The organism is Cupriavidus sp. FW305-27 (assembly GCF_058787995.1).
In genome coordinates this window covers 1-53,604 of the sequence record NZ_JBYTAG010000037.1, presented here as the reverse complement: position 1 = coordinate 53,604, position 53,604 = coordinate 1, and the positions used below count along the sequence as shown (strand labels likewise).

58 protein-coding genes and 1 tRNA gene (1 of these 59 only partly in view) are annotated in these 53,604 nt (G+C 69.1%); 27 read left to right on the top strand and 32 right to left on the bottom strand.

Features of this window, described 5'->3' with window-relative positions; all coding sequences use genetic code 11:
- The 4 genes from AC3WRI_RS18755 to AC3WRI_RS18740 form a co-directional block, all read right to left on the bottom strand.
- On the bottom strand, positions 1-403 hold the 5' portion of the coding sequence (locus AC3WRI_RS18755) for an EF-hand domain-containing protein (RefSeq protein WP_010813459.1). 203 nt of this gene lie to the left of the window's left edge; only the first 403 of its 606 coding nucleotides appear in the window; its start codon is at positions 401-403; the stop codon falls past the left edge of the window.
- 152 nt (positions 404-555) lie between these two features.
- Positions 556-1,257: a type II secretion system protein N gene (locus AC3WRI_RS18750; RefSeq protein ID WP_010813458.1), complete on the bottom strand. Its 702-nt coding sequence runs from the start codon at positions 1,255-1,257 to the stop codon at positions 556-558.
- Between the two features lie 114 nt (positions 1,258-1,371).
- Entirely contained in the window at positions 1,372-2,592 is a 1,221-nt protein-coding gene (locus AC3WRI_RS18745) for a globin domain-containing protein (RefSeq protein WP_492293775.1), read from the bottom strand.
- 93 nt (positions 2,593-2,685) lie between these two features.
- Positions 2,686-3,138 carry an RrF2 family transcriptional regulator gene (locus tag AC3WRI_RS18740; protein WP_011616177.1) on the bottom strand — a complete coding sequence of 151 codons (453 nt, stop codon included), beginning with the start codon at positions 3,136-3,138 and terminating at the stop codon, positions 2,686-2,688.
- Positions 3,139-3,356: 218 nt separating this feature from the next.
- On the opposite strand from AC3WRI_RS18740, the gene gspG reads away from it, so the two are divergent.
- From gspG to gspF, 11 genes are all read left to right on the top strand, one after another.
- Positions 3,357-3,824 (top strand): type II secretion system major pseudopilin GspG, encoded by a 468-nt coding sequence (gene gspG / locus AC3WRI_RS18735; RefSeq protein WP_010813455.1) that lies wholly within the window; start codon positions 3,357-3,359, stop codon positions 3,822-3,824.
- Positions 3,825-3,853: 29 nt separating this feature from the next.
- Entirely contained in the window at positions 3,854-4,354 is a 501-nt protein-coding gene (locus tag AC3WRI_RS18730; RefSeq protein ID WP_010813454.1) for a GspH/FimT family pseudopilin, read from the top strand.
- Positions 4,351-4,773 (top strand): type II secretion system minor pseudopilin GspI, encoded by a 423-nt coding sequence (gene gspI / locus AC3WRI_RS18725; protein WP_011616178.1) that lies wholly within the window; start codon positions 4,351-4,353, stop codon positions 4,771-4,773. Before AC3WRI_RS18730 ends, gspI begins: the two co-directional genes overlap by 4 nt.
- Complete coding sequence (locus AC3WRI_RS18720; protein ID WP_011616179.1) at positions 4,751-5,455, top strand: PulJ/GspJ family protein; 705 nt, start codon at positions 4,751-4,753, stop codon at positions 5,453-5,455. Before gspI ends, AC3WRI_RS18720 begins: the two co-directional genes overlap by 23 nt.
- A complete protein-coding gene (gene gspK, locus AC3WRI_RS18715) occupies positions 5,452-6,489 on the top strand; it encodes a type II secretion system minor pseudopilin GspK (protein ID WP_492293773.1) in 1,038 nt (345 codons plus the stop codon). Before AC3WRI_RS18720 ends, gspK begins: the two co-directional genes overlap by 4 nt.
- Positions 6,490-6,759: 270 nt before the next feature.
- The gene (gene gspL / locus AC3WRI_RS18710) at positions 6,760-8,187 is read left to right on the top strand and encodes a type II secretion system protein GspL (RefSeq protein ID WP_011616181.1); all 1,428 of its coding nucleotides are present in this window, start codon (positions 6,760-6,762) and stop codon (positions 8,185-8,187) included.
- A gap of 18 nt (positions 8,188-8,205) precedes the next feature.
- Entirely contained in the window at positions 8,206-8,814 is a 609-nt protein-coding gene (locus AC3WRI_RS18705; protein WP_492293771.1) for a type II secretion system protein M, read from the top strand.
- Complete coding sequence (locus tag AC3WRI_RS18700; RefSeq protein ID WP_010813448.1) at positions 8,814-9,623, top strand: type II secretion system protein N; 810 nt, start codon at positions 8,814-8,816, stop codon at positions 9,621-9,623. The genes AC3WRI_RS18705 and AC3WRI_RS18700 overlap by 1 nt, the downstream gene beginning before the upstream one ends.
- Before the next feature lie 34 nt (positions 9,624-9,657).
- A complete protein-coding gene (gspD, locus tag AC3WRI_RS18695; RefSeq protein ID WP_011616183.1) occupies positions 9,658-12,096 on the top strand; it encodes a type II secretion system secretin GspD in 2,439 nt (812 codons plus the stop codon).
- 8 nt (positions 12,097-12,104) lie between these two features.
- A complete protein-coding gene (gspE, locus tag AC3WRI_RS18690; protein ID WP_011616184.1) occupies positions 12,105-13,658 on the top strand; it encodes a type II secretion system ATPase GspE in 1,554 nt (517 codons plus the stop codon).
- Between the two features lie 15 nt (positions 13,659-13,673).
- Positions 13,674-14,891, top strand: coding sequence for a type II secretion system inner membrane protein GspF (gspF, locus tag AC3WRI_RS18685; protein ID WP_010813445.1), 1,218 nt, complete (start codon positions 13,674-13,676; stop codon positions 14,889-14,891).
- 81 nt (positions 14,892-14,972) lie between these two features.
- Here gspF and AC3WRI_RS18680 read toward each other — a convergent pair whose 3' ends face one another.
- Entirely contained in the window at positions 14,973-16,226 is a 1,254-nt protein-coding gene (locus AC3WRI_RS18680) for an NYN domain-containing protein (protein WP_011616185.1), read from the bottom strand.
- Positions 16,227-16,573: 347 nt separating this feature from the next.
- Between AC3WRI_RS18680 and AC3WRI_RS18675 the strand changes: the two genes are divergently transcribed.
- Complete coding sequence (locus tag AC3WRI_RS18675) at positions 16,574-20,167, top strand: indolepyruvate ferredoxin oxidoreductase family protein (protein ID WP_454749983.1); 3,594 nt, start codon at positions 16,574-16,576, stop codon at positions 20,165-20,167.
- A gap of 56 nt (positions 20,168-20,223) precedes the next feature.
- On the opposite strand, the gene AC3WRI_RS18670 is transcribed toward AC3WRI_RS18675, so the two are convergent.
- Positions 20,224-20,835, bottom strand: coding sequence for an HD domain-containing protein (locus AC3WRI_RS18670; RefSeq protein ID WP_010813442.1), 612 nt, complete (start codon positions 20,833-20,835; stop codon positions 20,224-20,226).
- 138 nt (positions 20,836-20,973) lie between these two features.
- On the opposite strand from AC3WRI_RS18670, the gene AC3WRI_RS18665 reads away from it, so the two are divergent.
- The 5 genes from AC3WRI_RS18665 to AC3WRI_RS18645 all read left to right on the top strand — a co-directional run bounded on the left by AC3WRI_RS18665 (position 20,974) and on the right by AC3WRI_RS18645 (position 24,902).
- Positions 20,974-21,393, top strand: coding sequence for a GNAT family acetyltransferase (locus AC3WRI_RS18665; protein WP_010813441.1), 420 nt, complete (start codon positions 20,974-20,976; stop codon positions 21,391-21,393).
- Positions 21,394-21,425: 32 nt separating this feature from the next.
- Positions 21,426-21,776, top strand: coding sequence for a GFA family protein (locus AC3WRI_RS18660; RefSeq protein WP_010813440.1), 351 nt, complete (start codon positions 21,426-21,428; stop codon positions 21,774-21,776).
- Between the two features lie 7 nt (positions 21,777-21,783).
- A complete protein-coding gene (locus tag AC3WRI_RS18655) occupies positions 21,784-22,203 on the top strand; it encodes a VOC family protein (protein WP_010813439.1) in 420 nt (139 codons plus the stop codon).
- Between the two features lie 98 nt (positions 22,204-22,301).
- Positions 22,302-23,591 carry an MFS transporter gene (locus tag AC3WRI_RS18650; protein ID WP_010813438.1) on the top strand — a complete coding sequence of 430 codons (1,290 nt, stop codon included), beginning with the start codon at positions 22,302-22,304 and terminating at the stop codon, positions 23,589-23,591.
- Positions 23,592-23,678: 87 nt separating this feature from the next.
- Entirely contained in the window at positions 23,679-24,902 is a 1,224-nt protein-coding gene (locus AC3WRI_RS18645) for an MFS transporter (protein ID WP_492293770.1), read from the top strand.
- A 6-nt stretch (positions 24,903-24,908) separates the two neighbouring features.
- Here the strand turns inward: AC3WRI_RS18645 and AC3WRI_RS18640 are convergent, their stop codons facing one another.
- Complete coding sequence (locus AC3WRI_RS18640) at positions 24,909-25,793, bottom strand: DODA-type extradiol aromatic ring-opening family dioxygenase (RefSeq protein ID WP_010813436.1); 885 nt, start codon at positions 25,791-25,793, stop codon at positions 24,909-24,911.
- Between the two features lie 232 nt (positions 25,794-26,025).
- Between AC3WRI_RS18640 and AC3WRI_RS18635 the strand changes: the two genes are divergently transcribed.
- Positions 26,026-26,400, top strand: coding sequence for a hypothetical protein (locus AC3WRI_RS18635; RefSeq protein ID WP_058698114.1), 375 nt, complete (start codon positions 26,026-26,028; stop codon positions 26,398-26,400).
- Between the two features lie 142 nt (positions 26,401-26,542).
- On the top strand, positions 26,543-27,559 hold the full coding sequence (locus AC3WRI_RS18630; protein WP_371258348.1) for a hypothetical protein: 1,017 nt from the start codon (positions 26,543-26,545) through the stop codon (positions 27,557-27,559).
- Between the two features lie 59 nt (positions 27,560-27,618).
- Here AC3WRI_RS18630 and AC3WRI_RS18625 read toward each other — a convergent pair whose 3' ends face one another.
- Positions 27,619-27,975 carry a hypothetical protein gene (locus AC3WRI_RS18625; RefSeq protein WP_010813433.1) on the bottom strand — a complete coding sequence of 119 codons (357 nt, stop codon included), beginning with the start codon at positions 27,973-27,975 and terminating at the stop codon, positions 27,619-27,621.
- A gap of 105 nt (positions 27,976-28,080) precedes the next feature.
- On the opposite strand from AC3WRI_RS18625, the gene AC3WRI_RS18620 reads away from it, so the two are divergent.
- Positions 28,081-28,698, top strand: coding sequence for a DNA-3-methyladenine glycosylase I (locus tag AC3WRI_RS18620; RefSeq protein WP_010813432.1), 618 nt, complete (start codon positions 28,081-28,083; stop codon positions 28,696-28,698).
- A gap of 384 nt (positions 28,699-29,082) precedes the next feature.
- Here the strand turns inward: AC3WRI_RS18620 and AC3WRI_RS18615 are convergent, their stop codons facing one another.
- Positions 29,083-30,051, bottom strand: a complete 969-nt coding sequence (locus tag AC3WRI_RS18615; RefSeq protein ID WP_011616193.1) for a cation diffusion facilitator family transporter — start codon at positions 30,049-30,051, stop codon at positions 29,083-29,085.
- Between the two features lie 150 nt (positions 30,052-30,201).
- Between AC3WRI_RS18615 and AC3WRI_RS18610 the strand changes: the two genes are divergently transcribed.
- The gene (locus AC3WRI_RS18610; RefSeq protein ID WP_010813430.1) at positions 30,202-30,453 is read left to right on the top strand and encodes a hypothetical protein; all 252 of its coding nucleotides are present in this window, start codon (positions 30,202-30,204) and stop codon (positions 30,451-30,453) included.
- 57 nt (positions 30,454-30,510) lie between these two features.
- Here AC3WRI_RS18610 and AC3WRI_RS18605 read toward each other — a convergent pair whose 3' ends face one another.
- The 19 genes from AC3WRI_RS18605 to AC3WRI_RS18515 form a co-directional block, all read right to left on the bottom strand.
- Positions 30,511-31,188 (bottom strand): aspartate/glutamate racemase family protein, encoded by a 678-nt coding sequence (locus tag AC3WRI_RS18605; RefSeq protein WP_010813429.1) that lies wholly within the window; start codon positions 31,186-31,188, stop codon positions 30,511-30,513.
- 254 nt (positions 31,189-31,442) lie between these two features.
- Positions 31,443-31,518 (bottom strand) — tRNA-Ala (locus tag AC3WRI_RS18600).
- A 74-nt stretch (positions 31,519-31,592) separates the two neighbouring features.
- Positions 31,593-33,314 (bottom strand): thiosulfohydrolase SoxB, encoded by a 1,722-nt coding sequence (gene soxB / locus AC3WRI_RS18595; RefSeq protein ID WP_492293768.1) that lies wholly within the window; start codon positions 33,312-33,314, stop codon positions 31,593-31,595.
- Positions 33,315-33,374: 60 nt separating this feature from the next.
- Positions 33,375-33,869 (bottom strand): TlpA disulfide reductase family protein, encoded by a 495-nt coding sequence (locus AC3WRI_RS18590; RefSeq protein ID WP_011616195.1) that lies wholly within the window; start codon positions 33,867-33,869, stop codon positions 33,375-33,377.
- Positions 33,870-33,874: 5 nt separating this feature from the next.
- On the bottom strand, positions 33,875-34,537 hold the full coding sequence (soxX, locus tag AC3WRI_RS18585; protein WP_010812114.1) for a sulfur oxidation c-type cytochrome SoxX: 663 nt from the start codon (positions 34,535-34,537) through the stop codon (positions 33,875-33,877).
- A gap of 19 nt (positions 34,538-34,556) precedes the next feature.
- A complete protein-coding gene (soxA, locus tag AC3WRI_RS18580; protein ID WP_010812115.1) occupies positions 34,557-35,384 on the bottom strand; it encodes a sulfur oxidation c-type cytochrome SoxA in 828 nt (275 codons plus the stop codon).
- 73 nt (positions 35,385-35,457) lie between these two features.
- Positions 35,458-35,910, bottom strand: coding sequence for a DsrE family protein (locus tag AC3WRI_RS18575; RefSeq protein ID WP_010812116.1), 453 nt, complete (start codon positions 35,908-35,910; stop codon positions 35,458-35,460).
- Between the two features lie 85 nt (positions 35,911-35,995).
- Positions 35,996-36,307 carry a thiosulfate oxidation carrier complex protein SoxZ gene (soxZ, locus tag AC3WRI_RS18570; protein ID WP_010812117.1) on the bottom strand — a complete coding sequence of 104 codons (312 nt, stop codon included), beginning with the start codon at positions 36,305-36,307 and terminating at the stop codon, positions 35,996-35,998.
- Positions 36,308-36,353: 46 nt separating this feature from the next.
- Entirely contained in the window at positions 36,354-36,809 is a 456-nt protein-coding gene (gene soxY / locus AC3WRI_RS18565; RefSeq protein ID WP_010812118.1) for a thiosulfate oxidation carrier protein SoxY, read from the bottom strand.
- Positions 36,810-36,968: 159 nt separating this feature from the next.
- Positions 36,969-37,295: a c-type cytochrome gene (locus AC3WRI_RS18560; RefSeq protein ID WP_010812119.1), complete on the bottom strand. Its 327-nt coding sequence runs from the start codon at positions 37,293-37,295 to the stop codon at positions 36,969-36,971.
- Positions 37,296-37,412: 117 nt separating this feature from the next.
- Positions 37,413-38,450, bottom strand: coding sequence for a c-type cytochrome (locus AC3WRI_RS18555; protein WP_011616197.1), 1,038 nt, complete (start codon positions 38,448-38,450; stop codon positions 37,413-37,415).
- Positions 38,434-39,783: a sulfite dehydrogenase gene (gene soxC, locus AC3WRI_RS18550; protein WP_011616198.1), complete on the bottom strand. Its 1,350-nt coding sequence runs from the start codon at positions 39,781-39,783 to the stop codon at positions 38,434-38,436. Before soxC ends, AC3WRI_RS18555 begins: the two co-directional genes overlap by 17 nt.
- Before the next feature lie 107 nt (positions 39,784-39,890).
- The gene (locus tag AC3WRI_RS18545; protein WP_011616199.1) at positions 39,891-40,310 is read right to left on the bottom strand and encodes an ArsR/SmtB family transcription factor; all 420 of its coding nucleotides are present in this window, start codon (positions 40,308-40,310) and stop codon (positions 39,891-39,893) included.
- A gap of 47 nt (positions 40,311-40,357) precedes the next feature.
- A complete protein-coding gene (locus AC3WRI_RS18540; protein WP_010812123.1) occupies positions 40,358-41,248 on the bottom strand; it encodes an O-acetylserine/cysteine exporter in 891 nt (296 codons plus the stop codon).
- A 90-nt stretch (positions 41,249-41,338) separates the two neighbouring features.
- Positions 41,339-42,604, bottom strand: a complete 1,266-nt coding sequence (locus AC3WRI_RS18535; protein ID WP_011616200.1) for an NAD(P)/FAD-dependent oxidoreductase — start codon at positions 42,602-42,604, stop codon at positions 41,339-41,341.
- 15 nt (positions 42,605-42,619) lie between these two features.
- Complete coding sequence (locus AC3WRI_RS18530) at positions 42,620-42,970, bottom strand: c-type cytochrome (protein ID WP_010812125.1); 351 nt, start codon at positions 42,968-42,970, stop codon at positions 42,620-42,622.
- Positions 42,971-43,140: 170 nt separating this feature from the next.
- On the bottom strand, positions 43,141-44,001 hold the full coding sequence (locus tag AC3WRI_RS18525; RefSeq protein ID WP_010812126.1) for a BON domain-containing protein: 861 nt from the start codon (positions 43,999-44,001) through the stop codon (positions 43,141-43,143).
- Between the two features lie 46 nt (positions 44,002-44,047).
- A complete protein-coding gene (locus AC3WRI_RS18520; RefSeq protein ID WP_010812127.1) occupies positions 44,048-44,635 on the bottom strand; it encodes a phosphoheptose isomerase in 588 nt (195 codons plus the stop codon).
- A gap of 62 nt (positions 44,636-44,697) precedes the next feature.
- Positions 44,698-45,093: a YraN family protein gene (locus tag AC3WRI_RS18515; protein WP_010812128.1), complete on the bottom strand. Its 396-nt coding sequence runs from the start codon at positions 45,091-45,093 to the stop codon at positions 44,698-44,700.
- A gap of 18 nt (positions 45,094-45,111) precedes the next feature.
- On the opposite strand from AC3WRI_RS18515, the gene rsmI reads away from it, so the two are divergent.
- The gene (gene rsmI, locus AC3WRI_RS18510) at positions 45,112-46,020 is read left to right on the top strand and encodes a 16S rRNA (cytidine(1402)-2'-O)-methyltransferase (RefSeq protein WP_010812129.1); all 909 of its coding nucleotides are present in this window, start codon (positions 45,112-45,114) and stop codon (positions 46,018-46,020) included.
- 87 nt (positions 46,021-46,107) lie between these two features.
- Here rsmI and AC3WRI_RS18505 read toward each other — a convergent pair whose 3' ends face one another.
- Positions 46,108-46,878 carry a septal ring lytic transglycosylase RlpA family protein gene (locus AC3WRI_RS18505; RefSeq protein WP_492293766.1) on the bottom strand — a complete coding sequence of 257 codons (771 nt, stop codon included), beginning with the start codon at positions 46,876-46,878 and terminating at the stop codon, positions 46,108-46,110.
- A gap of 281 nt (positions 46,879-47,159) precedes the next feature.
- Here AC3WRI_RS18505 and AC3WRI_RS18500 point away from each other — a divergent pair, with 281 nt between their 5' ends.
- The 3 genes from AC3WRI_RS18500 (at position 47,160) to AC3WRI_RS18490 (ending at position 48,906) form a co-directional block, all read left to right on the top strand.
- Positions 47,160-47,810, top strand: coding sequence for an MBL fold metallo-hydrolase (locus tag AC3WRI_RS18500; protein ID WP_010812131.1), 651 nt, complete (start codon positions 47,160-47,162; stop codon positions 47,808-47,810).
- A gap of 4 nt (positions 47,811-47,814) precedes the next feature.
- Entirely contained in the window at positions 47,815-48,471 is a 657-nt protein-coding gene (locus AC3WRI_RS18495) for a hypothetical protein (protein ID WP_010812132.1), read from the top strand.
- Between the two features lie 207 nt (positions 48,472-48,678).
- A complete protein-coding gene (locus AC3WRI_RS18490; RefSeq protein ID WP_010812133.1) occupies positions 48,679-48,906 on the top strand; it encodes a hypothetical protein in 228 nt (75 codons plus the stop codon).
- Positions 48,907-48,994: 88 nt separating this feature from the next.
- Here the strand turns inward: AC3WRI_RS18490 and arsC are convergent, their stop codons facing one another.
- Positions 48,995-49,354 (bottom strand): arsenate reductase (glutaredoxin), encoded by a 360-nt coding sequence (gene arsC, locus AC3WRI_RS18485; RefSeq protein ID WP_010812134.1) that lies wholly within the window; start codon positions 49,352-49,354, stop codon positions 48,995-48,997.
- Between the two features lie 174 nt (positions 49,355-49,528).
- On the opposite strand from arsC, the gene AC3WRI_RS18480 reads away from it, so the two are divergent.
- On the top strand, positions 49,529-50,110 hold the full coding sequence (locus AC3WRI_RS18480; RefSeq protein ID WP_010812135.1) for a GNAT family N-acetyltransferase: 582 nt from the start codon (positions 49,529-49,531) through the stop codon (positions 50,108-50,110).
- 98 nt (positions 50,111-50,208) lie between these two features.
- The gene (locus tag AC3WRI_RS18475) at positions 50,209-50,493 is read left to right on the top strand and encodes a hypothetical protein (protein WP_011616204.1); all 285 of its coding nucleotides are present in this window, start codon (positions 50,209-50,211) and stop codon (positions 50,491-50,493) included.
- Between the two features lie 87 nt (positions 50,494-50,580).
- On the opposite strand, the gene AC3WRI_RS18470 is transcribed toward AC3WRI_RS18475, so the two are convergent.
- Both AC3WRI_RS18470 and AC3WRI_RS18465 read right to left on the bottom strand, forming a co-directional pair.
- Positions 50,581-51,849 (bottom strand): M20/M25/M40 family metallo-hydrolase, encoded by a 1,269-nt coding sequence (locus AC3WRI_RS18470; RefSeq protein ID WP_010812137.1) that lies wholly within the window; start codon positions 51,847-51,849, stop codon positions 50,581-50,583.
- Between the two features lie 57 nt (positions 51,850-51,906).
- The gene (locus AC3WRI_RS18465; RefSeq protein ID WP_011616205.1) at positions 51,907-53,163 is read right to left on the bottom strand and encodes an allantoate amidohydrolase; all 1,257 of its coding nucleotides are present in this window, start codon (positions 53,161-53,163) and stop codon (positions 51,907-51,909) included.
- Between the last annotated feature and the right edge of the window lie 441 nt (positions 53,164-53,604).

Here is a 53,604-nt window from a genome sequence, read left to right as displayed (position 1 = left end):
CGGCGTTGGCCTCAGCCTTGGTCAGCGCGCCGTCGCCGTTCTTGTCGGCAGCCTTGAACTTCTCGTCGAACGCTGCCTGCATGCGCGCATGGCGCTCGGCCATGGTGGCCTTGCGGTGCGCGTCCATCTCGGCCTTGTCGATCTTGCCGTCGCGGTTGGTGTCGAGCTTGTTGAACCAGGCGTCGGCTTCCGCCTTGGAGATCGCGCCATCGCCGTCGGTATCGATTGCCTTCATCCACATGCCGCCACCGTGGTGGTGGTGGTGACCCATGCCGGGCTTGCCGGCTGGCGCAGCGGATGGTGCCGGGGCGCTGGCCTGGGCAAATGCGCCACCGGCGACCAGGAGGGCGGCCGATGCGGCCAGGAACTGCTTCAGGATCTGCGGCTTGTGATTGCGTTGCATGTCTTGCTCCTTTTCATCACGTTTGGCATGTACGGATTAGAACGCAGACGATGCGGGGAAGTTGGCGCTTTTAATACGATGTTACCGGGCTCACAGAAAGGCCCGCGCGCCGTAAGGGAACGCAAGCAAGCGCGAATATTTCGCGCCCGGAATCAGTCCTTCGGCGCCAGCTGGCCTTCGCCGGCCGCCTGCGGCGCCATCGCCGGCTGGTACTGGCGCGGATCGACCGGTTGCGGCTGCGGTTGGGCGGGCTGGGCCTGCTGCGCTGGCGCCTGGCCTTGCGGCTGCTGGGCCGGTGCGGCGGGCTGGCTCACCACCGGTGCCGGGGGCGGCATCGGCGTTGCCATCGGTGCCGCGGCGCCGGCGGGCGGCGTGGGCAAGGCACCGGCCGCTGCCGGTGCGCCGCGCGTGGCACCGGCCTGCAGCGGCAGCACGATTTCCTGGCGCACGCCGCTGCGCTCGATCACCACCGCACGCTGGCGGATCTCCGCCAGCCGGATCTGCGGCGACAGCTCGGCGCCGGCGCGCACCGCCTTGGGCGGGCCGCCATCGATCGACACGATTGCCGCGCCCGCGCCGCCATCCACCTCGGCCACCACGCCGATCAGCTGCACGTCGCGCGGGCCGCCCTGCGCCGAGCCGCCGAACAGCGTCGCGACCGCGCCGGTCTCGACCGCCTCGGTCTGGGCCACGCGCGCGCTCTGCGGCACCGGGATGGTACGCATCGCGCTGAAGGTCAGCACCCAGTAGGTGGCGAGCGCACACAGCGCGATAAACAGCACCAGGCTGGCCAGGCGCGGCAGCCAGGGCGCGGAGGCATCGAAGCGGAGCGAAGGCCGGAGGGACAGTTGCATGGGATCGGGACCCTGGATACCCACAAGGCGGGCAATGACGCGTGAGCGCAGACGCGCCAAGCGTACCAGAGCCCCATGACACTGTCTGCCGTGCCGGTGCCGCGCCGCCGACCCTTAGAGCAGGTCGTCGAGCAGGTCCGGCCCGAACACCTCGCGCTCGATATGCGCCACCGGCACGCCTGCGCTGACCAGCGCATGGCGCTGCGCCTGCATGAAGCCGAGCGGTCCGCACAGGTAGAAGCTGCCGTCGACAAAGCGCTGCAGGTCAGGCTGGCGCAGCAGTTCGGCCACCGGCATGGTGCCGGCGTGGTCGTAGTCGCGACCGGCGACGTCGCCCGCTTGCGGGGTTTCATAGCTGATGTGCGTGGCCAGCTGCGGCAGGCGCTCGCGCGCCCATTGCAGGTCGGCGCGATGGGCGTGGTGGCGGCCGTCGCGCGCGGCATGGGCAAACAGCACCTGGCGCTGCGAGCCTTGCGCGGCCAGCGTGCGCAACACTGACAGCATCGGCGTGATGCCGATGCCGGCCGACAGCAGCACCAGCGGACGGCGGCCGTCCAGCGCCGGCGTGAACTCGCCGAACGGCGCGCTCACCTTGAGTTCAGTGCCCTCCTGGGCATTGGCGTGCAGCCAGTTGGACACCGCGCCGGCCGGGGTGGTGCGGTCGCCGGCCTCGCGCTTGACCGAGATGCGCCAGGTCGGCAGCCCGCTTTCGGCAGACAGCGAATACTGGCGCAGCTGGCGCTGGCCGTCGTCCAGGTGCGCCTCGACGCTGATGTACTGGCCTGGGCGGAACGCGCGCAGCGGCTGGCCGTCAGCGGCAGCCAGCGTCAGCGCCACCATCTGGTCGCCCTGCGCCTCGCGCCGCACCACGCGCACCGGCGTCAGCTCGCCGGCGGCCACGCCGGTGCGCTGGTACAGGCGCGCCTCGGCGGCGATCAGCTCGCCGGCCAGCAACCAGTAGGCCTCGTCCCAGGCGGCCAGCAGCGGCGGCGTGGCGGCCTCGCCCAGCACCGCGGAGATGGCGCCCAGCAGGTGGCGGCCGACGATCGGGTAGTGCGAAGGCGTCAGGCCCACGGCCGCATGCTTGTGGACGATGCGCTCGAGCACCGGCCCCAGCGCCGCCGCGTTATCGATATTGGCCGCATAGGCGAACACGGCCGAAGCCAGCGACTGCTGCTGGCTGCCGTTGGCCTGGTTGCCCATGTTGAACATCTGCGTCAGCTCGGGCCGGTCCGCGAACATCTCGCGGTAGAAATGCGTGGTGATGGCCAGGCCGTGCTCGCGCAGCACGGGGACGCTTGCATCGATATAGGGGCGGGAAGCGGCGGACAGCATCAGGAAACACTCCGTTTTAAATCATGCAAATTAAATGCATGTTTTTGCTCAAAATAAAACCGGCTCTCGCCGGCCCGCACGGACAGGATCCGCTCAGGCCGAACGCCGGTTCAGGAAATCGCGATGCAGGCGGATGATCGACTCGGCCGTCTGGCTGCCGGTGACATCGGCCAGCGTGACGTCGTCCAGGGCAAGGTAGAAGGCCTGCTCGGCGACGTCCAGCGCGCGCTTCAGGCGGCAGTTGCCGTTCAGCGCACAGGGCGGGTTGTCGCAGTCGATCACCGCCTTGTGCCCTTCCAGCTCGCGCAGGATGGTGCCGATGGTCAGCCGCTCGGCGCCGGGGCCCAGTTGCAGGCCGCCGTGGCGGCCGCGCGTGGCACTGATCCAGCCCAGCTTCGACAGCCGCGCCGCCACCTTGACGAGGTGGTTGTGCGAGATGCCGAACTGCTGCCCCACCTCGGCAATGGTGATCGGCCGGCTGCCGTCGCCACGGGCGACGTACATCAGCAGGCGCAACGCATAGTCGGAAAAGCGGGTCAGTTGCATCGTGACGCCATCTTAAAAAAGATGCATCCAGGATGCAAGTTATTTGACTGCCGGATGCCAGTTCTTAGTAACTGTGATCCGGATCAGACTTTGCCGAGGTGCCGAAGGGGCCGCCCATAAAACAGTCATGTGGCGCCGGTTATACTGACTGGCGAACCCGGCCCGACGCCCCCTCACCGGTGCGGGCCCAGCCATTCAAGCCAAGAGGTCCACCGACGATGCGCAGATTCACTCCCCAGATTGCCAGCCCCGCCCGTTCCGTGCGCGCCCGCCGTGCGCGCGGCTTCACCCTGATCGAGATCATGGTCGTGATCGTGATCCTTGGCGTGCTGGCGGCGCTGGTGGTGCCCAAGATCATGAGCCGTCCGGACGAGGCCCGCATCGTGGCCGCGCGCCAGGACATCTCGTCGGTCATGCAGGCGCTCAAGCTGTATCGCCTGGACAACAGCCGCTACCCCACCACCGAGCAGGGCCTGGCCGCGCTGGTGGCCAAGCCCACCACCGAGCCCGTGCCCAACAACTGGAAGGGCGGCGGCTACCTGGAAAAGCTGCCCAAGGATCCCTGGGGCCATCCGTACCAGTACCTGAACCCGGGCGTGCGCGGCGAGATCGACGTGTTCAGCTTCGGCGCCGACGGCCAGGCCGGCGGCAACGGCAACGACGCCGACATCGGCAACTGGGAATAAGCCCAGCCCCGCCGCCGCCCCCTGCAACCATGACCACGGCGCCGCGCCGCCGCGCGCCCGGCCCCCGGCGCCGCGGCTTTACGCTGCTCGAGCTGCTGGTGGTCATGGTGATCGCCGGCATCGTGATCTCGCTGGTGGCGGTCAACGCCTCGCCCAATGAACGGAGCCGCGTGCTCGACGACGGCCAGCGCATCGCGCGGCTGTTCGAGCTGGCGCAGGAGGAGGCGCAGCTTGGCGCCCGCCCGCTCGCCTGGGAGGGCGATGCCAGCGGCTGGCGCTTCCTGGAATCGACCCCCAACGGCTGGATCCCCATGCGTACCGACGTGTTTGCCCCGGGCCACTGGCGCCTGGCGCTGGACCAGGTCATCGTCGCCGAAGGGGGCCGCAGCACCGGCACCAGCAGCCCGCCCCGGCTGATCTTCGGGCGCGAGCTGATCGATGCCCCGCAGCGGCTGATCCTGGTGCGCGGCGATATCCGCGTGGACATTGCCGGCGACGGCAGCGGCCGCTATTTCGCCAGCACGCCATGAAACCCTGCCCTCGCGCTTTGCCCCGGCCGGCCCGGCGCGGGCGCCACGCCGGCTTCACGCTGATCGAAGTGCTGGTGGCGCTGACCATCCTGGCGGTCGCGCTGACCGCGGCGATGCGCGCGATGGGCTCGATGGTCGATGCCAGCGCGTCGCTGCAGGCGCGCATGCTGGCCGAGTGGAGCGCCGAGAACCACCTGGCCGCGCTGCGCCTGGCCAAGACCTGGCCCGAGCCCGGCGTCAGCGGCTATGCCTGCCCGCAGGGCGGCACGCCGCTGTATTGCGAGCAAGCCGTCTCGGGCACGCCCAATCCCGTTTTCCGCCGCGTCGAGATCGCGGTCTACCCGTCCGCCACGGACAAGTCCGTACGCCTGGCATGGCTGGTCACCATAGTCCCCAATGAAACCCGCAACGTGCTCTGAGCGCCGCCGCCAGCGCCAGCCCGGCGGCTTCACGCTGCTGGAGATGCTGGTCGCCATCACGCTGCTGGCGGTGATGGCGGTGATCGGCTGGCGCGCGCTGGACAGCCTGACGCGCAGCCGCGAGCGCCTCACCGACCACGATGCGCGCCTGGACGCACTGAAGGTGCTCTACGGCCAGCTCCAGGCCGATTGCGAGCACCTGGCCAACCCCACGCTGCTGCAGGCCAGCCCGGTCGAGATCGGCCAGAACCGGCTGCTGCTGGTGCGCGACCGCCGCGACGAAGGCCAGCCGCCGACCTGGCAGGCGCTGTCGTACCAGCTCGACGGCAATACCCTGGTGCGCGTGGCCGCGCCGCCGGTGAACAGCCGCGCCGGCCTGCAGTCGGCCCTGCTGGCGCTGCGCCAGGGCGGCAGCAACACCGCGCAGGTGCGGCGCGTGCTGGCCGACGTGGACGGCATCAGCACGCGCGCATGGGTGGAGCCCGCCGGCTGGCAGGCCGACAGCGGGCGCATCCGCAACGTGCTGTTCACAGGCAACGCCGCCAGCGCCGTGGCCGCCTCCGCGCCCGGCGCCGCGCTGCCCAACACCGCGGTGCGCGCGGTGGAACTGACCATCTTCGCCCGCATGGGCGACGGCGATGCGCCGCGGCAGTTCCAGAAGATCTGCATGACCGGGCTATGAGGCAAGCCAGCCGCCCGCCTCGCCTGGCGCAGTTGCGCCGCCGCCCGCGCGGCGCGGCCGTGGTCACCGCGCTGCTGATCGTGACGCTGGCCGTGGTGGTGGTGTCCGGCATGCTGTGGCGCCAGCAGGTGCAGATCCGCGCCATCGAGAACCAGCGGCTGCTGGCCCAGGCCACCTGGATCGAGCGCGCCGCCGTGGACTGGGCGCGGCTGATCCTGCGCGACGACCAGCGCCGCACCAACGTCGACGAACTGGGCGAGCCGTGGGCGGTGCCGATCGCCGAGACACGGCTGTCGGACTTCCTCGGCGCGGCACTGCGCACCGACGTCGCGGGCGAGACCTCGTTCCTGTCGGGCCGCATCCTGGATGCGCAGGCGCGCCTGAACCTGGCCAACCTGGTGATATGGACCGCCACTGGCGGCGCAGACGGCCAGCCAGGCCGCGCGGCCTCGGTCGACCCGGCGGCGCTGGCCGCATACCGCCGCCTGCTGCAGACGGTCGGCCTGAACCCGGAGCTGGCCGAGACCACGGCGCGCTACATGCTGCAGGCCGCGCAGGGCGGCAATGCCAGCGGGCAGCCGCCGCGCCCGCTGGACAGCGTGCAGGGGCTGATGGCGCTGCCCGGCTACACGCCGGAGATGGTGGCGGTGCTGGAGCCCTTTGTCACCGTGCTGCCCGAGCGCACGCCGGTCAACGCCAACACCGCCGAGGCCGAGGTGCTGGCCGCGGTCATCAACAAGCTGCCGCTGGAGCGCGCGCGCGAACTGGTGCGCCAGCGCGACCGCGCCCACTTCAACAACCTGGGCAACCTGCAGACCCAGCTGGCCGCGGTGGCACCGCAGGCGGATGCCGCCAACCTCGGCAACCTGCTCGACGTGCGCACGCACTACTTCCTGGTCTATGGACTGGTGCGGCACGAGCGCGCCACCCGGCTGCAGGTGTCGCTGGTCTTCCGCGGCGAGCCGCTGGGTACGGCCAACACCACCCGCGTGGTCTGGATCCAGGATGCGGACCGGCTGCCGGACCTGCGCTAGGCGGCGCCCACCAGGCCAGGCGACAGGCCGAATTTGCACGCGCGGGCAACCGGGGAGAATGGTATTGACGCGGTTTAGTCACACAGGCAAGGTATGCTGCGGCGCTGGCGCGAGCGTGGCACCAGCCTACCCGCCGCCGTCCGGCCTTCCTGGCCGCCCGCCGGCGTCCCCGCACCCCGGCATGTTTCCGACTCCGGGGCGATCCAGGGCGCATCCCAACCGGCCATGCGCCTGCCCGAGCCGTTCCATTGACGCCAAAGCAAGGAAACCTTGAGCACCACCCTGTACGTCCGCCTGCCACACCGGCCGCATGACCAGCCGCAACCGTGGCAGTTCGGCACCCTGCCGTTCGCGCTGGTGCGCACTGCCACGGCCGATACGGCGCGGCGTGGCCAGGCCCGTGCGACGCCGGAAGTGTTGCGCGAAGGCCACGCCCGCATCGCTGACCTGCCCGCGGCCGAGCGCCTGGTGCTGATCCTCGCCGCCAGCGACGTACTGCTGACCACCGCCAGCGTGCCGCCGCTGCCGCCCGCCCGTTTGAAACAGGCGCTGCCCAACCTGGTCGAGGACGCGCTCGCGACCGAGGCGCAGCCGTGCCATATCGGCGTGGGCCCTGCCCTCGACGGCAGCGCCGCGCGCGGACCGCGCCAGCGGCTGCTGATGGTGGCCGACCGCGCCTGGCTGCGCGCCGTGCTCGACGCCTTTGCCGAGCACCGCCACCGGCGCCGCCATGTGCTGGCCGCGCAGCTGTGCGTGCCGCTGGCTTCCGCCGCTGAAGCCGGCACCGAGCCGTCACTGGCGAGCGCCGACGCGCCGCCGCCGGCGGCCGCGCTGGTGGTCGAAGCCGCCGCCAGCGCCCTCGCCCGGAGCGGCGAGTTGGGCGATGAGTTAGGCGGCGAGCTGCCCGGCACCGGCTCCGACGCCGCGCGCCAGTGGCAACTGACCGTACGCACCGGCGCACACGCCGGCTACGGGTTGCTGCTGGGCGACGATGCCCTGGCCGCGTGGCAGGCGCTTGCACCCGCCGGCACCTGGTATGCCGATGCCGACGCTGCCGCCGCGGCGCCGGTGCCCGACCTGCGCCAGGCCGCCCGCGCCAGCTGGCAGCTGTGGATCGAAGGCGCGCAGGAATGCCTGCGCGAGCCGGCGCTGGACCTGGCGCAGTTTGAATTCGCGCAGGGCCGGGCCGACCGCTGGAACCTGGTGGCATGGCGCGTGCCGCTGGCATTGCTGGCGGGCATCGTGCTGGTGCAGGTCATTGGCATGAACACGCACTGGCTGCTGTTGCGGCGCGAGCAGCAGCGGCTGGAAGCCGCGCAGCTGCAGGCGCTGCGCGGCGCCTTCCCGCAGATCCAGACCGTGCTCGACGCGCCGCTGCAGATGCGGCGGCAGGTCGAGCAGCTGCGCACCGCCAGCGGCCGCAGCACGCCGGAAGACTTCCTGCCGCTGGCCGACCGCTTTGCCCAGGCCGCGCGCAGGCTGCCGCCCGACGCGCTGCAGGCGCTGGAGTACCGCGGCCGCATGCTGGTGGTGACGCTCAAGCCGGGCACGGACACGGCCGGACTGCGCAGCGCCGCGCGCCAGGCCGGGCTGCAGATGGAAGAAGACAAGGCCGGAGGTGCCGCTGGCAGTACCAGCAGCAGCGCAGGCACCCCGGTGACGCCCGGCTCGCGCTGGACCGTCAGGCCCGGCCTGTAAGCGGGCCCACCAGCAAGCATGAATCCGATGAAAGACACAGCCCGAAGCCAGACGCCACGCGCCAGCCGGCCAGGCGCGACCTCTGCGCTGCGCACGCGCCTGGCGCGGCTGCGCCCGTCCGTGCCGCAGGCGTGGCAGGAGCGCTTCAACGCCTTCTGGTCGGCGCGCAACCCGCGCGAACAGGCCATCCTGGCCGGCGGCGGCGCCCTGCTGGCGCTGGTGATCGGCTACCTGGTGCTGTGGGAACCGGCCGCCGACGGCCGCGAGCGCCTGGCGCGCAACCTGCCCAAGCTGCGCGCCGACCTGGCCGAAATGGAATCCCTGGCGCAGGAAGCCCGCGGCCTGAAGGCCACGCCGGCGCCGGCGCTGCGCGGCGACACGCTCACGCAGGCGCTGCAGGACAGCCTGGGCCAGCACGGCCTGAAGGCGACCCGGCTGGCCGCCGGCGCCGACAACAGCGTGCAGGTGCAGCTGGACAAGGTGCCGTTCGGCGCGGTCAGCGGCTGGCTGCAGGACGTGCGCCAGCAGCAGCGCATGAAGGTGATCGACGCCCGTATCGTCTATGTTGGCGCCACGGCGCTGGTGAACGTCAGCGCGACCCTGCAGGGTCCGGGCGGCCGCAGCTGATGGTACGGCTGGAAACGCTGCGCCTGCCGCGCCGCAAGCTGCGCCAGCCGGCCGCAGGGCGGCGCCTGCGCTGGCTGGGGCTTGGCCTGGCGAGCGCCGCGGTGACCGTGGTGGCGATGCTGCCGGCGGCATGGATCGCCGCGCGCGTGGCCACGCAGACGCAGGGACGGGTACTGCTGGCCGATGCCAGCGGCTCGCTCTGGCATGGCAGCGCCACGCTGGCGCTGTCGGCCGGCGCCGGCAGCCAGACCGCGACCGTGCTGCCGGGCCGACTGCAATGGACGCTGGCGTTCTGGCCGCTGCTGGGCGGCAGCGCGCGCCTGGTGGTGAGCCACTCCGAGGCCATGGCCGCGCCGGTCGCCATCACCGTGACACCCGGCGGCTGGAGCGCACAGGCAGGCGCCATGCGGCTGCCCGCGGCGCTGCTCGAAGGCATCGGCGCGCCGTTCAATACGCTGCGCCCGGACGGCCTGATGCGCGTGGACTGGTCCACGCTGCAGGGCCGCTTTTCGGGTCAGGGCATGAGCGGCCATATGACGCTGCGCATCGAACAGGTGTCGTCGGCCGTGAGCCGGCTGCGCCCGCTGGGCAGCTACCGCGCCGAGCTCGACTGGACCGGCGAGGGCGGCGGCAAGCTGCAGCTGAGCACCATCGCCGGGCCGCTGCACCTGGAGGGCAGCGGCACGCTGGGGCGGCAGGCGCGCTTCGAGGGCACCGCGCACGCCGAGCCCGAAGCGGCAACCCAACTGACCAGCCTGCTGAGCCTGCTGGGACGACGAGACAACCATGTGACAAGGCTGCGCTTCTGATGCCAGGCCAATCCAGGAGCGCCCGGAAATGACTATGAAAACCCACGCCATCCGACCTGTTTTCCATACCGCCTGCGCCCGCGCCGTGGCCCTGCTGTGCGGGCTCTCGCTGCTGGCGCCCGCGCCGCTGTGGGCCCAGTCCGGCGCGCGCACCGGCACCCCGCCCGCGCCACCCGACATCACGCCGTCCAACCGCGACCAGGTAGTGCTGAACTTCGTCAACGCCGACCTGGATTCGGTGATCAAGGCGGTCGGCCAGGCCACCGGCAAGAACTTCGTGATCGACCCGCGCGTGAAGGGCACGGTCAACCTGGTCACCGAGCAGCCGGTCTCGCGCGCGCAGGCGCTGCAGACGCTGGGTTCGGTGCTGCGCATGCAGGGCTATGCCATGGTCGAGAGCAACGGCTTCACCAAGGTCGTGCCCGAGGCCGACGCCAAGCTGCAGGGCTCGCCCACCGTGATCGGCGCCAGCCCCAGCCGCGGCGACCAGGTGGTGACGCAGGTATTCCGGCTGAACTATGAATCGGCCAACAACCTGGTGCCGGTGCTGCGGCCGATGATCGCGCCCAACAACACCATCACCGCCTACCCGGCCAACAACACGCTGGTCATCACCGACTACGCCGACAACCTGCGCCGGCTGGCGCGCATCATCGCCGCGGTCGATGCGCCGGCCTCGGGCGAGGTCGAGCTGGTGCCGCTCAAGCACGCGCTGGCCAGCGATACCGCGGCGGTGCTGCAGAAGCTGCTCGACCCCGCCGCCGCGGGCGCCGCCGGCGGCGGCGCACCGGGAGCCGATGCCAGCCTGCGCACCTCGGTGGTGGCGGAGCCGCGCAGCAATTCGCTGATGATCCGCGCCACCAGCCGCGCGCGCCTGCAGCAGGCGCGCCACCTGATCGAGAAGCTCGACCAGCCCTATGCACGCCCGGGCAATATCTGGGTAGTGCCGCTGAAGAACGCCGATGCGGTCAAGCTGGCGGCCACGCTGCGCGCCATCGTCGCCGCCGACAGCAGCTTCGCCAGCGCCACCCAGCCCGGCGGGCAGGCCGGCGGCATCGGCGGCGCGGCGGGCATGACCAATGTCTCGACGCCTGCCGGCGGGCAGTTCACCGGCGGCGCCACCGGCACCCAGGCCGGCATGCGCGGCGGCACCGGCGCGTCCGGAGGCACGGGCGGCGCCTATGGCAACTCGGCCTTCGCCGCGTCGTTCGGCACCAGCACCCAGCCGACCACCGGCGGCATCATCCAGGCCGACCCGTCCACCAACTCGCTCATCATCACCGCCAGCGAACCGGTCTACCGCAACCTGCGCGGCGTCATCGACGACCTCGACGCGCGCCGCGCGCAGGTCTACATCGAATCGATGATCGTCGAGGTGACCTCCACGCAGGCCAGCGAGCTTGGCATCCAGTGGCAGGGCCTGATCAGCTCGCCGGGCGGCAACAACAACGTCTTTGCCGGCACCAACTTCGGCACCGGCGGACAGAACATCCTGAACCTGACCCTGGCCGGGGCGCTGGCCGACAGCAACCGCACCGCCGGCATCGCCGCGGCGCAGGGGCTGGTGCAAGACATCGGCGGCCTCAACCTGGGCATCGTCAACAAGGCCATGGGGCTGGGCGCGCTGTTGCGCGCGCTGGGTTCCAACGGCAGCGTCAACCTGCTGTCCACGCCGAACCTGATCACGCTGGAGAACGAGGAAGCCAAGATCCTGATCGGCCAGAACATCCCGATCACCACCGGCTCCTATGCCCAGACCGGCGGCGCGGCCTCGGTCACGCCGTTCCAGACCTTCGACCGCAAGGACGTGGGCATCACGCTGCGGGTGAAGCCGCAGATCACCGACGGCGGGCTGGTGAAGATGCAGATCTTCCAGGAGTCGTCGAACGTGGTGCAGGCAACCGCCAACCTGATCCAGGGCCCGACCACCAATGTGCGCTCGATCGAGACCAATGTGCTGGTCGACGACGGCCAGATCATCGTGCTGGGCGGCCTGATCGAGGACTCGTACGGCGACGGCGTGCAGAAGGTGCCGCTGCTGGGCGACATCCCATGGATCGGCGGCCTGTTCCGCTACGAGAACAAGAACCGCGCCAAGACCAACCTGCTGGTGTTCCTGCGCCCCTATGTGATGCGCACGGCCGGCGCCGCCGACCGCCTGACGCAGGACCGCTACGACTATATGCGCGCGCAGCAGCAGGGCTTTGTTTCGCCTAACATCATGGTGCGTGATACCAACACGCCGTTGCTGCCGCCGGCCGACGCCCCGTCCACGCCGTTCGTCGATCCGCGTGCAAACGGTCCGCTTGCCGCCCCGCTGCCGCTGCAGCAGACCCTTCCGCAGAATGCCCCGCAGCCCGGCGTGCCGGGCCAGCCACAGCCCATGCAGCCGGCACCGCAGCAGCTGCCGCAACCACCGGCGAACGCATCCCAGCCGCTGAACCCGCGCGGCGAGTCTGCGCTCCAGAACTAAGCCCCGACATGGCCAGCGAAGTCCAAACTGCCCTGCCCGCCGGCACCAGCGCGCCGGCCGAGACCCTGGAGCCGCCCTCGCCGATGGCGGCGCGGCTGGTCTCGTACGGCTTTGCGCGCGAGGCGCCGCTGCTGGTCGCGCACCAGCGCCCTGACGGACTGGAAGTCTGGGTGACCCGCGCCACCTCTCCGACCGCGCTGGCCGAGGTCGCGCGCGTGCATGGCGCGCTGCGCCTGCGCGTGCTGGAGCCCGACGCGCTGGAGCGCGCCATGGCCGATGCCTACAACCGCCAGGACGCCGGCAGCGCCGCGCAGGTGGTGGGCGAGGTCGAAGGCGAAGTCGACCTGTCGCGCCTGATGCAGGACATCCCGGCGGTGGAGGACCTGCTTGAATCCGAGGACGACGCGCCGATCATCCGCATGATCAATGCGCTGCTGACACAGGCCGCGCGCGAAGGCGCCTCGGATATCCATATCGAGCCGTTCGAGTCGTCGTCGGTGGTGCGCTTCCGCGTCGACGGCACGCTGCGCGACGTGGTGCGGCCGAAAAAGGCGCTGCACGGCGCGCTGATCTCGCGCATCAAGATCATGGCGCAGCTCGACATCGCCGAGAAACGCCTGCCGCAGGACGGCCGCATCACGCTGCGCGTGGGCGGGCGCCCGGTCGACGTGCGGGTCTCGACCCTGCCCACCGGCCATGGCGAGCGCGCGGTGCTGCGCCTGCTGGACAAGGAAGCAGGCCGGCTCGACCTGGCCAAGCTGGGCATGGCGCCCGGCACGCTGCGCGGCTTCGACCACCTGATCCGCCAGCCGCACGGCATCGTGCTGGTGACCGGGCCGACCGGCTCGGGCAAGACCACCACGCTGTATGCGGCGCTGTCGCGGCTGGATGCGCGCACCACCAACATCATGACGGTCGAAGACCCGATCGAGTACGACCTGGACGGCATCGGCCAGACCCAGGTCAACGCGCGCATCGACATGACCTTCGGCAAGGCTCTGCGCGCGATCCTGCGCCAGGACCCGGACGTGGTCATGATCGGCGAAATCCGCGACCTGGAAACCGCGCAGATCGCGGTGCAGGCCTCGCTGACCGGCCACCTGGTGCTGGCCACGCTGCACACCAACGACTCGGCCTCGGCGGTGACGCGGCTGGTCGACATGGGGATCGAGCCGTTCCTGCTGTCGTCGTCGCTGCTGGGCGTGCTGGCGCAGCGGCTGGTACGCCGCCTGTGCCAGCACTGCAAGCGCGAGGAAGTGATCGAGGTCACTGCCGCCGAGGCCGAGGTGCTGCACGCGCAGGGCAAGCCGCTGCAGACCGTGTGGCACCCGGTGGGCTGCGACAAGTGCGGCCAGTCCGGGTACCAGGGGCGCATGGGCGTCTATGAGCTGCTGACCGTCGGTGACGAGATCCGCACCATGATCCACCGGCAGGCGCCGGAGTCCGAGATCAAGCAGGTGGCGCTGGCGCACGGCATGCACACCATGCGCGGCGACGCGCAGCGCTGGATCGACAGCGGCGCGACCTCGCTTGAGGAAGTGCTGCGCGTGACGCGCGACTAAAGCGGAGCCGCCCGGATGCCAGCCTTCCGCTATGAAGCCGCCGACGCCGCCGGCAAGACCGACCGCGGCGTGATCGAGGCCGACAGCCCGCGCCAGGCGCGTTCGCAGCTGCGCGCGCGCGGGCTGACACCGCTGACCGTCGACCCGCTCGCCGGTGCCGGCCTGGCGCCGCGCAGCGGCAGCCAGCTGTTTGCGCGCAAGCTGTCGACGCAGGAACAGGCGCTGTTCACGCGCCAGCTGGCCAGCCTGATCGTGGCCGGGCTGCCGCTGGACGAGGCGCTGGGGGCACTGGCCGACCAGGCCGAGCGCGCCTATGTGCACGAGCTGCTGGCCGGCATCCGCGCCGAGGTGATGGGCGGCAGCTCGCTGTCGGTGGCGCTGGCCCAGCATCCGCGCGACTTCCCCGACATCTACCGTGCGCTGGTCTCGGCCGGCGAGCACTCCGGCCACCTGGGACTGGTGCTGGAGCGGCTGGCGGGCTATATCGAGTCGCGCAACACCCTGACCTCCAAGATCCGGCTGGCCTTCACCTACCCCGCCATCGTCACGGTGGTGGCATTCGCCATCGTGATCTTCCTGCTGTCGTACGTGGTGCCGCAGGTGGTGAGCGTGTTCGCCAATACCAAGCAGAAGCTGCCGATGCTGACCATCATCATGCTGGCGCTGTCGGACTTCGTCCGGAACTGGTGGTGGGCAGCGCTGGCGGTGCTGGCGGCGGCAGCGTTCACAATCCGCAGCGTGCTGAAGCAGCCCGCGGTGCGGCTGGAATGGCACCGCTGGCTGCTGACCGCGCCGCTGCTGGGCAAGCTGATCCGCGGCTACAACACCGCGCGGTTCGCCGGCACGCTGGCGATCCTGGTGTCGGCCGGCGTGCCGATCCTGCGCAGCCTGCAGGCGGCGGGCGAGACGCTGACCAACGAGGCGCTGCGCGCCAACGTGGAAGACGCCAACACGCGCGTGCGCGAAGGCGCCTCGCTGGCGCGCGCGCTGGCGGCGCAGAACCAGTTCCCGCCAGTGCTGGTGCACCTGATCCGCTCCGGCGAGGCCACCGGCAATCTGCCGGTGATGCTGGACCGCGCCGCGCAGGGCGAGGCGCAGGAACTGGAACGCCGCACGCTGTTCCTGACCAGCCTGCTGGAGCCGCTGCTGATCCTGACCATGGGCGTGGTGGTGCTGCTTATCGTGCTGGCGGTGCTGATGCCGATCATCGAGATCAACCAGCTGGTGCGGTAAGGACCTCTGCCAAAGAATACGCCGGCGCGAAGCCGGCGTTTTCTTTGGCGGGCAGGGCCGGCATGGCGCCGGCCGGCCACATCACTCCGCTTTCTTGGCCGGGCGCTTGCGCGTCTTCCTGGCCGGTGCCCGGGCGGGCGCCGCCTCGGCAGCGGCTGCCTCCGGCTGGGGCTGGGCCTCTGGCTGCGCTTCAACCTGCGCCGACAGCACTGTCGTGCCCGGCGCGGCAAAGATCGACTGGTCGATCGGCCACGGGGTTTCGCTCAGCGTCACGTCGGGGCGGCGCGTGGCGCGCTTGCGTGCGGGGCGGGCCTTGGACTCAGCCTGCGGCGCTGCCTCCGCCGCCGGCTCGGCCACTTCGGCGGCGACGACGGAAAGCTCGATCTCGGGTTCGCGCACTGGCACAGGCTCAGGCGCCGCCTCTGGCTGGGCCACGGCGGGCGCAGGCGGATCCGCGGGCACGGGCGCCGGTGCCGGCTGGCGGCGTGCTTCAGGCTGCGCCGGACGCTGCTGCTGTTGCGGTTGCGACTGCTGCTGGCCGCGGCCATCGCCCTCGCCACCGCCCTTGGCGCGCTTCTTCAGGCGCACCCAGATGGTCTTGTTGTTGCCGCCGTTGCGGGTCTCGACTTCGAACAGGCCGGTGGCCTGCACCAGCTCCGAAAGCTTGCCGTACCCGTAGTTGCGCGAATCGAATTCCGGCGCCTGCTTGGCGATGTGGTTGCCCATGCTGCCCAGCGTCAGCCAGCCATCCTCGTCCGACACCGCCTGCGCCGCACTCTGCAGCAGGCGCACCAGGCGCGAATCCTGGCGCAGCTCGCCGGTGCTGCGCTTGCGCGTGGGCGCGGCAGCCCCGTCGACGCCTTCGGTCCCTTCCGTATCCGCATCGGCGCGCAGGACGTCGGAGTAGATGAACTTGTCGCAGGCGGTGACAAAGGGCTTGGGGGTCTTGCGCTCGCCAAAGCCGTATACGGTCAGCCCCTGCTCGCGGATGCGCGAGGCCAGCCGGGTGAAGTCGCTGTCGCTGGAAACGATGCAGAAGCCGTCGAAGCGCCCGGTGTACAGCAGGTCCATGGCGTCGATGATCATGGCGCTGTCGGTAGCGTTCTTGCCCACGGTGTAGCGGAACTGCTGGATCGGCTGGATCGAGTGCGACAACAGCCGCTCCTTCCATCCGGCCAGGTTGGGCCGGGTCCAGTCGCCGTAGATGCGCTTGACGGCGGCCACGCCATACTTGGCGACCTCGGCCAGCAGGCCTTCGACGATGGCGGGCGCCGCGTTGTCGGCATCGATCAGCACGGCCAGGGTCGCGGTGCCCTGGCGGGGGGAATTGGTCATGTTCAGGTAGTCACTGGTTTGCCCGTCCCATGCGTGCATCAGGACGGCAATCGGAAATCAGGTTGCACCAGGCTGGCTGTGCAGAGGTGGCGCATCGCAGGCAGCCCGGCAGCGGCACGGGCCATCTCGATGCAACGCAGTGTACACGCGAACCCCTGTCCATACGGGAAATCACGGGCACGGCGGGCACGCTTTGTGCTGCATTGCAAGGTACCGCCGATTTTGTGGCGGTGCTACCATGCCGCGCAGAGACACGACCGTCCAACACCTTCACAAGAGGTCATGAGGCGGTCGCCCACAACTGTAGGTGTCGGTGATCCCGACAGCACGCCCATAGAGGAGCACCTATGAATGCCCCCCTGACCTCCCCGGTCAGCGACGCCATCCGCCGCGCGCTCGAAAACGTTTCCCTCGAAGACAAATACACGCTGGAGCGTGGCCGCATCTATATCAGCGGCACGCAGGCCCTGGTACGCCTGCCGATGCTGCAGCAGGAGCGCGACCGCGCCGCCGGGCTGAACACCGCCGGCTTTATCTCCGGCTACCGGGGCTCGCCGCTGGGCGCGCTCGACCTGTCGCTGTGGAAGGCCAAGAAGCACCTTGCCGCGCACAACATCGTGTTCCAGGCTGGCCTCAACGAGGACCTGGCCGCGACTTCGGTATGGGGGTCGCAGCAGGTGAACATGTATCCGGACGCCAAGTTCGATGGCGTGTTCGGCATGTGGTACGGCAAGGGGCCGGGCGTGGACCGCACCGGTGACGTGTTCAAGCACGCGAACTCGGCGGGATCGTCGAAGCACGGCGGCGTGCTGGTGCTGGCCGGTGACGACCACTCGGCCAAGTCCTCGACGCTGGCGCACCAGTCCGAGCACATCTTCAAGGCCTGTGGCCTGCCGGTGCTGTACCCGTCGAACGTGCAGGAATACCTGGACTACGGCCTGCACGGCTGGGCCATGAGCCGCTACTCCGGCCTGTGGGTGGCGATGAAGTGCGTGACCGACGTGGTGGAATCGTCGGCCTCGGTGGAGCTGGATCCGCACCGCGTGCAGATCGTGCTGCCGGACGACTTCATCATGCCGCCGGGCGGCCTGAACATCCGCTGGCCGGACCCGCCGCTGGAACAGGAAGCGCGCCTGCTCGACTACAAGTGGTACGCGGGCCTGGCCTATGTGCGGGCCAACAAGATCGACCGCATCGAAATCGATTCGCCGCACGCGCGCTTCGGCATCATGACCGGCGGCAAGGCTTACCTGGACACGCGCCAGGCGCTGGCCGACCTGGGCCTGGACGATGCCACCTGCTCGCAGATCGGCATCCGCCTGTACAAGGTCGGCTGCGTGTGGCCGCTGGAGGCGCATGGGGCGCGCGCCTTTGCCGAAGGCCTGCAGGAAATCCTGGTGGTCGAAGAGAAGCGCCAGATCATGGAGTACGCGCTAAAGGAAGAGCTGTACAACTGGCGCGACGACGTGCGCCCCAAGGTCTACGGCAAGTTCGACGAAAAGGACAACGCGGGCGGCGAATGGTCGATCCCGCAAAGCAACTGGCTGCTGCCGGCGCACTATGAGCTGTCGCCGGCGATCATCGCCAAGGCCATCGCCACCCGGCTGGACAAGTTCGAGCTGCCGATCGACGTGCGCGCGCGCATCACCGCGCGCCTGGCCATCATCGAGGCCAAGGAAAAGGCGCTGGCCACGCCGCGCGTGACGGCGGAGCGCAAGCCGTGGTTCTGCTCGGGCTGCCCGCACAACACCTCGACCAATGTGCCCGAAGGCTCGCGCGCGCTGGCTGGCATCGGCTGCCACTACATGACGGTGTGGATGGACCGCAATACCAGCACCTTCAGCCAGATGGGCGGCGAAGGCGTGGCGTGGATCGGCCAGGCGCCGTTCGCTGGCGACAAGCATGTGTTCGCCAACCTGGGCGACGGCACCTACTTCCACTCCGGTCTATTGGCGATCCGCGCGTCGATCGCGGCCAACGTCAACATCACCTACAAGATCCTGTACAACGATGCGGTGGCGATGACCGGCGGCCAGCCGGTGGACGGCCAGTTGTCGGTGCGGGACATCGCCTGGCAGGTGCATAGCGAAGGCGCGAAGAAGATCGTCATCGTCAGCGACCAGCCGGAGAAGTACAACGGCGCGATCAAGCTGCCCGAAGGCATCGCCATCCATCACCGCGATCAGCTCGACAGCGTGCAGCGTGAGCTGCGTGAGGTGCCGGGCTGCTCCATCCTGATCTACGACCAGACCTGCGCCACCGAGAAGCGCCGCCGCCGCAAGCGCGGCACGATGGAGGATCCGCAACGCCGCGCCTTTATCAACGACGCGGTGTGCGAAGGCTGCGGCGACTGCTCGGTCAAGTCCAACTGCCTGTCGGTGGAACCGCTGGAAACGGATTTCGGCACCAAGCGCCAGATCAACCAGTCGTCGTGCAACAAGGACTTCTCGTGCGTGAACGGCTTCTGTCCGAGCTTCGTCACGGCCGAAGGCGCGCAGGTGCGCAAGCCCGAGCAGCACGGCGTGTCGATGAACACCCTGCCCGCGCTGCCAGAGCCGGAGCTGCCGCCGATCCGCCGCGCCTACGGCATCCTGGTGACCGGCGTGGGCGGCACCGGCGTGGTGACCATCGGCGGCCTGCTCGGCATGGCCGCGCACCTGGAGAACAAGGGCGTCACCGTGCTCGACATGGCGGGCCTGGCGCAGAAAGGCGGCGCGGTGCTGTCGCACGTGCAGCTGGCCGCGCGCCCGGACGACCTGCACGCCACCCGTATCGCCATGGGCGAGGCGGACCTGGTGATCGGCTGCGATGCGATCGTGTCGGCCACCGACGAAGTCATCTCCAAGACCCAGGCCGGCCGCACCCGCGCCGTGGTCAACACCGCGCAGACGCCGACCGCCGACTTCATCAAGAACCCGAAGTGGCAGTTCCCCGGCCTGTCGGCCGAGCAGGATGTGCGCACCGCGGTGGGCGAGAAGTGCGAGTTCATCAACGCCTCGGGTCTCGCCGTGGCGCTGCTGGGCGACGCGATCTACACCAACCCGCTGGTGCTCGGCTATGCCTGGCAGAAGGGCTGGATCCCGCTGACGCTGCAGGCGCTGGAGCGCGCCATCGAACTCAACGGCGTCGCTGTCGAGAAGAACAAGGCCGCGTTCGACTGGGGCCGGCATATGGCGCACGACCCCGAGCACGTGCTGTCGCTGACCGGCAAGCTGAAGAACACCGCCGAAGGCGCGGAAGTGGTCAAGCTGCCGACCTCGAGCGGCGCGATGCTGGAGAAGCTGGTCGCCCGGCGCATGGAACACCTGACCGCCTACCAGGATGCCGCCTACGCGCGCACCTACCGCGAAGCCATCGACCGCGTGCGCGTGGCCGAAAGCACGCTGGCTGGCAGCGGCAAGGCCCTGCCGCTGACCGAGGCTGCGGCGCGCAACCTGGCCAAGCTGATGGCGTACAAGGACGAGTACGAAGTGGCGCGGCTCTACACCGACCCTGTCTTCCTGGACAAGCTGCGCGCCCAGTTTGAAGGCGAGCCGGGCCGCGACTACCAGCTCAACTTCTGGCTGGCGCCGCCGATTAACGCCAAGCGCGATGACAAGGGCCACCTGATCAAGCGCAAGTTCGGTCCGTCGACGATGAAGCTGTTCCGCGTGCTGGCCAAGCTGAAGGGCCTGCGCGGCGGTGCCTTCGACATCTTCGGCAAGACCGCGGAGCGCCGCACCGAGCGCGCGCTGATCGGCGAGTACCGGGCCTTGCTGGATGAACTTGTGGCGGGCCTCAATGCCGCCAACTACGACACCGCGGTCACGCTGGCGAACCTGCCGGACGATATCCGCGGCTTCGGGCATGTGAAGGAAAACAACCTGAAGGCGGTACGCGGGCGCTGGGCGAAGCTGCTGGAGCAGTTCCGGCATCCGGAGACGGCGCAGCGCGCGGCCTGACTGGCCATGGCATGACACAACGGCCTCGCTTCGCATGAAGCGAGGCCGTTGTGCTTTCAGGGCTGTGCCAGCGTCGCTTCTCCCGGCTTCACATACATCGAGTTGCGCGGCTGCGCCAGCACGCGCCGCACCATCGGCTCGAAGAACGACAGCGGCAGCGTGTCGTAGTCCGTCATGAAGGCGGCACCGTCGTACTTGCGGCAGAACTCCGCGGTGCGCTCGAACAGTTCGGGCTGGCTGCGGTACTGCTCGCGCAGGTTGCGATCCAGGCCGAGGTGATGGAAGAAGTAGTAGCCCTGGAACACGCCGTGCTTTTCCACCATCCACAGGTTCTCGGGGCTGACGAATGGCTTGAGGATGGCGGCGGCAATGTCTGGATGATTGAAGCTGCCGAGCGTATCGCCGATATCGTGCAGCAGCGCGCAAACCACGTATTCCTCGTCCTGGCCGTCGCGGTGCGCCAGTGTCGCGGTCTGTAGAGAATGCGTGAGCCGGTCCACGGGGAAGCCGCCGCAATCGCCATCCAGCAGGCGCAGGTGCGCCAGCACGCGATCCGGCAGCGCCCGCGCGAACGGCATGAACTCGGCGGAGATGGCGGCCCAGTCCTCGCGGGTGCCGTGTTCCATATGGCTGAAGGTGGCGCGTGCAGGCGCGTGGGTGTCGCTCATGCGGGTCTCCTTTGGTGGCAGCGTGCGCGATGGCCGCGCATCGTCTCGTCATGTCTTGCAGGCATTGTGGCACCCGCAGCGGCGCTACACTGTCAAAAAGCTAACAATGTGCCGGCATATTGCGGCGCACCAACAAGCATGCTGATCCGTCCTTTCCGCCCGGAAGACCAATCCTGCGTCATTGCCTTGTGGCAGGCCTGCGGCCTGACCCGTCCGTGGAACGACCCGCAGCGCGATATCGCGCGCAAGCTGACCGAGCAGCCTGAACTGTTTCTGGTCGGCGACATCGACGGCCGACCCGTCGCCACTGCCATGGTGGGGTTCGACGGGCATCGCGGCTGGGTCTACTATCTGGCGGTACAGCCCGACCTGCAGGCCAAAGGGTACGGGCGCATGCTGATGGCGCATGCCGAGCAGTTGCTGATCGAGCGGGGCTGCCCCAAGATCAACTTGCTGGTACGCGCAGGCAACCGCGCCGTGATCGATTTCTACGACAAGCTGGGCTATGCGCCCGATGAAGTGGTCAGCCTGGGCAAACGACTGATTCCAGATATTTAGTGGGCACGCCGGACCGACCTCAAGGAGACGACATGACTTTCCACGGAAGCTGCCACTGCGGCGCCATTGCCTTCGAAGTGGAGGCCGACGGCATCCCCAGCGTGATCCGCTGCAACTGCTCGATCTGCCGCCGGCGTGGCCACCTGCTGTGGTTCGTGCCGCGCGCGACGTTCAAGCTGGAAACGCCGGAGAGCAATGCCTCCACCTACCGCTTCAACACCATGAAGATCGCGCACCGCTTCTGCCCGGTGTGCGGCTGCGGTCCGTATGCGGACGGGCAGGACAAGGACGGCAAGCCGATGGCCGCAGTCAATGTGCGCTGCCTGGACAATGTCGACCTGGACAGCCTGAAGGTCATCGACTACGACGGACTGCACCACTGAGGCCGCCATGTTCCGCATCCTGGGCATCGACCACCTGGTGTTGCGCAGCGCCGACGTGGACGCGCTGCGGCGCTTCTATGTCGAGGTGCTCGGCTGCAGCGTTGAGCGCGAGCAAACCGAGCTGGGCCTGACGCAGCTGCGCGCGGGCAGCGGGCTGATCGACCTGGTCGCGCTCGACGGCCCGCTCGGCCGCGCCGGCGGCGCCGGACCGGGAGCGCAGGGCCGCAACCTGGACCATTTCTGCCTGCGCATCGACCCGTTCGATGCCGACGCGGTGCGGGCGCACCTGGCGCGGCATGGCGTGGACGCCGGCGAGGTGGCGCAGCGCTTCGGCGCCGAAGGCAAGGGACCGTCGCTCTATGTGAGCGATCCGGACGGCAACGTGGTCGAGCTCAAGGGACCGCCCGCGCCGGTGACCGCACAGTAACGCGCGTGCCCCGTGCGCGCAGTGCGCGCGGGATCGCTACAATTTCCGACTGGCCCAACGCGCCGCCGTCCATGGCGACTACCCCCGCCGGGCCCGCCATGACAACAATAGAAGCCAGCTCCGACGCGGACGCCGCCAGCACCGACCCAGACGCCAGCCCGGCACGCACCGGACCCGCGCACCCCGCTACGCCGCCGCGCCGGCTGGTCTGGATCCTCGGCCTGACCGAGACCATCTCCTGGGGCACGCTGTTCTTCGCCTTCACCGTTTTCATCGACCCCATGATCCGCAGCCTGGGCTGGTCCAAGCCCTTCCTGGCGGGCGGCTATTCGCTGGGGCTGCTGGTATGGGCGCTGTGCTCGTTCGCGGTGGGGCGGCTGCTGGACCGCGCGCCGGCGCGCAAGGTGATGGGCGCGGGCTCGGTGCTGGCCGGGCTGGGCCTGCTGCTGTGGGCATGGACGCCGTCGCAGCCGGTGTTCCTGCTGATGTGGGTGCCGATCGGGCTGGCCATGGCGACCACGCTGTACGAGCCCGCCTTCGTGGTGCTGCGCCAGGCCTATGGCGACCAGTACCAGAAGCCGATCGTGGTGGTCACGCTGATGGCCGGCTTTGCCAGCACGATCTTCGTGCCGCTGGCGCAATGGCTGGTGATCCATCTGGGCTGGCGCCCGACGCTGATCGGCTTCGCCGCACTCAACCTGCTGGTCTGCGCGCCGCTGCACGCGCGCATGCGCTACGCGCTGCATCCCACCTATTCCGGAATGACCCCCGCCGACGGCCAGGCCGGCAGCCGCGACATTGCCCGCGCCACGCTGCGCCAGCCGGTGTTCTGGGCGGTGGTGCTGGCCTTTACCGCGACCGCGGTGGTGGCCTCGCTGCTGGGCGCGCACCTGATCCCGATGCTGACAGAGAAGGGCATGCCAGTGGCGCAGCAACTGGTGGTGGCGGCGCTGATCGGCCCGGCCCAGGTAGCGGGCCGCATGCTGATGATGCGCGCGGGGGTGCGCCACCCGGTGCGGCTGTCGCTGCCGGTCTATGCGCTGATGGGCGCCGGGCTGCTGTGCTTTGCGCTGGGGCACGGCGCCTGGCTGATGGTGGCCGCGGTGCTGTACGGCTGCGCCAACGGCGTCAACACCATGCTGCGCGCGATGGCCATGCCGGAACTGATCTCGCGCCATCACTACGCCACGCTCAACGGCCTGATGATGACGCCGGTGTTGCTGATGCAGGCCGCCGCGCCGTGGCTGGGCGCGCTGCTGTGGCGTGCCGCCGGCGGCTACTGGCTGATGCTGTGGGTGATGGTGGCGCTGGCGCTGGGCGCGCTGCTGGCCTTCGGCTACGCGCTGCACCGGCGTGGACTGCTGCGCGTGGATGGCGCCGGCCGGTAGCACGGCGTTGTCATACCCGCCTCGCGCCGATGCGGGACAATGACGGCTTTTGCAGGGGCACCGCTGCCCCGCCTGCCGCACCCTCCCATGCCTGATCCGCACTCCCCGACGGCTTCCGCGTCCTTGCCGGCCGCGGTGTCGCGCGCCACGCGCGGCACCATGGCGCTGTTCTTCGTCAATGGCGCCACCTTTGCCACGTGGGGCGTGCATATTCCCACCATCAAGGCACGCTTTGGCCTGTCCGACGCGATGCTGTCGCTGGCGATGCTGGCCGTGGCCGGCGGCGCCATCCTGGCGATGGGCCCGGTCGGGCACTGGGTGGCGCGCGCGGGCAGCGCACGGGCGTCGATGACGGGCGGGCTGCTGTTTGCGCTGGCCACGGTAGCGATCCTGGCGATGCCGTCGTTCTGGCTGCTGCTGCCCGCGCTGGTGGCGTTCGGCATGGCCAATGCGGCCTTCGATGTCGCCATGAACGCACAGGCCGCCACGGTCGAGGCCAGCCGCACGCGGCCGGTGATGTCGGCGCTGCACGGCATGTTCAGCCTGGGCGGCATGGCCGGTGCGGGCGCGGGCGGCCTGATGCTGTCGCTGGACGTGGCGCCGCTGGCACATGCGGCGATGATGGCAGGCGTGACCGCGGCGGTGGCGCTGGGTACGCTGCCCGGGCTGCTGTCGGACCATCCGGTGCTGCCATCGGCGGCCCACCACCGCGACCACGCGGTGCGCGCGCTGTGGCTGCTGGGCCTGCTGGCGTTCCTGGGCCTGGTCGGCGAAGGCGCGATGTACGACTGGACCAGCGTCTATATGCGCGACGTGGCGCAGGCGCCCGATGGCTGGATCAGCCTGGGCTACGCCGCGTTCTCGGGCGGGATGGCGTGCGGACGCTTCGGCGGCGACCGCCTGCGCGCGCGCCTGGGCGACGGCGCCACGCTGACTGGCAGTGCCTGGCTGGGCTTTGGCGGCATTGCGCTGGCGCTGCTGGTGCCGCTGCCGCTAGCCGCGCTGGCGGGCTTTACGCTGATGGGGCTGGGCGCGGCCAATATGGTGCCGATCTTCTTCGTTGCCGCGTCGCGGCTGCCGGGCGTGGCGCCGGCCGAAGCAATTTCGCGCGTGGCGCGCTTTGCCTACCTGGGGCTGCTGCTGGGGCCGGTGCTGATCGGCGGGGTCGCGCACCTGTCCAACCTGCGCATCGGGCTGGCGCTGGTGGCGCTGACCATGGGCTGGATCGCGCTTGCGGGCGCGCGCTCGGCACGGCGCTACCTGCCGGCGCGCGCCGGCACGCCGGCGGCGCACGCCCCGGCCGAACGGTAAGGCGCGTCAGGCCGCCGCGCGCAGCGGCGCGCCGGCGCCCAGGCCCTCGAACACGAAGCTGTCCATGGCGAGCACGCCATAGGTCACCTCATCGGCAACCCGCGATACGCTGGCCGGCGCCGGCCCTGCGCCACTGGCAGCCTGCGGCCCCAAGGCCGCGCCCAGCGCCACGAAGAACGGCAGCAGGTGCTCGTCGGTCGGGTGCGCGCGGCGCGCATACGGCGCCTGGGCGCGGTAGTCGGCAATGCGGCTGGTATCGCCGCTGGCCAGGGCCTCGTCGAGGGCTTCCGCCATCCACCCGCGGAAGGCTTCCACATACGGCTCGGCCTGCGGCCCATGCTGGTCGCGCCGGCCGCCGCCAAACACTTCCTGCAGGTTGTGCGTGAAGCTGCCGGAGGCCAGCACCAGCACGCCCTCGTCGCGCAGCGGGGCCAGCGCGCGGCCGATCTCGATCTGCGTTGCGGGCGACAGGTAGGGGTTCAGCGCCAGCTGCACCACCGGCACGTCGGCATCCGGGAAGAAGTGGCGCATCGGCATCCAGGCGCCGTGGTCCAGCGGGCGTTCGTCGTCCTGGCCGACAAACCCGGCACCGGGGACCGCTGCCGCCTCGACCAGGGCCTTGACCCGCCCGGCCAGCGCCGGCGAACCCGGGGCGTCGTAGCGCAGTGCGTACAGCTCGCGCGGGAAGCCGCCGAAATCGTGCCAGGCTTCCTGGCGCTCGCGGCTGGAGACAGCCAGCGTGCTGTAGATCCAGTGCGCCGAGATCACCAGCACCGCGCGCGGGCGCCGGGTGCGCAGTTGCCCGCCCAGCGCATCGAAGGCGGCGCCGGTGGGGCCGGGATCGATGGCGAGCATCGGGGAACCGTGGGAGATGTAGAGCGAGGGAAGCATGGCAGGACCACCTTCAAACTGTTTGTGTACCTGCAACCAGTTTGGCAAAGATCCGCGCTGGGCACGGGCGCCATTTGCGGACACGTCGTGCAAAAAAGTTGAACGGCCGGGCCCAGCGTGGCGTGGCGCACACAGCGCCTCGGTCACCGGCAACGCAGCCAGGGGCGATCGGCCTATGATGCAACCGTGAGCCCCCGGCGGTGTCGTCCGGCGGGGCTCCTGCAACGCCTTGATGCCACCGGCACGCCCCGCGCGCCATGCGTGGCCGGAGACTTCGGTGGTACCGCGCATCCCGCGCCGCCCCGGGCGGCACCCTCCCTTCCTGGCCCACTGGTGGCAACCGGGCGTCTACTGCAGCGTGCCCGCCGTCGCCCTGTGGATCCTGGCGCGCCTGCCGGCCGGCTTGCTGGCATCGCTGGCCGGCACGCCTGCTGCGGCAACCTGGCTGAACCATGCCGGCGACACCGTGTTCGTGACCGGCTGGGCCGCCAGTGCGCTGCTGCTGTGGCTCACGCGCCGCCGGCCGGCGCCCACCCATCCGGCCATGCCGGCTACGCCGCCCTCCCCGCCCTCCGGACCGTCGACCCGGCGCCATCCGGCCGCATGACCGGCGCCGCGCCGATTTAAGGCGGCAGCAGTCCGATCTGAAAGATTTCGCGCGACGCTCCCTCACAATCCTGCGCCGCTAGAATGCGCGGGAGATTGCCGCACGGCAGCGCGCTGCGGCACTGACTGCACAGAGATTGTCCATGTCCGCACGCCAGCGACACCGCCGGTTCCACCCCGCGCCTAGCCGCCGCTCGCGGCCCCTTTGGCGGGCGGCCCTGGCCGCCATGGGCGCGGCGGCGCTGCTGGCCGCCGGCGCGGCACATGCCCAGAGCGCGCCCGGACTGCGCCTGGCCGGGGCCAATGTGCAGCGGCACGCCAACGCGGTGCTGTCGCTGATGGCGTACTCGGTGGTGCCGGACCTTACCTCCAGCTCGCTGTCGATCAACAACACCAGCACCGACGATCCCGGCATCGTCATGTCGCAGCTGGGCGGCGGCTTCACCATCAGCAAGTCGTTCCCGCTCTACCTGGAAGGCGCCATCGCCTACAGCCGCTACGATCCCACCTTCATTGCCACCAATGGCGCCGAATCCCGCGCCATCCCGACCCGCTGGAACACCTTCTCCGGCACCATCGGCGTGGGCTGGGACTTTCCGCTGACGGCCAACAAGGAACTGGTGTTCCGGCCGATCTTCAACGCCTCGCTGGGCAATGTCTCCAGCGACCTGTCAATCGGCAAGTTCGCGGTCGAGCAGGTCACCGACCGCCAGCTCAACTTCCTCGACGGCGGCAGCCTGAATGCCTACGGGCTGGGCGGGTCGGTGATGCTGGACTGGGAGCACTACCGCGAGAACTACGAGATCGACGTGGAACTGCGCTACACCAATATCCACCTGCAGAGCTTCGGCGGCACGTCCAGCGCGGTCACGGGCACGGCCACGGCGCAGACCGCCAACCTGTGGGCGCGCTGGCGGGCCCCGACCGGGATGCATGCGTTCGACCGGCCGGTACGATACGTGCTTGAGCTATCACATTCGCACTATCTTGGCAGCCAGGCCGGCATCCTCGGCTTCAACTACCTGACCACGCTCGGCACCGGGCTGGAACTGGACACCAGCGCGCACGAGGTCTTTGTCACGCGGATCCGGGCAGTGTTGCGCTATGTGTTCGGCAACAACGTGTCGGGCGTCTCGCTGGGGCTGGCGGTCAGCTTCTGAGCCTGGCCTGGCCTTATTGGGTTGGCGCCGAACCAAACAGTGCGCGCGGACAACCCAACCTAGCTCGCCTCGTGCTCGTCCCGGTGGATATTGATCACATGCCGAGCCTCGAAGCACAGCGGCATGCCCGGGTTCATCTCCTCGGTGCAATACGGCTGGTTATCGAGCTCGCCGGTATAAAGGCTGCCCTCGCGCCCGGTAACGATCACCCACATCCGCTCCACGTGAACCTCTTCGCTGCCCGTCTCGTCCGCGACCAGGATGCGGAAGATCAGCTTGACCAGCTGGCCGGGTGCGAGTGCATCACGCTCCTCGCGCGGCGGCATCCAGAAGGTCTCGGGATGGGCGGCGGCGATGGGCTCGGCGTCGTCGAGCTCCCATCCGTCTTCGTCCAGGGTTGTCAATCGCATGTCCATTTTCAGCCTTCCGCAATCTCTCAGGTGCGGGCATGATCGCAGCAAATGCGCCGGTCGGCGAGAGCCTGGCCGGCGTGCGGGACTTTCAACAGGGAACATGTACCCATGACAAGCAAGAAGGAAGCAGCGGTGCGCTGCGGCTGGTGCGGCACGCTGGAGGACTATTGCCACTACCACGACACCGAGTGGGGCTTTCCGGTCGCCGACGACCGCCGGCTGTTCGAGAAGCTGTGCCTGGAAGGCTTCCAGTCCGGCCTGAGCTGGCTGACCATCCTGCGCAAGCGCGAGGCCTTCCGCAAGGCATTTGCCAATTTCGACATCGAAAAGGTGGCGCGCTTCGGCGAGCGCGATATTGCGCGCCTGCTCGGCGACGCCGGCATCGTGCGCCACCGCGGCAAAATCGAGGCGGCCATCAACAATGCGCAGCGGGCCCGCGAACTGCTGGAGACGGAATCATCGCTGGCCGCCTACTTCTGGCGCTTCGAGCCCGATCCGGCCAGCCGGCCCAAAGTGCTGACACCCGAGGTGCTGCGAACCATGGCGACCTCGCCGGAATCCACGGCGCTGTCAAAGGACCTGAAGAAGCGCGGCTGGCGCTTTGTCGGTCCCACCACCATGTACGCGCTGATGCAGGCGATGGGGCTGGTCAATGACCACCAGGAAGGCTGCACGACCCGTGCCGAGGTACTGGCTGCACGCAAGGTGTTCAAGGTGCCGCGCTAGCGTTGCGTGGACGTATACCCGGCGCGCCAGGTATACGCCGGCGTACCAGCGCCATGGCCCGCGTAAACGTCAGGCCAATGCGAACAGCGCAACGGTCCTGTCTATGTCTTTAATATTGTTTACGTATGTAAACATAGTAGTAGTAGGTAAACCAGGCATCAGGCCGTGGATAAGTCACCTTTCCCCTTTTGGCTCAGGGACTTGCAGCAAAGATAACCACTGCGGGATAACCCTGATTCGCCGGGATAGCGCGGCAGTCACGTATACGTCGGCAGTGCGGGCGTCTGAGTTATCCGTATACGTCCCACAAGGCGCCCCCAGGCGGGCCACAGCTTGTCCGGCCGGTTATCCCCAGCAACCGGCAAAGATGTCCACAGGCCGGGCTCAGGCAGCGCTGGCCTGGCTGCCCATGTATACGGGATCGACGTGCGTCATCACGTTGAGCACGTGATGGTTCTCCAGGGTGCGGCGCCGGGCTTCGACCGCGATCGCATGCCCCTGCGCCACCGTCAGCGCGGCATCGATCTCCAGGTGCACGTCAACCAGCACCTGGTCGCCCATCTTGCGGGTGCGCAGGTCGTGCAGGCCCAGCACGCCGGGCGTGCCCAGCATGGTCGCGCGGATCGCCGCGACGGTTTCCTCGTCGGCCGCGCGGTCCATCAGGTCGTTAAGCGCATCCCAGCCGAAACGCAGGCCCATGCGCGCCACCATCAGCCCGACCACGATGGCCGCCACCGGGTCGAGCATGTGGTAGCCCAGCAGGTTGCCGCCAATACCCAGCGCCACCACCAGCGACGAGGCCGCATCCGAGCGCGCATGCCAGGCATTGGCCACCAGCATGCCCGAGCGCACGCGCCGCGCCACCGCGAGCATGTAGCGGAACAGCAGTTCCTTGGACACCAGCGCGACCAGCGCCACCCACAAGGCCACTGGCTGCACCGGCTGCAGGCTGGCCGGGTGCTGCAATTTGTCCACCGCCGCCCACAGCATGCCTGCCCCCACCGCCAGCAGCAGCACGCCGAGTGCCAGCGACGCTGCGGTCTCGAAGCGCAGGTGGCCGTACTGGTGGTGGGCGTCCGGATCCTTGCGGCTCTGCCAGGCGGCCAGCAGCACCACGAAGTCGGACAGCAGGTCCGAGAGGGAATGCGCGGCGTCGGCGATCAGCGCCTGCGAGCCAGAGATGACACCGGCCACCGCCTGCGCGGCGGTCAGGCCGATATTGACGGCCACGCTGACCAGCGTGCTGCGCCGGCCAGCCCGGTGGCGCGCGTCGGCCTCGGCCGGGCTGGCGGCGGTGGCGTCGTCCGGAAGGCCGGCGGATGCCGGCCGCAGAGGGTTGTGTTCCGATTCCATCGGGTGACTATAGCCCAACATCCGCGATAGGCGGACCGGGCCACGGCGGCGCTGCCGTGCCGATTTCGTAACAGCGCTGGCGAAGTTCTGGTGTCGCCTTTACCGTTACACAGGACGGGAACACCCGGACACTGCAAGGAGGACCCAACGATGGCGATTCGGTCACTTGCCTCGCACAGCACATCCCAGCTGCGCCGCCTGGTCGGACAGATGCAGGCGGAAGTCGATGCATTAGAGAACCTTTCCACCCCTGACGCCGATGCGCAAAGCCGCCTTGGCTATGCCATCGGCCGCCTGCGCGACGGCATCGAGGCGGTCGAGGACGCGCTGCAGTCGCTGCGCGCGCTGCAACAGGTACGGCCCTCGGCGATGAAGGCCCGCCGGCCGACCCGGGTGGCCTAGCCTACCCGCGCCTGCACGCTGGCGCGACCCAGCTCCTTGTTGTCCCCATGGGCCGGCTTACGCCGCCGGGCAATAGCGCAGCGCCCGCGACATGGCCGCGCACGCCGCCGGCACCGGGCCGATGACGGGAATCGGAAAGCGCTGGCCCAGCGCCCGGGCGGCCTCGCCCAGCGGGCCGCCGCCGATGATCACGGCTTGCGCGCCGTCGGCTCGGATGCAGGTATCGACTGCGCCCGCCAGCAGGTCTTCCTGCTGCTGCGGCGCGCCGCCCAGCGCGCGCGGATCGCCCTCGGTGAAGCGCGTGCCCGTGAACAGCTCGTCCAACCCCTGCCGGCGCACGCTGGCGCTGATCGACGCCGCCAGCCGCGGCGTGGTGGTGGCGATGCCGAAGCGCCGCCGCCCGGCCGCGGCCGCGTGCATCGAGGCTTCGCCGATACCCACCACCGGCACTGACAGCTGCGCGCGCAGGGCCTCGATGCCGGGGTCGCCGAAGGCGCCGACGATCACGCCGTCGGCACCGCCGGCCAGGCGCAGCATGTCTGCATCACACATAGCCTCGGCGGCGACGGCAAGGTCGTCTTCATCGATGATCATCGGCGCCCCGCGCGAGACCGTCGCGCCGACCACGGCCGGCGGCGCGGCCATGGCCTGCGCGAACCAGGCGCGCGCGATCTCGACCATCATCTGCGTGGTGGCACTCGACGTATTCGGGTTGATCAGCAGGATGTGGCTCATGGATGTCTCTTGAGATTCAGGATTGCCAGCGCAGGGACATCGCCAGCGGGTGGCTCGATTTCCTGTTGGCTTGCATGGGATCGAACAAGGCCCCGGCGGGCGTAGGTTGGCGGCGGCAAAGGCGCGTACGCCTGTGCCGAGGAGTCAACGATAGCGTATGGCGGCTGCCAGCGCGAGATGACGGACAGCGCAGGCGGCAGAAACACAAAAGCCCCGGAAAGCGTTGGCTTTCCGGGGCTTTTGCGCGGGATATCTGGTGGACCGAAGGAGGATCGAACTCCCGACCTCTGCATTGCGAACGCAGCGCTCTCCCAGCTGAGCTATCGGCCCGTGGCGGTTGATTGTAGCGTAATACCGCAGCGCCCTTCAATCCTCTGCGCGGCGCGTGACGGGGCCGCACAATATCAGGCGGCCATGCCCGGATTGCCGTCCATGCCGCGCACGCGCGGCAGGTTCAGCGGGCGGGCGCTGACTTCCCTGGTGCTGCGCAGCCACTGCGCCATCACGTCCCAGATCGGCGCGCCGCCGGCCTGGCGCGCCTCTTCGGCCACCGGGGCCCAGCCCGCCACCTTGTAGGTCTTGCCGGCTTCCAGCGGCTTGCCGGCCAGGCGCATGTCGCTGATGCGCTTGCCCATGCCGGCGGTCGGATCGATGGTGTACTGCAGCCCGCCCACGCGCACCATGTCGCCGCCCTGCTGGTAGTACGGGTCGGGGTTGAACAGGTTGTCGGCCACGTCTTCCAGGATGGTCTTGATGGTCTCGCCGCTCATCTGCGTCACCGTGGTGTACGGGTAGGTGATGGCGGTCTGGTCCATCAGGTGTTCCATGGTGATGGCCTCGCCCGGCAGCAGCGTGGTGCCCCAGCGGAAGCCCGGCGAGAACGCGATCTGCGCGCCCTGGGCCTGCATCAGGCCGTCCAGGATCAGCTGGTCGAAGGTGCCATTGAAATTGCCGCGGCGGTACAGCAGGCCGCGGTTGACGGCCAGCACTTCGCCCAGTTTTTGCTCATAGGGCGCGCGTACCTTCCTGATCAGCGCGTCCATGGCGGGGTCGGCCGGCAGGTAGTTGGCGAACACCGGCAGCAGCCGGTAGCGAAAGTCCGCGACCTTGCCGCCCTTCACATCAAAGTCCAGCACGCCGAGGAACTTGCCGTTGGAGCCGGCATTGGTCACCAGCGTGGTGCCGCCGGCATTCTTCACCGGCACCGGCGCGGGCATGCCGTCATGGGTATGGCCGCCCAGGATGGCATCGAGCCCGCGCACGCGCGAGGCCAGCTTCAAGTCCACATCCATGCCGTTGTGGGACAGCAGCACCACCGCCTGCGCGCCCTTGCCGCGCGCTGCGTCGATGACCTGCTGCAGGTTCTCTTCCTGGATGCCGAAGGTCCAGTCCGGCACGAAGTAGCGCGGGTTGGCGATGGGCGTGTACGGGAACGCCTGGCCGATGATGGCCACCGGCACGCCGTTGATCTCGCGGATCACGTACGGATCGAACACCGGATCGCCGAAATCGTTGGTCTTGACGTTCTGCGCCAGGAAGGCGACCTTGCCCTTGAAGTCCTTGTCGACGATCTCCTTGACGCGGTCCGCGCCCAGGGTCATCTCCCAGTGCGGCGTCATCACGTCCACGCCCAGCGCCAGCGCGGCGTCGACCATGTCCTGGCCCTTGGTCCATAGCGCGGTGGCCGAGCCCTGCCAGGTATCACCGCCATCGAGCAGCAAGGCGCCCGGCCGGTCCGCCTTCAGCCGTTTCACCAGCGTGGCCAGGTGCGCAAACCCGCCGACCTTGCCATAGCGGCGCGCGGCCTCGTTGAAATCCAGGTAGGTGAACGCATGCGCCTGCGGCGTGCCGGGGCGGATGCCGTACTGGCGCAGCAGCGCGTCGCCGACCAGGTGCGGCGGCTTGCCGGCATAGTCGCCGATGCCCAGGTTGACGTTGGGCTCGCGGAAATACACCGGCCGCAGCTGCGCATGGCAGTCGGTGAAATGCAGCAGGTGGACGTTGCCGAAGCGCTGCAGGTCGTACATGGCCTCGGCGGCCTGCGCGGCGTGCGCGTCTTGATGGGGGAACGTCATGCCGCCGGCGCCGGCAATGGCCAGCACCTGCAGGAACTCGCGTCGGTTCATGTCTCTTCCTGGAATTGGCGCTGGCGGTCGGCCCTGGCGCGGGCGTCCGCCATCGCAAAACTATGGCCGCGCGTACCGCTCCAGCGCCGCCACGTCGTCTTCAAGCATTTCGCCCACTTCCTTCTGCGCCACGCGGCCGCGCGCGTCGATCACGTACAGCTCCGGCAATCCCTTGCGCTTGCCGAACACGGCCTGCAGCTCGGGCGAATCCATCGTCGCCGGGAAGGTGTAGCCGCGCTTCTTCATGTAGTCGGCAGCCTCGCGCGGATCCTTGTCGATGCTGATGGTCAGCACCTGCAGCGGCGTGCCGCGCGTGCGTTCGTAAAGCTTCTGCAGGCGCGGGTTCTGCATCGCGCAGAACGGGCACCACGAGGCCCAGTATTCGACCACCAGCGGCTTGCCGGCCAGCGCGCCAGCGCTGAGCGTGCGTCCGTCGAGCGTGCGCACGTCGGGCAGGCGCACGGTGTCGCCGACCTCCAGCGCTGCCGCGCCAGCTGCGGCGCCGGTCAGGCTGAAGGCCAGCAGCCAGCGCAGCAGCACGGCAGGCGCGCGCATCGGCCTTACTGGTTGACCGGCGAGGCCGGGTCGAGCAGCAGCGCCATCACGTCGCGGATCTGGGCCTCGGTCAGGATGCCCTTGTGGCCAAAGCGCGGCATGTTGGAGCAGGCGGCGTAGGCGCTGGAGTCCCAGATCTTGCCCCAGGTGTACTTGATGACTTCCTGCGAGTTGCCGCGCAGCTTGCCGTACTGGTACAGCGACGGGCCGATATTGCCGAACGAGATCTCGGCCTTGGTCATCTGGTGGCAGGCGTAGCAATTGCCGCCGTTGGTGCCGCCGACCTGGTCGGTGAACTGCATGCCGCGGCCGTTCTGGGCGACCTTTTCGCCTTCCTTCCAGTCGCCCAGCCATTTGTCTTCGGCGGGGTATTTCACCTGCTTGAGCTCGGCCGCTTCGATCTTCTTGGCAAGCTTTGCCGGCACCTTGGTGCGGTCCGGGTACTGGCTGCAGGCCTGCTGCATGCCGTCCTGGTTGAGCACACCCTCGACCGTGACCGGCCCGCGCGACGAGAACGAGTCCTCGATCAGGTGCTTCATATCGGCACCGCTGACGGCGGCGGGCTTGCCCTTGGGCGCGCGGGCCTTGGCGCTGTCCTGCGCGTGGGCGCCGCTTGCCAGCAGGGTGGCCAGGGCCGCGATGGCCAGTGCCTGGTGTTGTCGTTGCATGTTGTCTCTCCCGTACTGGTCAGCGCTTCATCGCCGGACCGTCGTAGGTCCCGCCGTTGGCGTTCTTCGCCAGGAACATGGTCAGCGCGGTGATCACGTCCGAGCCATAGGCGGGTTCGGGAAAGCGCTGCTGGCGCAGGCAGTCGTACAGGCGGTGCTGCATGGTGCGGACCTCGCCCTGCGAGACGCGGTAGGCGGGCCAGGTGGTGTAGGCCGCCTGCGCGCCCTTGTCGGTCAGCAGGTTGGGCAGGTCCTGCAGGCGGATGCGCTGGCCGTCCACCGCATGGCAGGTGGCGCAGGCAAAGTCATAGGCGCCGCCGCGGTAGAAGAACATCTTCTCGCCCAGCGCATAGGTGCGCTTTTCTTCGGGATGGCCGAGCTGCACGTTCATCTTCACGCCGCGCGACTCGCCGGTCAGGTAGGCCACCAGGCGCTCGATCTCGGACGGCTTGCCCGACGACGAGAACGGGTTCTTCGTTGCCTCTTCCCTGGTCAGCCCCTGCAGCGTCATGCGGCAGTAGGCGAGCCGCTGCTCCAGGTCCATCACCTTGCCGGCGTCCTTGAAGTAGCGCGGCAGCTCGGCGTAGGCGCCCTTGGTCACGCCCGGGCCCTTGCCCAGGTCGCATTGTTCCAGCGAGGCGTTCTTCGGGCCGGCCGGCTTCTTCCACAGTTCTTCGCCTGCGGCTTCCCACAATTCGGCGGGATTGCCTTCGGCCAGCATCTGGCGGTACTTGGCGATTTCGTCGGCGGTGCTGCCCTGCGCATGCACGGCGGCAGCTGAGGCCACCGCAGCGGTGGCCGCCGCGGCCAGCGCGGCGCGCCGGGCCAGGCTTCGGATGGTGTTCATGGGGCTTCTCCTCGCGGCCTCGCACCGTGGCGGGCCGTTCTCTCTCTTGTTGCCGGAAGCTACGCCGCCCGGCTCAGGGCTTGATATAGGCGTAGCCTTCTTCGGCCTGCAGGCGCGCAATCTCGACCACGCCGGCCGGTACCACTTTGGCTTCCATCAACAGGCTCGATTCCGCAATCTTGCGTGCGGTCAGCGTGTTGCGGCACACGCGGAACTCCACCCCGGCCGAGGCCAGCGCGCCCACCGGGCCGTCAAAGGTGTTGCCGCGCGCATCCTTGGCGCCTTCGACCAGGAAATCGATGCCGTAGCCGAACGCCACCACCACGATCTTCGTTCCCGGCGCGCCGTTCAGGTGGTTGCGCAGGTTGCCCATCGCGCGCACCGCCTGGTCGATGCCTTCCGACAGCTGGTACACCACCTTGATGCGCCCGCCCTTGCCCGCAGCCGGCGCGGCCTGGGCCGCGGCTTTTGCCGACAGGCCGATGGCGGCCAGTGCCGCCGATGCTCGAATAAATGCTCGCCGCATGTTGTTCCTTCCCGCCGGGCCAGTCCCGGCATCCGTCCCGAACCTTAGCAGAGGACGGCATGGCCTGCCGGCCGCGGAACGGCTGTCAGGCGATGGTCGCTTCGTCGGTGCGCTTGTCGCCCTTGTTGTCGATCCAGGTCACTGCGACCTTGTCGCCCTTGGCGCCGCCCTTGAACTTGAAGTTCAGGAACGGGTCCTTCGACACCGCCGGGCCGAACTGGGCGCGGAACACTTCCTTGCCCTTGCACTGGGCGGTCACGGTCTGGATATGCCAGGCCGGCACGGCCTTGCCGGATGCGTCCTTGCGCTGGCCGGTTTCCATGTCGTGCTTCATCAGAATCTTGACGTCAACCACGCCGCCGTTTTCGGTGGCGCGTACGCGCATCGGGTCTGCCATGTGTTTCTCCTGTTGCAGTTTGGGAATCTCGATCCGGGGCGCGGCGTCAGCCGCCGCAGCCGCCCAGCGTGACCTTGATTTCCTTCGATGCCACGTACCACTTGCCGCCGGCCTTGACCGCGGCATGCACGACCGAGGTCTGGCCCATCTTCACGCGCGTGGAGACGAACGGCTCGGTGCCGGCCGGGATGATGAAGTCGGCGGCCAGCGTGTTGGGGTTCTTTTCCACCAGGATCGCGATCTGCTCGGTATCCGGGATGGTGCTGGTCACGGCCACCGGCACCACGGCGCCGTTCTCGGCGATGTCGGGGGCGGTGAAGGTGATGGCGGTGCTTTTCTCGGTGCCGCTGCCGCCGAGCGCCTTGATCACGTCGGCAACGCTCTTGCCGTCAAAGGCGTTCTTGTTCCACTCGGCCGCCTGCGCCTCGCTGATCAGGCCGGTGGCGGCCATCAGCGACAGGACAGCGGTGACCCGCAGCACTTCTCGTCGTTTGGAATTCATGTTTCTGCTCTCCGGCTACTCCGTTCCAGTCGGTCGATGACCGCTTCGGGGATCTGCTTCATGCGGCCGGTACATGGCCGGCCGCTGGTCTGTCCTGGCCGCGCGGCATTCACCGCCCGGCCTGGTGCATCGGCGGACTGCCCGCCTGGTCGGTAAGGCTTACTTGGCGGGGGCGCCAGCCAGCACCCACTCGACCACGGTCTTCAGGTCGGCGTCGTTGAGCGCCGCATTCGCGGGCATCGGCACCGGGCCCCAGACGCCCGAGCCACCGCTCTTGACCTTCTTGGTCAGCGTCGCCAGGGCGTTCTTGTCGCCCTTGTACTTGGCGGCCACTTCCTTGTAGGAAGGTCCGACCAGCTTCTTGTCGACCTGGTGGCAACCCATGCAGGCGTTCTTGTTGGCGATCTCCTGTGCCTTGGCGGCATCGACCGCGTGGGCCGATGCGGCGGCGCCGAGCATCAGCGCTGCGATGACAAACTGCTTCATTGTTAAGCTCTCCAAGCTCTGTAAAGCCGTGGGGACGGCAAAGGCCGCTGGGCCGTACTGCAATGGCTTCGCGGCACACACTGGCCGCCGCCCGGGGGCACTGCGGTGGCCAGTCCGCTATTTTGCCTCAAGAATCCAGCCCACCATGGCCTGCACGTCGGAATCCGGGATCTGTGGCTGCGCCGGCATCGGCACGCTGCCCCATGCGCCCTGCCCGCCTGCCTTGACCTTGCGCGCCAGCGCGCCATGCGCGTCCTGGCCCTTGTACTTGCCGGCGATGTCGGCAAAGGACGGCCCAACCAGCTTGCGGTCCATCGCATGGCAGGCCATGCACTGGTACTGGCTGGTGAGCCGCGCGCCCGGCGCGGCCGGCTCCGAAGGAGCTGATGCAGCACTTTTCGATACGGTATTGCCCGCGGCCACGCCGCGCACCGGGCCGAAGCTCCGCTGCTGCTGCGCCAGTTCGCCATGGGCATCGCGGGCATAATCCGGTATCGACGAGGTAATCGCCACCTTGCCGGCGCAATCCTTCATGCAGGCCGTATTGCGCGTGTCCGGGCGGCCGCGCCCCGGCCACAGGCCGTGGCCGGTGGTCATGCCGTCGCGGTTGGGCATGCGCCGCTGGATCTCGGCGATATTGGCGTCGGACAGCGTGAAGTCGGCCGGGACGACCTCGCCCAGGTGCAGCATATAGGCGGTGACCGCGTAGACGTCGCCCACGCTCAGGCTCTTGGGCGCGTTCCACGGCATGGCGCGGTGGATGTAGTCCCACAGCGTGCTGACGGTGCTGACCTTCATCAGCGTGGTGCGGTACGGCTGGTTGCCGGTCATGCCGGCCACGCGGCCGCGCCTGATGTCTTCGGCGGTGGTGCCGCCGACCAGCGGCGTGAACACCTCGTTGGATTCGCCGAAGTCGCCGTGGCACGACGCGCACTTGCCGTCCCAGACCTTCTGCCCCTGCGCCACCGTGCCGCTGCCCCTGGGCAGGCCCTGGAAGTCCGGGCGCACGTCGATGTCCCACGCGGCGACTTCGGCGGGCGTGGCGGTGCGGCCAAGTGCCGCACGCGCGTCGGCCGTGCCCGCCCACGCCGGGGCGGCGCTGACGGCTGCCAGCACCAGGGCGGCGGCGGTCCTGAGTTCAGCCCACATGGACATTGGACACCTCGCCGCCTGCCGCCACCTGCCAGCTCTGGATAGCGTTGTTGTGGTAGATCGAGCGCGTGCCGCGCACCGCGCGCAGCTGCCCCAGCTTCGGCTGCACATAGCCGGTGTCGTCGATGGCGCGGCTTTGCAGGATGGCGGGGCCGCCGTCCCAGACCCAGTCCAGGTTGAAGCGCGTCAGGCACTTGGACAGCACCGGCGCCTCCAGCCGCGCACTGCGCCAGTTGCGCCCGCCGTCGGTCGAGACATCGACACGCCTGATGCGCCCGCGCCCCGACCACGCCAGCCCGCTGATGTTGTAGAAGCCCTTGCCCACCATCTGCTGCCCGCCCGAAGGCGTGGTGATGACCGACTTGCACTCCTGGATCGAGGTGTACTGGCGCAGCTTGCCGTCCGGCATCATGTCCACGTAGTGGATGGTCTCGTCCTTCGCATTCCAGGGCTGGTCGCCCAGCTCCAGCCGGCGCAGCCACTTGACCCACGACACCCCCTGCACGCCCGGCACCACCAGCCGCAGCGGATAGCCGTTCTCGGGGCGCAGCATCTCGCCGTTCATGCCCCAGGCGACGATGATCTCGTCGGCCAGCTCCATCGGGATGGTGCGCGTCATCGACGAGCCATCGCCGCCTTCGGCCAGCAGGTAGCGGCCGCGGCGCAGGTCGGCGCCGGCATCGTCCAGCAGCACCCGCAGCGGCACGCCGGTGAACTCGCAGCACGACAGCATGCCGTGGGTGTACTGCACAGTGGGCACGGCCACGTTGCCCCATTCCATGCCGGTGTTGGCGCCGCATTCGATGAAATGCATGCGCGACACCGCCGGCAGGCGCATCAGGTCGTCCATGGTGTAGACGCGCGGCGTGCGCACCAGGCCGTTGAGCATCAGGCGGTGGCGGGCCGGGTCGATATCGTGCCAGCCCTGATGGTGGCGCTCGAAATGCAGGCCGTTGGGGGTGATGATGCCGAAGAAGCCCTGCAGCGGCGCGAAGGCCACCGAAGCGGCGGAGACGCGCGTCAGGCCCGGCGACTCGCGCCGCACCAGGTTTTTCTCATGCACGGAGGGCTGCCCGTACGGGCGTGCAGCCACCGGCTGGCCGAGCGAGGTGGCCCACGGCTGCGGCTGCAGGATGGCGGGATCGCCGTCGGCTGCCAGTGCCTGGCGGCCCGCCGTGGCGGCGGCAATCCCCGCGGCCGCGCCCAGGAAGCTCTTGCGCAGGAAGTCGCGCCGCGGCGCGTCCAGGCCGTGCCGGCCGATGTCCTGCTGCAGCGATGCGCTGACGAAGTGCTCGGGCGCGGGCACGATGCGCCCGGGCCGGTTCCGTTCCTGCAAATCGGTCTCCTCCGGCGCGCTCGCCACGGCCCTTGGACCGGTCGGCGTGCCTGTTATCGGGCCGCTGCAGCGGGTGCGGCAGCGATCCGTTTACCGGAAGAGCTGAGCTAGCCTGCGGTGCGCCGCCTGCGCGCCGGGGCTTCGGGTGCCGGCTGTGCCATGAAGCGGTCGACCACGCCGGAGGGCAAGGCGCTGTCCTCCAGCCGGCTCGCCACCTGCACGCAGACCGTGCGGCACAGCTCGATCACGCTTTCGTCCGCAATGGCGTAGAACACCAGGTTCGCCTCCTTGCGGCGCGACAGCACGCCCGAGCGGTACATCGCGTTGAGATGCCGCGACACATTGGTCTGCGACGAACCCACCGTCTCGACCACCGTGCTGACCGGCTTCTCGCCATCGCACAAGGCGTGCAGGATCTTCAGCCGCGTCGGCTCCGCCAACAGGCTGAAGTAGCCCGATACCTTTTCGAATACGCGATCCAGCTCTTCCATGGCATCCAATATATTCGTATATGCGTGAATGCGCATATAGTGTTTACCCGCTGATGCAGCACAGCATAAGTGCGGCGGGAGGATCAGCGGCGCGCCAGCGCCCTGCCCGCCCACAGGCGCTGGCCGAACACATTGAGCAGCAGCCCGGCCATTACCACTGCCGCGCCCGCCCACTGCGCGCCGGACAGGTCCTCGCCCAGCAGCACATGCGCCGACACCAGCCCCACCACCGGCACCAGCAGCGTCAGCGGCGCCACCTGGCTGGCCGGGTAGCGCGTCAGCAGCCGGCCCCACATGGTGTAGCCGAACACCGTCGCCGCAAAGGCCAGGTAGGCCACGGCGAACACGGCCATGCCCGACACATGGGTGACGCTCTGCACGATGCGCGCCGGGCCCTCGACCCACAGCGACAGCAAGGCGAACGGCACGATCGGGATCAGCGCGCCCCAGATCACCAGCCCCAGCAGGTCGACCGGGCCGATCTTCTTGCTGACGATATTGCCGCTGGCCCAGCAGAACGCCGCGCACAGCGTCAGCACGAAGCCCGCCACGCTCATGCCGCCGGCGCTGCCGGCACCGGCCCCGATCAGGGCCAGCCCGCCCGCCGCCACCGCCATGCCCGCGATGTTGTGCCAGCGCACCGGCTCGCCCAGCCACAGCGCCGCAATGGCCAGCGTGAAGAAGGCCTGCGACTGCAGCACCAGCGAGGCCAGGCCGGCCGGCATGCCGACCGCCATGGCGTAGAACAGGAAGGCGAACTGGCCCAGGCTGATGGTGACGCCGTAGGCCAGCAGCAGCCGCCACGGCACGCGCGGGCGCGGCACGAAGAAGATCGCCGGGAACGCCACCAGCAGGAAGCGCAGCGCACCCAGCAGCATCGGCGGCATGTCCGCCAGGCCAACCTTGATGACGACGAAGTTGACGCCCCAGACGCAGACGATGGCGAGGGCGAGTAGACGGTCTCTGGCTTGCATGAGGGGGCTGGGGGGCGCGGCCCGGCACAGTGCCGGACAAAACCCGTAGGGTAGCAGCCCCCGGCCTTCGGGGCATGGCCCGCCCTGCACCTACCCCAGCATCTCCGCCCAAATGCCCTTGGCCCATGCCAGTGCGTAGTCGCCTTCGAGCTGGTTCGGCGCCTCCGACAGCCCGCCCGATCCCGGCACCGTGACCATGGTCTTCTGCGCCGCGTCATAGCGATGCACGCTGGCCACGTGCACCGCCTCGCGGTCGGAGGTGAAGCTGTAGCAGGTGTTGTTGTAGAGCGGCTGCGGGTCGGGTGCCCGGCCCGACAGCAGCGCGACCATGGCCGCGGCCGCGACCTTGCCATGCTGGTTGGCCATATGGCCCGACTTGGGCATCAGCGGCGCGATCTGGATGGCATCGCCGATCACGTGGATATTGGCCGCGGCGCGCGACTCGAAGGTGACGAAGTCCACCTCGCACCACTTGCCATTGGCCGTGGCCAGCCCCGCCGACACCGCGATCGCACCGGCGCGCTGGGGTGGCAGCACGTTGAGCACGTCGGCGCGCTCGTCGTCCTGCACCTCGAACTTGAGCGTGCGCGTGGCGGGGTCCACATCCACCGCGTTGAACTGCGGCCGGTATTCCACCATGCCCGGGTACTGCGACGCCCACACCTTGCGGAACAGCCCGGCCTTGGAGGTGATGTCGGGGTTGGCGTCCAGGATCAGCACCTTGCTGCGCGGCTTGTGCTGCCTGAAGTAGTACGCCACCTGGCAGGCGCGCTCGTAGGGTCCCGGCGGGCAGCGGTAGGGCGCCAGCGGGACGCTGATGGCATAGGTGCCGCCGTCCGGCATGGCCTCCAGCTGGCGGCGCAGCGCAACGGTCTGCGGGCCCGCCTTCCAGGCGTGCAGGACCTGGTCGCCGCCGGGCTGCTTCAGCCCGGGCAGCGCATCGCTCATCATTTCGACGCCGGGCGACAGCAGCAGGCGGTCGTAGGGCAGCGTGGCGCCGCCCGCGAGGCGCACGGTCCGTTTGGCCGGGTCGATGGCCACGGCGGTATCGCGCACCAGCCGCACGCCGTGGCGGCGCACCAGCGCGTCGTACGGCAAGGTCAGGTCCGCCAGCTGCCGGCTGCCGCCGAGCACCAGGTTCGACAGCGGGCAGGAGATAAAGGCCGGATTGGGTTCGACCAGCGTGACCTCGATCGCCTGGCCGCTCCACTCGCGCAGGTAGCGCGCGGCGGTGGCGCCGCCGTAGCCACCACCCACCACCACCACCCTGGCCGGCGCCGCGGCGCGTGCCGACCCGACCCCGACCGAACCCAGTACTGCGGCGCCCGCGGCGCCCAGGAAGCTTCGTCTTTGCATGGTAGTCCCCCGCTGTCAGCGCACCGCGGCGAACCACGCCGTGATGGCCGCGATCTGGTCGTCGCTGTAACCCTTGGCAATCTGGTGCATCACCGTGGCCGGCCGCGTGCCGGCCTTGAAGGCCTGCATCTGCGCGGCCAGTTCCGCCTGCGGGCGGCCGGCCAGCGGCGGGATCGTGCTGCCCGCCGGCGCGCGCCCGGCGGGGCCGTGGCAGCTGGTGCAGGCGGCGGCCTGGCTGCGCGCACGCAGCGCGGCATCGGTGGCAGGGGCGGCGCTGTCTGCCGACAGCGCCGGCTGGGCGCCGCACAGCGCCGCGGCCAGCAGCGCCAGCCGCAGCAACACAGCGGGCCGGGGGAAGATTGTCATGGTCTCGCTCCGTGTAGGGCCGGCGCTGGGTTCCGCTTGGGGGCGGCCGGCGTGGCTACCGTAGCACATCGGGCAGGGACCGTGTGCGGTGAAAACCGCAGAAGGACAAACGGCGTCCGCATGAGCGGACGCCGTCGGAACCGGCCCGGGAAGCTGGGCCGGGCGTGTGCTCAGGGCAGGTTGCGGCCCGGCGGCAGCGTCACCGGCGAAGTCACCGGTGCGGCGACCGGGCTGGTGGTCGCGGTGGTGCCCGTGGCGGCCCCGGCCGGCGCATCGATCGGACCGCCCACGCCCGGCACCGACTGCACCGGCGCCGGCGTGCCGACATTGCCGTCGAACGACGGGTTCTGCGAGGTGGAAGCCGAGTCCAGGCGCGCGCGCTCGGTGTCGTTGACGTAGTCGAAGGCCTTGACCACCTTGGTCACGCCCGAGGCATTGCGCGCCACGTCGGTGGCGCGGTCGCCCTCGGCGGCGGTGACCACGCCCAGCAGGTAGACCACGCTCTTCTCGGTGGTGACCTTGATCGAGTTGGACGGCACGCCGTCGGCGGTCATCAGCAGGGTCTTGACCTTGCTGGTCAGGTAGGCGTCCTGGCTCTGGGTCATGAAGCCCGGCGAGTTGACGACCTCGAGCTCATTGATCACCACGCGCGCATTCTGCAGGCCACGCACATACTGCTCGACCTGCTGCTTGACGGTGTCGTTGCTGGCTTCGCCGGTCAGCAGCACCTTGCGGTTGAACACGGTCACGTTGACGCGGGCCTGGCCGCGGTAGCGCGAGTTGATGGTGTTCTCGGCCTCGAGCTGCAGGCCGCGGTCCACGGTCTGGGTGGCGGCCGGGCGGCGGTCGGTGGCCATGGCCACGCCGGTCCCCATGGCGCCGGCGATCACGGGGAAGCAGCCGGCGAGCTGGGTGGCGCAGACCAGCACGGCCGCCGCGGCCAGGCTGGCGCGGCCAAGGCCGGCGGTGCGGGAAGGATGGCGCGCGCCGGCGCCGTTCCGGGGGGCTTGCGTAGTGGGCAGGTTCGTCATGCGGTCCTTGCTGTGGCTGGATGTTGGGAATGGGAGGAAGGCAGCATCAGGCTTCCCCGAGCAGTGCCTCGTCGATGCCGTCGCACAGGCAATGCAGGGTCAGCAGGTGCACTTCCTGGATGCGCGCGGTGCGCTCGCTCGGCACGCACAGGTGGATATCGAATTCATCGAGCAGGCCGGCGATGGTGCCGCCACCCTTGCCGGTCAGCGCAACCACGGCCATCTCGCGCTGGCGCGCGGCTTCGATGGCGGCGATCACGTTGGCAGAATTGCCCGAGGTGGAAAGCGCCAGCAGGATGTCGCCGGGCTGGCCCAGCGCCTCGACCTGCTTGGAAAACACCTTGCTGAAGTCATAGTCGTTGCCGATCGCGGTCAGGATCGAGCTGTCGGTGGTCAGCGCGATCGCGGCCAGGCCGGGGCGCTCGCGCTCGAAGCGCCCGACCAGTTCGGCGGCAAAGTGCTGCGCATCGGCTGCGGAGCCGCCGTTGCCGCAGGCCAGGATCTTGTTGCCGCTGGTCAGCGCGCCGACCATGCGTTCCACGGCGGCGTCGATATAGGGGGCCATCACCGCCGCGGCCTGTCGCTTGGTCTCGGCGCTGTCTAGAAATTGTTGCTGGATACTGTCGATACTCATGGCTCTGGGGCCTTGTTGTTGCCATTGCGATCCGCGGATCGTACCTTAGGGTCTGCCGCGCATTATGAACCAGCCCCGGCGGCATCCTGGTCAAAGGCATGCTGCAGCCAGTCCAGCCGGCCGGGTTCCAGGGCCACCACGTCGAAGCGGCACGGCGGCACCTGCGCCAGCGTGGCCAGGTAGTGCGCTGCTGCCAGCAGCACGCGCCGCTGCTTGGCCGGCGTGACGCTGGCGGCCGCGCCGCCGAAGCCCCGGCCGCTGCGCTGGCGCACCTCAACGAACACCAGCGTGCCGTCCGGCGCGCGCATGACCAGATCGATCTCGCCGCCTTTGCAGCGATAATTGCGCACCACGGGCTCAAGGCCCTGGCGCCGCAGGTGTGCCAGGGCCCGGTCCTCCGCCTGCGCACCGCGTAGCTGTGTGTTTTGCAACTGCGTGGTGGATTTGAATGATGGCATCAACGGAAGTTCTCAAGCATGAGTGACTGGATCTCCCTGGCGGCCAGCCAGTCCTACCCGGCCGGCACCCTTTATGTCGTGGCCACGCCCATCGGCAACGTCGCCGACCTGTCGCTGCGCGCGCTGCATGTGCTCGGCCTGGCCGACGCCGTGGCCTGCGAAGACACCCGCAATACCGGCCAGCTGCTGTCGCGCGTGGGCCTGCAGCGGCCGCTGGTGGCCGTGCACGAGCACAACGAGCGCGAGGCCGCGGGCCGCATCGCGGCGCGCCTGGCGGCCGGCGAGCGCATCGCCTACGTCTCCGACGCCGGCACGCCGGGCATCTCCGACCCGGGTGCGCGCCTGGTCGAGGCGGTGCGCGCCGCCGGCCATCCGGTGGTGCCACTGCCCGGCCCCAGTGCCGCGGTGGCCGCGCTGTCGGTGGCGGGCGACATGCTCGATGCCGGCGAAGGCCGCTTCACCTTTGTCGGCTTCCTGCCCAGCAAGCCCAAGGCGCGCACCGAGGCCATCGCCCGGCTGGCGGCGCTGGACCACGCCTGGGTCTGCTACGAGGCGCCGCACCGCATTGCCGACACGCTGGCAGCGCTGGCCGCGGGCCTGCCAGGCGAGCGCCGGCTGCTGGTCGGGCGTGAACTGACCAAGCTGTTCGAGGACATCGCTGTGCTGCCCGTGGCGCAGGCGCCGGCCTGGCTGGCCGCCGACCCGAACCGGGCCAAGGGGGAATTCGTGCTGGTGGTGGAAGGCGCTGGCGCCGCAACTGCCGCGGATGGCTTGCCGGATGCCGAGGCCCAGCGCGTGCTGGCGCTGCTGCTGGCGGAACTGCCGGCCAAGCGCGCCGCCAAGCTGGCGGCCGCCATCACCGGCGCCGGCACCGATGCGCTCTACCAGCTGGCGCTGGCGCAGCGCGCGGGGCAGGCAGAGGACTGACGCGGTGCGCGCGTGATCCCGGGATCGGGAGGAGGAAGGTAAAGCAGAGGTGTCAGCGCGCGGCGGCATGCGGCGGCGCTGCCCTGGTCAGCGCCGTGTGCGCTTGACGGTCTTGCCGCCGGCCTTGGTCGACTTGCGCGCCTTGGCGGGCGCCAGCGAGTTGGCCAGTTCCGGCACGGATACGTCGTCGTCGCCGCTGCCGTCGCCGGCCTCGGTGCCGCCGGCATCGATCTGCGGACCCAGCGCGGCCACTTCGGTGCGCGACAGGCGGCGGATTTCGACGTTGGTGGCGCCGCGTTCGACGAAGCCCAGGCGGCGCGCGGCGCCGTAGGACACGTCCAGCACGCGGTTGCCGTGGTATGGCCCGCGGTCATTGATGCGCAGCACTGCAACCTTGTTGTTGCGCAGGTTGCGCACCAGCACCCAGCTGTCGAGCGGCAGCGTCGGATGGGCGGCGGTCATGGCGCGCATGTCGAAGCGTTCGCCGTTGGCGGTCTTGCGGCCATGGAAGCCCTTGCCGTACCAGGACGAAACGCCGCGCTGCTCGAACGTGCCGATGTCGGCGCGCAGGCCGTCCAGCGAGCTGCCGCTGCGGCCATCGTCCGCGTCATAGCCGAACAGGTTCCAGCTGCCGCCGCCCGAGGCGCGCGCGGACTTGTTGTCTGCGTCGGTGCGATCGGTCTTGCCGGCCTTGCCGTTCTTTGCTGCGCGCGTGGGCACGGCGCCAGCGTTGTCGTTGCTTGCGTTGTCGCCTTCAGGGGGCGTGGCACAGGCGGCCAGCACCACGGCACATGCGGTGCATGCGCCGAGCTTGGCCAGCCGTTGCCAGCGCTTAACGAGAGCGGAGATCCGTAACATGGGCGGCAGTCTAACATTGACTCTTTACGACTATCTCTTTCATTTTGTTACGAAATCTGTGCGATTTCGCACGATCATGACCTATCTGCCCGGAATCCCGCTTGTGGCAAGGGATTCCCGCCCGAGACGGGGCTTTCGCGCGGGTAATGCATAAAGCACACGACTTGCATCGCGGGCGGTGAATCGCCGCCCGGCGCTACAATGCTGGGCACCGCCCGCCGTCCGTGCGGGCCACTCCGTGGCGCCCGGCCAGAAGGCGCCCGGCGCACAAGATATCGTCCATGAAAGCCCTGCTCATTCCCGTCACGCCCTTCCAGCAAAACTGTTCGCTGCTGATCGATGAAAGCACCGGCCGCGCCGCGGTCTGCGATCCCGGCGGCGACCTGGATCGCATCCGTGAGGCGGTCAGGGAGCAAGGCGTCACGCTGGAAAAGATCTTCCTGACGCATGGCCATGTCGATCACTGCGCCGGCGCCGCAGCGCTCGCGCGCGAGCTGGATATCCCCATCGAAGGCCCGCAGCAGGACGAGCGCTTCTGGATCGAGCAGCTGCCCGAGCAGACGCGCCGCTTCGGCTTCGGCCACGCCGAGAGCTTCGAGCCAGACCGCTGGCTGGAGAACGGCGACACCGTGCAGTTCGGCAACGAGACGCTGGAGGTCTACCACTGCCCCGGCCACACGCCCGGCCACGTGGTGTTCTTCTCGCGCGCCAACCGGCTGGCGGTGGTGGGCGACGTGCTGTTCGCCGGCTCGATCGGCCGCACCGACTTCCCGCGCGGCAACCATGCCGATCTGATCCGCTCGATCCGCACGCGGCTGTGGCCGCTGGGCGAGGACGTGACTTTCATTCCCGGGCACGGCCCGGTCTCCACCTTCGGCGAGGAACGCCGCAACAACCCGTTCGTGGCCGATCACCTGACCGACGTGGGCTGAGGCCGTGGCCAAGCGACAGGTGCCCGACACCCGCCCGGAGATCTACGTCAGCACCGACGTGGAAGCCGACGGCCCGATCCCGGGCCCGCATTCGATGCTGTCGTTCGCGTCCGCGGCAATGCTGGCGGACAAGACCGTGGTGGGCACGTTCTCCGCCAACCTCGAGACCCTGCCCGGCGCCGCCGGCCACCCGGTGCAGATGCAGTGGTGGCAAACCCAGCCCGAAGCCTGGAGCGCCTGCCGGCGCGACCTGCAGCGCCCCGAGGACGCCATGGTCCGCTATGTCGAATGGGTCGAGAGCCTGCCCGGCAAGCCGGTCTTCGTGGCCTTTCCGGCCGGCTTCGATTTCACCTGGATGTTCTGGTACATGATGCGGTTCGCCGGGCGCTCGCCCTTTGGCTGGGCCGCCCTCGACATCAAGACGCTGGGCTTTGCGCTGACCGGGCGCCCCTACCGCAAGACCGTCAAGGCGGCCTTCCCGGCCGCCTGGATGGATCCGCTGCCGCACACCCATGTGGCGCTGGACGATGCGCTCGAACAGGGTGCGCTGTTCTGCAACATGCTCGCTACGCTGCGTGAGCGCGAGGCCGCACTGGCCAGCCTGGCGTCCGATGCCGCAGCGGACGCTAGCGAGCCCTCACCTTCGTCCGGGCAGCCCTGAACGGTTGCTGCGCCGCGGCAGCCAAGGCGGCATGCCCCTTGCAGGCTTTGCGTTCGCATCCCACGCCAGCGCGCCTATAGTAGAAGCGGATATGGCGTACCGGGCGAAACGAGCCACAGACTATCCGGCGCACTTGCGCAGCCACGCCATATGCCGTTTGAGCCATGTTGCCCGGATCGCGCGGCGCCTGCCGAGGAGGTGTCGATCATGCGTTTTCATACCGACCTGCACTTGAGAGACCTGGCCGGCCGGATCCATTGGCCGCATGCCACGCGGGGCGCCACGCCTATCACCCATCGCCACACCTCGGATGAGGACGCCGAAGTCGCCAAGGCCACGCTATACGTCAGCACGGTGACGCTGGTGGTGCTACTGGTCGTACTGGCGGCCATCGCTTTCGGTCAGGAGGCCATGCACTGGCTGGGTGTTCATTAGACGACCCGCCTGAAGCTGTTTGCCTCAAGCACCGGCCGGCCCCCACCACGTGGGGGCCGGTTTTATTTGGTGCCGTGCATGGGCTGGCTCAGGCCAGCAGCGGCGCCACGTTCTCGGGCGGCCGGCCGATCGCGGCGCGGCGGTTGCGCACCACCACCGGACGCTGCAGCAGGATCGGGTTGTCGGCCACGGCGGCCAGCAGCTCGGCCTCGGTCAGGCCAGGATCGGCCAGGCCCAGATCGGCGTACGGCGCTTCGTTGTCGCGCAGCATCTCGCGCACCGGCACGCCCAGCATGGTGTGCAACTGGCGCAGCGTGGCCAGCGACGGCGGCTCTTTCAGGTATTCCACGATTTCCACCGGTTCGCCCAGCCGCTCGCTGGCGGCCTGGACCAGGGCGAGCGTTTCGCGCGACTTGGAGCAGCGGGGGTTGTGGTAGATGGTGATCATGGCAGGGTCCTTTCTTGTCGTTGCCGTGCCCCGCCCCGGGGCGTTGGCACTAATACGGTGCAAATCAATCCGCACTATATACAAGACACCGGCCCTCGCGCAGCATCACGCTGGTGCAAGTGGCCGGCACGCATCCTGCGTTGCCCCAAGTCCTTGCATAGGGCGCCATTCCCGATGACTTCCACTACCGTTTCCGCCACGACGCCGTCCGCCGGCACGCGCAAACCCTTCACCCTGCGCGACGCCACACCCGCCGACGTTCCTGCCATCCACGCCATCTACGCGCACCATGTGCTGCACGGCCGCGCCTCGTTCGAGGAAACGCCGCCGAGCCTGGACGAGATGCAGCTGCGTTTTGCCGAAGTCCACCGCAAGGGCCTGCCCTACCTGGTCGCCGTGCGCGACGGCGAGGTGCTGGGCTATGCCTATGCATCGTCCTACCGCGCGCGCAGCGCCTACCGCTTCGCCATCGAGGATTCGATCTATATCGACCACCGCCGCGTCGGCGAGGGCCTGGGCCAGGCCCTGCTGGCCGAACTGGTCGCCCGCTGCGAGACCGGTCCCTGGCGCCAGATGGTCGCCGTGATCGCCTGCACCGCCGGCGGCGAAGGCGCCGGTTCGCTGGCCGTGCATGAGCGCCTGGGCTTCCGCACCGTCGGCCGGCTGGAGGCGGTGGGGTTCAAGCACGGGCAATGGATCGATACGGTGCTGATGCAGCGGGTGCTGGGGGTGGGGGCGACGACGCTGCCGGCGTAGGAGGAATCGGCCGCGGCAAGTTCAGACGTGTCCCATGGTCGCGCAGGTGCCCCTGGTATCGACAATGCGTATACTTCGTCATTACAAGGACATTGGACATGCTGGTGTCGGAAGAAGCCCCGTTCATTCTCACGCTGAACCCGCAATTGCGTGACGCATTCATAGCCGAGGCCGCGGCTGAGGGCCTTACCACCTCGCAGGTTGCTGAGGCGCTGGTGCGCGAGTATCTGGCGCGGCGCAGGCAGGCACGCGACGAGGAGGTCCTTTTCCAGCAGATGATTGAGGAAGGCAGGGCTTCGATGCGTGCCGGCATCGGCATTCCGAATGAGCAGGTGGAAGCAGAGTCCGCCGCGTGGTGTGCCGCGATATTGCGGAAAGCTTGAGAACAAGAAAGCAAAGCGCCACGGGGTCTCCGTGGCGCTTTTGCGTTGGCCGACCGCCTGTTGGCGGTCCGGCTCAATCGAAATGACTTACTTCATCAGGTCCGACAGCGCCAGCGCCACCACCTTGGTCGCGCGGTTCAGGTCGTTCAGGCGCAGGTTCTCGTCCGAGTTATGGCCGCGGGCTTCCATCAGCGTGCGCGGGCCGGCGCCGTACAGCACGGTCGGGATGCCGCGCTTGGTGTAGTGGCGCGCGTCGGTGTAGAGCGGCACGCCTTGCACCGGGATCTCCACGCCGAATACGGACTCGGCACGGCTCTTCAGCGCGCCGATCAGCTTTTCCACGCCCGGCAGTTCCGACAGCGGCTCGGCCAGGATGATGCGCTCGACCTTCACTTCGATGCCCGGACGGTCCTTGGCGGCCTTTTCCACCACGGCGCGGATCTCGCCTTCGGCGTCGAAGCCGATTTCCTCGGGGATCATGCGGCGGTCGACGCGGAAGGTCACCAGGTCAGGCACCACGTTGGTATTGATGCCGCCCTTGATCAGGCCGACGTTCAGCGTGGCGGTGTCGATGCCCGGCACCTTCGACTTGCGCGTGGCCAGCTCGGCGCGCAGGCCGTAGATGGCTTGCAGGATGTGGGTGGCGGCTTCGATCGCATCCACGCCCGTATGCGGCATGGCGGCGTGGCCCTGCTTGCCCTTGACCGTCACTTCGACGTGCAGGCAGCCGTTGTGCGACGAGGTGATGCCGTACGAGAAGCCGGCCGAGATGGCGTAGTCGGCCTTGCTCAGGTTGTTGTCGAGCAGGAACTTGGGACCGATGTCGCCGCCGGTTTCCTCGTCATAGGTGAACTGCAGCTCAACCGCGCCGTTGATCCTGGCGCCCTGCTTCTCTGCTTCCATCAGCGCCAGCACGGCGTAGGTGTAGGTGGCGAAGTCAGATTTGGATACTGCCACGCCGCGGCCGTACATGACCGGGCCGTGCTCGCTGTCGGCCACTTCACCGCCGTACGGGTCCTTGGTCCAGCCCAGGCCCGGGGGCACCACGTCGCCGTGGGCGTTCATGGCGATGGTCGGGCCGCCCGTGCCGAACTGCTTGCGCACGATCAGGTTGGTGGCGCTGATCATGCCGGCTGCCTTCACCAGCTCGTCCGGCACCTTGTGCGCCTCCACCGTGAAGCCCAGGCCCTCCAGCAGTTCCTTGGCGCGCTTGCCATGGGCGTCGCAGTCGCCTGCGGGGTTGTCCGAGGGCACCTTGACCAGTTCGGCCAGGAAAGCTTCCTGTTCCGGACGGTGCTGGTCGATGAACTGCGTCAGCGTGGTTTCAGTGGGGTTCATATTGTCTCGTGCGGTCATGACTTGTTCTCTCAACTACGGAGGGGTTCGGGTGGGTTCCGGGGAATCTGCGCTGGCTTACTGCGGCAGGCGGAAGTGCTCGACGAAATCGCTGAACACGCGCGCGGACAGGGCGGCGTCCTCGGCGGTCATGGTTTCGGTGGGATGGTGGCTGATGCCGCCGTTGCCGCAGCGCACGAACAGCATGGCGACGTCGGCGATGGCGGCAATGGCCATGGCGTCGTGGCCGGCGCCCGACGGCAGGTGGCGCACCGGCACGCCCTGGCGGGCAATCGCGGCGGCCCATTGCTCTTGCAGCCACGGGGCGCAGGGAACACTCTTCGCCTCATGGGTCTTGCGCACCTGCGTGCGCACGTTGCGGCGCGCGCACACGCGCTCGATCTCGGCCAGCACGTCGTTGACGGCGGCCTCGCGCTCGGCGTCAGCGCCGGCGCGGATGTCGATGGAGAACACGGCGCGGCCCGGCACCACGTTGGCGGCGCCGTTGGGCACGTTGAACTGGCCGACCGTGCCGACCAGGCCCGGCTTGCCGCCGCAGCGCTTCTCGATATACAGGCCGATCTCGGCCCCGGCCATGGCGGCGTCGCGGCGCATGTCCATCGGCACCGTGCCGGCGTGGCCGGCCAGGCCTTCGAGCTCGACGATAAAGCGGGTGGCGCCGGAGATTGCCGTCACCACGCCCACCGGCAGGTTTTCATTGAGCAGCACCGGACCTTGTTCGATGTGGACTTCGATGAAGGCCGCGACCTTGCTGCTGTCATGCCTGGCGGCGGGCAAGGCAGCGGCGTCGAAACCGGCCTCGCGCATCACCTGGCGCATGGTCTTGCCGCTGTCGTCGACGTTGTCCAGCACGTTGTTGTCGAAGGTGCCGGCGATGGCGCGGCTGCCCAGCAGCGTGGCCTTGAAGCGCACGCCCTCTTCCTCGGCAAAGCCGACCACCTCGATCGCAAACGGGAAGCGCTTGCCCTGGCGGTTCCATTCGGCCACGCACGCGATCGGCAGGATCACGCCGAGGTTGCCGTCATAGCGGCCGCCGTCGCGCACGGTGTCGAAGTGCGAGCCCGTCAGCAGCGCCGGCGCATCGGGCGAAGTGCCCTCATAGCGGCCGATCACGTTGCCGGCGGCGTCGCGCCGCACCGTCATGCCGGCCTGCTGCATCCATTCGGTCAGCTGCGCGGCGGCGCCGTGGTGGGCCTCGGTCAGGTAGGTACGGGTGAGCATGCCGGGCTGCTCGGTGTGGACGGCCAGGGCGTCGGCCCAGGCCATGATGCGCGTGCCAGTCTCTGCGGCGGACGGCGACGGATTTGCTGCCATGCGTTGTCTCCTGCTGGAAGTGCGTGAACGCCGCGGCGGGTGGTCCGGCAAGACCCGCCGGCGTCTGCCGCAAGGCCTGCCGGCGCGGGCGTGGCGCCCGGGCCGAAGCTCTATTCTGTGCGATTCATGTTAGCACAGTGAATTCAAAAATTGCATACAAAAATGATATGCACTATATTCGCTTCCACGTTCAGACAATTTGCCGCGGACAATCCGGTCCGGACAGGCGATTGCGTGGATTCCGCCTCAACAGGGGGGCCATCCGCGAAGTGGCGCGCTCCCGACCCGGAAGCCAGCACGGAACGTAAGGCCGGCAGCCACCCGCCAGTAGAGCAGTACGGGGCCGCCGGTGATTCCTGGATCAGATGGGCCAGCCAGCGCCAGCCAATGGACAGGCGCCGGACCGGCCCGGTACGGAGACAACCATGCAGCATGCAGTTC

Excerpts from the sequence above, each read along its gene's own strand:
- AC3WRI_RS18700 (WP_010813448.1), top strand. The coding sequence starts at position 8,814 with ATGGTACGGCTGGAAACGCTGCGCCTGCCGCGCCGCAAGCTGCGCCAG.
- AC3WRI_RS18610 (WP_010813430.1), top strand. The coding sequence starts at position 30,202 with ATGGCGATTCGGTCACTTGCCTCGCACAGCACATCCCAGCTGCGCCGC.
- gspF (WP_010813445.1), top strand. The coding sequence starts at position 13,674 with ATGCCAGCCTTCCGCTATGAAGCCGCCGACGCCGCCGGCAAGACCGAC.
- AC3WRI_RS18525 (WP_010812126.1), bottom strand. The coding sequence starts at position 44,001 with ATGACGAACCTGCCCACTACGCAAGCCCCCCGGAACGGCGCCGGCGCG.
- gspK (WP_492293773.1), top strand. The coding sequence starts at position 5,452 with ATGAGGCAAGCCAGCCGCCCGCCTCGCCTGGCGCAGTTGCGCCGCCGC.
- AC3WRI_RS18470 (WP_010812137.1), bottom strand. The coding sequence starts at position 51,849 with ATGACCGCACGAGACAATATGAACCCCACTGAAACCACGCTGACGCAG.
- AC3WRI_RS18625 (WP_010813433.1), bottom strand. The coding sequence starts at position 27,975 with ATGGACATGCGATTGACAACCCTGGACGAAGACGGATGGGAGCTCGAC.
- AC3WRI_RS18630 (WP_371258348.1), top strand. The coding sequence starts at position 26,543 with ATGTCCGCACGCCAGCGACACCGCCGGTTCCACCCCGCGCCTAGCCGC.
- AC3WRI_RS18540 (WP_010812123.1), bottom strand. The coding sequence starts at position 41,248 with ATGCAAGCCAGAGACCGTCTACTCGCCCTCGCCATCGTCTGCGTCTGG.
- soxB (WP_492293768.1), bottom strand. The coding sequence starts at position 33,314 with ATGAACCGACGCGAGTTCCTGCAGGTGCTGGCCATTGCCGGCGCCGGC.
- AC3WRI_RS18490 (WP_010812133.1), top strand. The coding sequence starts at position 48,679 with ATGCGTTTTCATACCGACCTGCACTTGAGAGACCTGGCCGGCCGGATC.
- AC3WRI_RS18530 (WP_010812125.1), bottom strand. The coding sequence starts at position 42,970 with ATGACAATCTTCCCCCGGCCCGCTGTGTTGCTGCGGCTGGCGCTGCTG.
- gspD (WP_011616183.1), top strand. The coding sequence starts at position 9,658 with ATGAAAACCCACGCCATCCGACCTGTTTTCCATACCGCCTGCGCCCGC.
- AC3WRI_RS18750 (WP_010813458.1), bottom strand. The coding sequence starts at position 1,257 with ATGCAACTGTCCCTCCGGCCTTCGCTCCGCTTCGATGCCTCCGCGCCC.
- AC3WRI_RS18680 (WP_011616185.1), bottom strand. The coding sequence starts at position 16,226 with ATGACCAATTCCCCCCGCCAGGGCACCGCGACCCTGGCCGTGCTGATC.
- AC3WRI_RS18675 (WP_454749983.1), top strand. The coding sequence starts at position 16,574 with ATGAATGCCCCCCTGACCTCCCCGGTCAGCGACGCCATCCGCCGCGCG.
- arsC (WP_010812134.1), bottom strand. The coding sequence starts at position 49,354 with ATGATCACCATCTACCACAACCCCCGCTGCTCCAAGTCGCGCGAAACG.
- gspE (WP_011616184.1), top strand. The coding sequence starts at position 12,105 with ATGGCCAGCGAAGTCCAAACTGCCCTGCCCGCCGGCACCAGCGCGCCG.
- soxA (WP_010812115.1), bottom strand. The coding sequence starts at position 35,384 with ATGAACACCATCCGAAGCCTGGCCCGGCGCGCCGCGCTGGCCGCGGCG.
- AC3WRI_RS18705 (WP_492293771.1), top strand. The coding sequence starts at position 8,206 with ATGAATCCGATGAAAGACACAGCCCGAAGCCAGACGCCACGCGCCAGC.
- AC3WRI_RS18475 (WP_011616204.1), top strand. The coding sequence starts at position 50,209 with ATGCTGGTGTCGGAAGAAGCCCCGTTCATTCTCACGCTGAACCCGCAA.
- AC3WRI_RS18575 (WP_010812116.1), bottom strand. The coding sequence starts at position 35,910 with ATGCGGCGAGCATTTATTCGAGCATCGGCGGCACTGGCCGCCATCGGC.
- gspG (WP_010813455.1), top strand. The coding sequence starts at position 3,357 with ATGCGCAGATTCACTCCCCAGATTGCCAGCCCCGCCCGTTCCGTGCGC.
- AC3WRI_RS18590 (WP_011616195.1), bottom strand. The coding sequence starts at position 33,869 with ATGCGCGCGCCTGCCGTGCTGCTGCGCTGGCTGCTGGCCTTCAGCCTG.
- AC3WRI_RS18535 (WP_011616200.1), bottom strand. The coding sequence starts at position 42,604 with ATGCAAAGACGAAGCTTCCTGGGCGCCGCGGGCGCCGCAGTACTGGGT.
- AC3WRI_RS18465 (WP_011616205.1), bottom strand. The coding sequence starts at position 53,163 with ATGGCAGCAAATCCGTCGCCGTCCGCCGCAGAGACTGGCACGCGCATC.
- AC3WRI_RS18515 (WP_010812128.1), bottom strand. The coding sequence starts at position 45,093 with ATGCCATCATTCAAATCCACCACGCAGTTGCAAAACACACAGCTACGC.
- AC3WRI_RS18555 (WP_011616197.1), bottom strand. The coding sequence starts at position 38,450 with ATGTCCATGTGGGCTGAACTCAGGACCGCCGCCGCCCTGGTGCTGGCA.
- soxX (WP_010812114.1), bottom strand. The coding sequence starts at position 34,537 with ATGCAACGACAACACCAGGCACTGGCCATCGCGGCCCTGGCCACCCTG.
- rsmI (WP_010812129.1), top strand. The coding sequence starts at position 45,112 with ATGAGTGACTGGATCTCCCTGGCGGCCAGCCAGTCCTACCCGGCCGGC.
- AC3WRI_RS18745 (WP_492293775.1), bottom strand. The coding sequence starts at position 2,592 with ATGCTGTCCGCCGCTTCCCGCCCCTATATCGATGCAAGCGTCCCCGTG.
- AC3WRI_RS18740 (WP_011616177.1), bottom strand. The coding sequence starts at position 3,138 with ATGCAACTGACCCGCTTTTCCGACTATGCGTTGCGCCTGCTGATGTAC.
- AC3WRI_RS18635 (WP_058698114.1), top strand. The coding sequence starts at position 26,026 with ATGCCACCGGCACGCCCCGCGCGCCATGCGTGGCCGGAGACTTCGGTG.
- AC3WRI_RS18615 (WP_011616193.1), bottom strand. The coding sequence starts at position 30,051 with ATGGAATCGGAACACAACCCTCTGCGGCCGGCATCCGCCGGCCTTCCG.
- AC3WRI_RS18505 (WP_492293766.1), bottom strand. The coding sequence starts at position 46,878 with ATGTTACGGATCTCCGCTCTCGTTAAGCGCTGGCAACGGCTGGCCAAG.
- AC3WRI_RS18480 (WP_010812135.1), top strand. The coding sequence starts at position 49,529 with ATGACTTCCACTACCGTTTCCGCCACGACGCCGTCCGCCGGCACGCGC.
- AC3WRI_RS18605 (WP_010813429.1), bottom strand. The coding sequence starts at position 31,188 with ATGAGCCACATCCTGCTGATCAACCCGAATACGTCGAGTGCCACCACG.
- AC3WRI_RS18640 (WP_010813436.1), bottom strand. The coding sequence starts at position 25,793 with ATGCTTCCCTCGCTCTACATCTCCCACGGTTCCCCGATGCTCGCCATC.
- AC3WRI_RS18665 (WP_010813441.1), top strand. The coding sequence starts at position 20,974 with ATGCTGATCCGTCCTTTCCGCCCGGAAGACCAATCCTGCGTCATTGCC.
- soxZ (WP_010812117.1), bottom strand. The coding sequence starts at position 36,307 with ATGGCAGACCCGATGCGCGTACGCGCCACCGAAAACGGCGGCGTGGTT.
- AC3WRI_RS18660 (WP_010813440.1), top strand. The coding sequence starts at position 21,426 with ATGACTTTCCACGGAAGCTGCCACTGCGGCGCCATTGCCTTCGAAGTG.
- AC3WRI_RS18545 (WP_011616199.1), bottom strand. The coding sequence starts at position 40,310 with ATGCGCATTCACGCATATACGAATATATTGGATGCCATGGAAGAGCTG.
- AC3WRI_RS18500 (WP_010812131.1), top strand. The coding sequence starts at position 47,160 with ATGAAAGCCCTGCTCATTCCCGTCACGCCCTTCCAGCAAAACTGTTCG.
- AC3WRI_RS18720 (WP_011616179.1), top strand. The coding sequence starts at position 4,751 with ATGAAACCCGCAACGTGCTCTGAGCGCCGCCGCCAGCGCCAGCCCGGC.
- AC3WRI_RS18645 (WP_492293770.1), top strand. The coding sequence starts at position 23,679 with ATGCCTGATCCGCACTCCCCGACGGCTTCCGCGTCCTTGCCGGCCGCG.
- AC3WRI_RS18620 (WP_010813432.1), top strand. The coding sequence starts at position 28,081 with ATGACAAGCAAGAAGGAAGCAGCGGTGCGCTGCGGCTGGTGCGGCACG.
- gspI (WP_011616178.1), top strand. The coding sequence starts at position 4,351 with ATGAAACCCTGCCCTCGCGCTTTGCCCCGGCCGGCCCGGCGCGGGCGC.
- AC3WRI_RS18730 (WP_010813454.1), top strand. The coding sequence starts at position 3,854 with ATGACCACGGCGCCGCGCCGCCGCGCGCCCGGCCCCCGGCGCCGCGGC.
- AC3WRI_RS18520 (WP_010812127.1), bottom strand. The coding sequence starts at position 44,635 with ATGAGTATCGACAGTATCCAGCAACAATTTCTAGACAGCGCCGAGACC.
- soxY (WP_010812118.1), bottom strand. The coding sequence starts at position 36,809 with ATGAATTCCAAACGACGAGAAGTGCTGCGGGTCACCGCTGTCCTGTCG.
- AC3WRI_RS18650 (WP_010813438.1), top strand. The coding sequence starts at position 22,302 with ATGACAACAATAGAAGCCAGCTCCGACGCGGACGCCGCCAGCACCGAC.
- AC3WRI_RS18560 (WP_010812119.1), bottom strand. The coding sequence starts at position 37,295 with ATGAAGCAGTTTGTCATCGCAGCGCTGATGCTCGGCGCCGCCGCATCG.
- AC3WRI_RS18670 (WP_010813442.1), bottom strand. The coding sequence starts at position 20,835 with ATGAGCGACACCCACGCGCCTGCACGCGCCACCTTCAGCCATATGGAA.
- AC3WRI_RS18655 (WP_010813439.1), top strand. The coding sequence starts at position 21,784 with ATGTTCCGCATCCTGGGCATCGACCACCTGGTGTTGCGCAGCGCCGAC.